The sequence below is a fragment of the Streptomyces sp. H39-C1 genome, from assembly GCF_027158125.1.
Classification (GTDB): Bacteria; Actinomycetota; Actinomycetes; order Streptomycetales; family Streptomycetaceae; genus Actinacidiphila; species Actinacidiphila fildesensis.
On sequence record NZ_JAPVLS010000037.1, the window covers coordinates 1 to 54,249 of the forward strand.

56 protein-coding genes, 3 pseudogenes and 1 riboswitch are annotated in these 54,249 nt (G+C 71.0%); of the genes and pseudogenes, 31 read left to right on the top strand and 28 right to left on the bottom strand.

The features are described from left to right. Positions 1 to 301: 301 nt before the first annotated feature. The gene (locus O3W51_RS23750; RefSeq protein WP_381587252.1) at positions 302 to 718 is read right to left on the bottom strand and encodes a PPOX class F420-dependent oxidoreductase; all 417 of its coding nucleotides are present in this window, start codon (positions 716 to 718) and stop codon (positions 302 to 304) included. Between the two features lie 139 nt (positions 719 to 857). Then, positions 858 to 1,913, bottom strand: coding sequence for a LacI family DNA-binding transcriptional regulator (locus O3W51_RS23755; protein WP_138354534.1), 1,056 nt, complete (start codon positions 1,911 to 1,913; stop codon positions 858 to 860). 203 nt (positions 1,914 to 2,116) lie between these two features. Between O3W51_RS23755 and O3W51_RS23760 the strand changes: the two genes are divergently transcribed. From O3W51_RS23760 to O3W51_RS23770, 3 genes are all read left to right on the top strand, one after another. Beyond that, entirely contained in the window at positions 2,117 to 2,584 is a 468-nt protein-coding gene (locus O3W51_RS23760; RefSeq protein ID WP_244808989.1) for an RICIN domain-containing protein, read from the top strand. Positions 2,585 to 2,749: 165 nt separating this feature from the next. Further along, positions 2,750 to 2,914, top strand: coding sequence for a 50S ribosomal protein L33 (rpmG, locus tag O3W51_RS23765; protein WP_138354532.1), 165 nt, complete (start codon positions 2,750 to 2,752; stop codon positions 2,912 to 2,914). Between the two features lie 109 nt (positions 2,915 to 3,023). Continuing rightward, on the top strand, positions 3,024 to 3,293 hold the full coding sequence (locus O3W51_RS23770; protein WP_138354531.1) for a type B 50S ribosomal protein L31: 270 nt from the start codon (positions 3,024 to 3,026) through the stop codon (positions 3,291 to 3,293). 98 nt (positions 3,294 to 3,391) lie between these two features. On the opposite strand, the gene O3W51_RS23775 is transcribed toward O3W51_RS23770, so the two are convergent. From O3W51_RS23775 to ku, 3 genes are read right to left on the bottom strand one after another with little or no spacing between them, the layout of a single operon-like run. After that, on the bottom strand, positions 3,392 to 3,856 hold the full coding sequence (locus O3W51_RS23775; RefSeq protein ID WP_138354530.1) for a VOC family protein: 465 nt from the start codon (positions 3,854 to 3,856) through the stop codon (positions 3,392 to 3,394). Positions 3,857 to 3,898: 42 nt separating this feature from the next. Then, entirely contained in the window at positions 3,899 to 4,870 is a 972-nt protein-coding gene (locus O3W51_RS23780; protein ID WP_244808990.1) for a helix-turn-helix domain-containing protein, read from the bottom strand. A 48-nt stretch (positions 4,871 to 4,918) separates the two neighbouring features. Continuing rightward, entirely contained in the window at positions 4,919 to 5,965 is a 1,047-nt protein-coding gene (gene ku, locus O3W51_RS23785) for a non-homologous end joining protein Ku (protein ID WP_138354529.1), read from the bottom strand. Positions 5,966 to 5,998: 33 nt separating this feature from the next. On the opposite strand from ku, the gene ligD reads away from it, so the two are divergent. From ligD to O3W51_RS23810, 5 genes and pseudogenes are all read left to right on the top strand, one after another. After that, entirely contained in the window at positions 5,999 to 6,886 is an 888-nt protein-coding gene (gene ligD / locus O3W51_RS23790) for a non-homologous end-joining DNA ligase (protein WP_138354528.1), read from the top strand. A gap of 24 nt (positions 6,887 to 6,910) precedes the next feature. Continuing rightward, a complete protein-coding gene (locus tag O3W51_RS23795) occupies positions 6,911 to 7,813 on the top strand; it encodes an ATP-dependent DNA ligase (RefSeq protein ID WP_269287316.1) in 903 nt (300 codons plus the stop codon). Between the two features lie 229 nt (positions 7,814 to 8,042). Continuing rightward, positions 8,043 to 8,336: pseudogene (locus tag O3W51_RS23800) on the top strand (ATP-binding protein DrrA1-3 family domain-containing protein); the annotation flags it as partial. Further along, positions 8,333 to 9,956: pseudogene (locus tag O3W51_RS48920) on the top strand (ABC transporter permease). The pseudogenes O3W51_RS23800 and O3W51_RS48920, both read left to right, overlap by 4 nt. A 72-nt stretch (positions 9,957 to 10,028) precedes the next feature. Then, positions 10,029 to 10,241: a hypothetical protein gene (locus O3W51_RS23810; RefSeq protein WP_138354526.1), complete on the top strand. Its 213-nt coding sequence runs from the start codon at positions 10,029 to 10,031 to the stop codon at positions 10,239 to 10,241. Positions 10,242 to 10,292: 51 nt separating this feature from the next. On the opposite strand, the gene O3W51_RS23815 is transcribed toward O3W51_RS23810, so the two are convergent. Beyond that, entirely contained in the window at positions 10,293 to 10,628 is a 336-nt protein-coding gene (locus O3W51_RS23815) for a DUF1330 domain-containing protein (protein ID WP_138354525.1), read from the bottom strand. Positions 10,629 to 10,918: 290 nt separating this feature from the next. On the opposite strand from O3W51_RS23815, the gene O3W51_RS23820 reads away from it, so the two are divergent. After that, complete coding sequence (locus O3W51_RS23820) at positions 10,919 to 11,485, top strand: hypothetical protein (protein WP_138354564.1); 567 nt, start codon at positions 10,919 to 10,921, stop codon at positions 11,483 to 11,485. A 39-nt stretch (positions 11,486 to 11,524) separates the two neighbouring features. Here O3W51_RS23820 and O3W51_RS23825 read toward each other — a convergent pair whose 3' ends face one another. Beyond that, positions 11,525 to 11,722 (bottom strand): cold-shock protein, encoded by a 198-nt coding sequence (locus O3W51_RS23825; protein WP_138354524.1) that lies wholly within the window; start codon positions 11,720 to 11,722, stop codon positions 11,525 to 11,527. A 169-nt stretch (positions 11,723 to 11,891) separates the two neighbouring features. On the opposite strand from O3W51_RS23825, the gene O3W51_RS23830 reads away from it, so the two are divergent. Next, the gene (locus tag O3W51_RS23830) at positions 11,892 to 12,332 is read left to right on the top strand and encodes a DUF4429 domain-containing protein (protein WP_138354523.1); all 441 of its coding nucleotides are present in this window, start codon (positions 11,892 to 11,894) and stop codon (positions 12,330 to 12,332) included. An 82-nt stretch (positions 12,333 to 12,414) separates the two neighbouring features. Here O3W51_RS23830 and O3W51_RS23835 read toward each other — a convergent pair whose 3' ends face one another. Then, positions 12,415 to 14,013 carry an alpha/beta hydrolase gene (locus O3W51_RS23835; RefSeq protein ID WP_138354522.1) on the bottom strand — a complete coding sequence of 533 codons (1,599 nt, stop codon included), beginning with the start codon at positions 14,011 to 14,013 and terminating at the stop codon, positions 12,415 to 12,417. 94 nt (positions 14,014 to 14,107) lie between these two features. Then, positions 14,108 to 14,902: a CTP synthase C-terminal region-related (seleno)protein gene (locus tag O3W51_RS23840; protein ID WP_198358554.1), complete on the bottom strand. Its 795-nt coding sequence runs from the start codon at positions 14,900 to 14,902 to the stop codon at positions 14,108 to 14,110. 76 nt (positions 14,903 to 14,978) lie between these two features. Between O3W51_RS23840 and O3W51_RS23845 the strand changes: the two genes are divergently transcribed. After that, the gene (locus tag O3W51_RS23845) at positions 14,979 to 15,851 is read left to right on the top strand and encodes a LysR family transcriptional regulator (RefSeq protein WP_198358555.1); all 873 of its coding nucleotides are present in this window, start codon (positions 14,979 to 14,981) and stop codon (positions 15,849 to 15,851) included. A gap of 50 nt (positions 15,852 to 15,901) precedes the next feature. Here O3W51_RS23845 and O3W51_RS23850 read toward each other — a convergent pair whose 3' ends face one another. The 7 genes from O3W51_RS23850 to O3W51_RS23880 all read right to left on the bottom strand — a co-directional run bounded on the left by O3W51_RS23850 (position 15,902) and on the right by O3W51_RS23880 (position 21,034). Beyond that, entirely contained in the window at positions 15,902 to 16,363 is a 462-nt protein-coding gene (locus O3W51_RS23850) for a type II toxin-antitoxin system PemK/MazF family toxin (protein ID WP_138354519.1), read from the bottom strand. Further along, complete coding sequence (locus O3W51_RS23855; protein ID WP_138354518.1) at positions 16,360 to 17,223, bottom strand: urease accessory protein UreD; 864 nt, start codon at positions 17,221 to 17,223, stop codon at positions 16,360 to 16,362. Before O3W51_RS23855 ends, O3W51_RS23850 begins: the two co-directional genes overlap by 4 nt. Further along, the gene (gene ureG, locus O3W51_RS23860; protein ID WP_138354517.1) at positions 17,220 to 17,912 is read right to left on the bottom strand and encodes an urease accessory protein UreG; all 693 of its coding nucleotides are present in this window, start codon (positions 17,910 to 17,912) and stop codon (positions 17,220 to 17,222) included. The genes O3W51_RS23855 and ureG overlap by 4 nt, the downstream gene beginning before the upstream one ends. A 62-nt stretch (positions 17,913 to 17,974) precedes the next feature. Beyond that, positions 17,975 to 18,691 (bottom strand): urease accessory protein UreF, encoded by a 717-nt coding sequence (locus tag O3W51_RS23865; protein WP_138354516.1) that lies wholly within the window; start codon positions 18,689 to 18,691, stop codon positions 17,975 to 17,977. Next, positions 18,691 to 20,412, bottom strand: a complete 1,722-nt coding sequence (locus O3W51_RS23870) for an urease subunit alpha (protein WP_138354515.1) — start codon at positions 20,410 to 20,412, stop codon at positions 18,691 to 18,693. The genes O3W51_RS23865 and O3W51_RS23870 overlap by 1 nt, the downstream gene beginning before the upstream one ends. Continuing rightward, a complete protein-coding gene (locus tag O3W51_RS23875; RefSeq protein WP_138354514.1) occupies positions 20,405 to 20,716 on the bottom strand; it encodes an urease subunit beta in 312 nt (103 codons plus the stop codon). Before O3W51_RS23875 ends, O3W51_RS23870 begins: the two co-directional genes overlap by 8 nt. A gap of 15 nt (positions 20,717 to 20,731) precedes the next feature. Continuing rightward, on the bottom strand, positions 20,732 to 21,034 hold the full coding sequence (locus tag O3W51_RS23880; RefSeq protein ID WP_138354513.1) for an urease subunit gamma: 303 nt from the start codon (positions 21,032 to 21,034) through the stop codon (positions 20,732 to 20,734). A gap of 354 nt (positions 21,035 to 21,388) precedes the next feature. Between O3W51_RS23880 and O3W51_RS23885 the strand changes: the two genes are divergently transcribed. Further along, positions 21,389 to 22,720, top strand: a complete 1,332-nt coding sequence (locus O3W51_RS23885; RefSeq protein WP_244808992.1) for a M28 family metallopeptidase — start codon at positions 21,389 to 21,391, stop codon at positions 22,718 to 22,720. A gap of 115 nt (positions 22,721 to 22,835) precedes the next feature. Here the strand turns inward: O3W51_RS23885 and O3W51_RS23890 are convergent. Then, positions 22,836 to 23,090, bottom strand: a pseudogene (locus tag O3W51_RS23890) (type II toxin-antitoxin system Phd/YefM family antitoxin); the annotation flags it as partial. Between the two features lie 56 nt (positions 23,091 to 23,146). On the opposite strand from O3W51_RS23890, the gene O3W51_RS23895 reads away from it, so the two are divergent. The 5 genes from O3W51_RS23895 (at position 23,147) to O3W51_RS23915 (ending at position 26,259) form a co-directional block, all read left to right on the top strand. Beyond that, complete coding sequence (locus O3W51_RS23895; RefSeq protein WP_138354511.1) at positions 23,147 to 23,782, top strand: ATP-dependent Clp protease proteolytic subunit; 636 nt, start codon at positions 23,147 to 23,149, stop codon at positions 23,780 to 23,782. 5 nt (positions 23,783 to 23,787) lie between these two features. After that, positions 23,788 to 24,093, top strand: coding sequence for a hypothetical protein (locus O3W51_RS23900; protein ID WP_138354562.1), 306 nt, complete (start codon positions 23,788 to 23,790; stop codon positions 24,091 to 24,093). Between the two features lie 321 nt (positions 24,094 to 24,414). Further along, positions 24,415 to 24,578: riboswitch (cyclic di-AMP (ydaO/yuaA leader) on the top strand. A gap of 18 nt (positions 24,579 to 24,596) precedes the next feature. Next, positions 24,597 to 25,052: a C40 family peptidase gene (locus O3W51_RS23905; protein WP_138354510.1), complete on the top strand. Its 456-nt coding sequence runs from the start codon at positions 24,597 to 24,599 to the stop codon at positions 25,050 to 25,052. A 149-nt stretch (positions 25,053 to 25,201) separates the two neighbouring features. Further along, positions 25,202 to 25,630 carry a VOC family protein gene (locus tag O3W51_RS23910; protein ID WP_138354509.1) on the top strand — a complete coding sequence of 143 codons (429 nt, stop codon included), beginning with the start codon at positions 25,202 to 25,204 and terminating at the stop codon, positions 25,628 to 25,630. Next, positions 25,627 to 26,259: a GNAT family N-acetyltransferase gene (locus O3W51_RS23915; RefSeq protein WP_138354508.1), complete on the top strand. Its 633-nt coding sequence runs from the start codon at positions 25,627 to 25,629 to the stop codon at positions 26,257 to 26,259. The genes O3W51_RS23910 and O3W51_RS23915 overlap by 4 nt, the downstream gene beginning before the upstream one ends. Before the next feature lie 86 nt (positions 26,260 to 26,345). Here O3W51_RS23915 and O3W51_RS23920 read toward each other — a convergent pair whose 3' ends face one another. Next, complete coding sequence (locus tag O3W51_RS23920) at positions 26,346 to 26,774, bottom strand: ATP-binding protein (RefSeq protein ID WP_138354507.1); 429 nt, start codon at positions 26,772 to 26,774, stop codon at positions 26,346 to 26,348. A 242-nt stretch (positions 26,775 to 27,016) separates the two neighbouring features. Between O3W51_RS23920 and O3W51_RS23925 the strand changes: the two genes are divergently transcribed. Next, a complete protein-coding gene (locus O3W51_RS23925) occupies positions 27,017 to 27,904 on the top strand; it encodes a helix-turn-helix domain-containing protein (RefSeq protein ID WP_138354506.1) in 888 nt (295 codons plus the stop codon). Between the two features lie 11 nt (positions 27,905 to 27,915). After that, positions 27,916 to 28,152 (top strand): DUF397 domain-containing protein, encoded by a 237-nt coding sequence (locus O3W51_RS23930; protein ID WP_138354505.1) that lies wholly within the window; start codon positions 27,916 to 27,918, stop codon positions 28,150 to 28,152. Here the strand turns inward: O3W51_RS23930 and O3W51_RS23935 are convergent. Then, positions 28,120 to 29,292 carry an 8-amino-7-oxononanoate synthase gene (locus tag O3W51_RS23935; RefSeq protein WP_138354504.1) on the bottom strand — a complete coding sequence of 391 codons (1,173 nt, stop codon included), beginning with the start codon at positions 29,290 to 29,292 and terminating at the stop codon, positions 28,120 to 28,122. The two genes, O3W51_RS23930 and O3W51_RS23935, sit on opposite strands and share 33 nt — an antisense overlap. A 202-nt stretch (positions 29,293 to 29,494) precedes the next feature. On the opposite strand from O3W51_RS23935, the gene bioB reads away from it, so the two are divergent. The 3 genes from bioB (at position 29,495) to bioD (ending at position 32,876) form a co-directional block, all read left to right on the top strand. Continuing rightward, the gene (gene bioB / locus O3W51_RS23940) at positions 29,495 to 30,763 is read left to right on the top strand and encodes a biotin synthase BioB (protein ID WP_138354503.1); all 1,269 of its coding nucleotides are present in this window, start codon (positions 29,495 to 29,497) and stop codon (positions 30,761 to 30,763) included. Beyond that, complete coding sequence (locus O3W51_RS23945) at positions 30,756 to 32,087, top strand: adenosylmethionine--8-amino-7-oxononanoate transaminase (RefSeq protein ID WP_138354502.1); 1,332 nt, start codon at positions 30,756 to 30,758, stop codon at positions 32,085 to 32,087. The genes bioB and O3W51_RS23945 overlap by 8 nt, the downstream gene beginning before the upstream one ends. A gap of 69 nt (positions 32,088 to 32,156) precedes the next feature. Then, complete coding sequence (gene bioD / locus O3W51_RS23950) at positions 32,157 to 32,876, top strand: dethiobiotin synthase (protein ID WP_138354501.1); 720 nt, start codon at positions 32,157 to 32,159, stop codon at positions 32,874 to 32,876. 32 nt (positions 32,877 to 32,908) lie between these two features. Here bioD and O3W51_RS23955 read toward each other — a convergent pair whose 3' ends face one another. The 4 genes from O3W51_RS23955 to dnaE all read right to left on the bottom strand — a co-directional run bounded on the left by O3W51_RS23955 (position 32,909) and on the right by dnaE (position 37,642). After that, entirely contained in the window at positions 32,909 to 33,280 is a 372-nt protein-coding gene (locus tag O3W51_RS23955; RefSeq protein WP_138354500.1) for a fic family toxin-antitoxin system, toxin component, read from the bottom strand. Continuing rightward, positions 33,277 to 33,504, bottom strand: a complete 228-nt coding sequence (locus O3W51_RS23960; protein WP_138354499.1) for an antitoxin — start codon at positions 33,502 to 33,504, stop codon at positions 33,277 to 33,279. Before O3W51_RS23960 ends, O3W51_RS23955 begins: the two co-directional genes overlap by 4 nt. A gap of 67 nt (positions 33,505 to 33,571) precedes the next feature. After that, the gene (locus tag O3W51_RS23965) at positions 33,572 to 33,994 is read right to left on the bottom strand and encodes a GNAT family N-acetyltransferase (RefSeq protein WP_138354498.1); all 423 of its coding nucleotides are present in this window, start codon (positions 33,992 to 33,994) and stop codon (positions 33,572 to 33,574) included. 90 nt (positions 33,995 to 34,084) lie between these two features. Further along, entirely contained in the window at positions 34,085 to 37,642 is a 3,558-nt protein-coding gene (gene dnaE / locus O3W51_RS23970) for a DNA polymerase III subunit alpha (protein ID WP_138354497.1), read from the bottom strand. 371 nt (positions 37,643 to 38,013) lie between these two features. Here dnaE and O3W51_RS23975 point away from each other — a divergent pair, with 371 nt between their 5' ends. The 3 genes from O3W51_RS23975 to O3W51_RS23985 all read left to right on the top strand — a co-directional run bounded on the left by O3W51_RS23975 (position 38,014) and on the right by O3W51_RS23985 (position 42,827). Then, on the top strand, positions 38,014 to 39,363 hold the full coding sequence (locus tag O3W51_RS23975; RefSeq protein ID WP_138354496.1) for a hemolysin family protein: 1,350 nt from the start codon (positions 38,014 to 38,016) through the stop codon (positions 39,361 to 39,363). Beyond that, the gene (locus O3W51_RS23980; protein WP_138354495.1) at positions 39,360 to 40,436 is read left to right on the top strand and encodes a hemolysin family protein; all 1,077 of its coding nucleotides are present in this window, start codon (positions 39,360 to 39,362) and stop codon (positions 40,434 to 40,436) included. The genes O3W51_RS23975 and O3W51_RS23980 overlap by 4 nt, the downstream gene beginning before the upstream one ends. 159 nt (positions 40,437 to 40,595) lie before the next feature. Continuing rightward, positions 40,596 to 42,827, top strand: coding sequence for a HelD family protein (locus tag O3W51_RS23985; protein ID WP_232485791.1), 2,232 nt, complete (start codon positions 40,596 to 40,598; stop codon positions 42,825 to 42,827). 28 nt (positions 42,828 to 42,855) lie between these two features. Here O3W51_RS23985 and O3W51_RS23990 read toward each other — a convergent pair whose 3' ends face one another. Together O3W51_RS23990 and O3W51_RS23995 are read right to left on the bottom strand one after the other, a co-directional pair. Next, positions 42,856 to 43,395, bottom strand: coding sequence for a TetR/AcrR family transcriptional regulator (locus tag O3W51_RS23990; protein WP_138354494.1), 540 nt, complete (start codon positions 43,393 to 43,395; stop codon positions 42,856 to 42,858). A gap of 7 nt (positions 43,396 to 43,402) precedes the next feature. Further along, complete coding sequence (locus O3W51_RS23995; protein WP_269287320.1) at positions 43,403 to 44,098, bottom strand: type 1 glutamine amidotransferase domain-containing protein; 696 nt, start codon at positions 44,096 to 44,098, stop codon at positions 43,403 to 43,405. Between the two features lie 112 nt (positions 44,099 to 44,210). On the opposite strand from O3W51_RS23995, the gene O3W51_RS24000 reads away from it, so the two are divergent. Then, on the top strand, positions 44,211 to 45,167 hold the full coding sequence (locus tag O3W51_RS24000) for a LysR family transcriptional regulator (protein WP_138354492.1): 957 nt from the start codon (positions 44,211 to 44,213) through the stop codon (positions 45,165 to 45,167). 206 nt (positions 45,168 to 45,373) lie between these two features. Next, entirely contained in the window at positions 45,374 to 47,206 is a 1,833-nt protein-coding gene (locus O3W51_RS24005) for an alpha-L-fucosidase (protein ID WP_269287321.1), read from the top strand. A 54-nt stretch (positions 47,207 to 47,260) separates the two neighbouring features. Here O3W51_RS24005 and O3W51_RS24010 read toward each other — a convergent pair whose 3' ends face one another. The 3 genes from O3W51_RS24010 to O3W51_RS24020 all read right to left on the bottom strand — a co-directional run bounded on the left by O3W51_RS24010 (position 47,261) and on the right by O3W51_RS24020 (position 51,258). Next, complete coding sequence (locus tag O3W51_RS24010) at positions 47,261 to 48,796, bottom strand: ABC transporter substrate-binding protein (protein WP_138354490.1); 1,536 nt, start codon at positions 48,794 to 48,796, stop codon at positions 47,261 to 47,263. Positions 48,797 to 48,845: 49 nt separating this feature from the next. Then, entirely contained in the window at positions 48,846 to 50,879 is a 2,034-nt protein-coding gene (locus O3W51_RS24015) for a hypothetical protein (RefSeq protein ID WP_269287322.1), read from the bottom strand. 208 nt (positions 50,880 to 51,087) lie between these two features. Continuing rightward, positions 51,088 to 51,258 carry a hydrophobic protein gene (locus O3W51_RS24020; protein ID WP_138354488.1) on the bottom strand — a complete coding sequence of 57 codons (171 nt, stop codon included), beginning with the start codon at positions 51,256 to 51,258 and terminating at the stop codon, positions 51,088 to 51,090. A gap of 171 nt (positions 51,259 to 51,429) precedes the next feature. On the opposite strand from O3W51_RS24020, the gene O3W51_RS24025 reads away from it, so the two are divergent. From O3W51_RS24025 to O3W51_RS24040, 4 genes are all read left to right on the top strand, one after another. Continuing rightward, positions 51,430 to 52,308 carry an RNA polymerase sigma factor SigF gene (locus O3W51_RS24025; RefSeq protein ID WP_138354487.1) on the top strand — a complete coding sequence of 293 codons (879 nt, stop codon included), beginning with the start codon at positions 51,430 to 51,432 and terminating at the stop codon, positions 52,306 to 52,308. Positions 52,309 to 52,410: 102 nt separating this feature from the next. Next, the gene (locus O3W51_RS24030; protein WP_138354486.1) at positions 52,411 to 53,172 is read left to right on the top strand and encodes a L,D-transpeptidase family protein; all 762 of its coding nucleotides are present in this window, start codon (positions 52,411 to 52,413) and stop codon (positions 53,170 to 53,172) included. A gap of 116 nt (positions 53,173 to 53,288) precedes the next feature. Further along, positions 53,289 to 53,735 (top strand): ATP-binding protein, encoded by a 447-nt coding sequence (locus O3W51_RS24035; RefSeq protein WP_138354485.1) that lies wholly within the window; start codon positions 53,289 to 53,291, stop codon positions 53,733 to 53,735. A 168-nt stretch (positions 53,736 to 53,903) separates the two neighbouring features. Then, on the top strand, positions 53,904 to 54,200 hold the full coding sequence (locus O3W51_RS24040; RefSeq protein ID WP_187144750.1) for a DUF3303 family protein: 297 nt from the start codon (positions 53,904 to 53,906) through the stop codon (positions 54,198 to 54,200). Positions 54,201 to 54,249 lie beyond the last annotated feature (49 nt).

Here is a 54,249-nt window from a genome sequence, read left to right on the forward strand (position 1 = left end):
ACGTCCTGCACTGGTCACACTGGCGCCGCCGCCGACAATTCCAAGCCCGCATCAGCCACTACAAACGACGCGGCCACACACCACCAGAAACTGCCCACACATCAGAACAAAGACCGTTGCAGTACTAGGGCGTGTTGCGAAAGTCCCGCCTGGCCCACGACGCCTGGCACGCGCACTCGCCGCGTTGTCGGGCTCGTCCACCTACGTCCAGTACGAGGACGACCCTCCGCCATGCGAGCGCACCCACCAGACGCCGTGGGCCACGCCCTCCGGGCGAACGCCGCTCCTTCCGAAACACGCCCTAGTCGGCCACGCCCCTGACCGCGATGACCTTGTCGATGTGCACGCGTACGAGGAGTTCACCCGGGACGCCGTTGCGGGCGCCGTACACCTCGGCCTGCTCGGGGCCCATGTAGCGATGGGCGATACGGGTCGCCCAGTCGCGGACCTCCGGCAGCTCCTCGCTGATCCGGGCCTTGCCCTCGATGACCACGAACGAGAACGGCGGACGGTCGTCGTCGACGCAGATGCTCACCCGGCCGTCACGGGCGAGGTTGCGGCCCTTGACGGTCGCCTTGCCGGTGTTGAGGACCAGGTCGTCCCCATCGAGGAGGAACCAGACCGGCGCGAGGTGCGGGCGCCCGTCGGCGCGGACGGTGGCGAGCTTGCCGGTACGGGTTCCCTCGCTGATGAATGCGCGCCATTCGGCGTCGATCATGGTGGCCATGCCACCCATGGTGCCCGAAGGGGGCCGGCTCCCGGCACAGGACGCCCCGGCGTCGGGTTCCCGGCAGATCCTGCCCGATGGATTGGAGAGCGCTCTCCAGCGCACTGAGTCGGGACGTGGGCCCGAGATCTCAGGCGGACTGCCGGATGACGAGGGTCGGTTCGAAGATGACGGAGGTGATGCGCTGCTGTGGTGTGGTGATGCGGTCCAGGAGGAGACGGGCCATTTCACCTGCCATGTCTTCCACGGGCTGGCGAATGGTGGTGAGTGCGGGGCGTGACGCGGTGGCGGCGCTGCTGTCGTCGAAGCCGATGACCTTGACGTCGTCGGGAACGTGGCGGCCGTGGTCGCGCAGAACGAGCAGGGCGCCCTGGGCCATCAGGTCGTTGGCGGCGAAGACCCCGTCGAGGCGGGGATGTTCGGCCAGCAGGCGTTCCATCGCGGCCTCGCCGCTGCCCTGGGTGAAGTTGCCCTCCGCGCACGGCACATAGGGGAAGCCGTGGCGGGCCATCGCCTCGCGGAAGCCGGTCAGCCGGTCCTGACTGGCCGGGACGTCCAGCGGACCGGAGATCGTCACCACCTCCCGGCAGCCGCGCTCCACCAGCCGGTCGGCCGCCAGCCGGGCCCCGTCCTGATGCGCGACATCGACATAGCTGATCGGGATCGGCCGGGCCGGCCGGGCGAACAGCACCGCGGGCACCCCCGCCTCGGTGATCTGCTCCGGCAGCGGGTCGCCCGCATGCGTGGACACCACCATCGCCCCGTCGGCGTTGCCCTGCCGCAGATACGCCACCACCTGGTCGCGCGCCGTGCCGGTCTCGGCCAGCATCAGCACCGGATGCATTCCCAACGGCCGCAAGAACCCCACCACACCACTGACCACCCGGCCGAAGAAGGGGTCGACGAACACCTCGCTCCGCACCGCGTCGTCCGGCCCGGGACCGCCCGCACCGGACACCACCAGCGCGATGGCCCCGGTACGCCGGGTCACGAGCGACCGGGCCGCGGTGTTGGGCACGTAGCCGGTCGCGGCGATGGCCTGGCGGACCGTCTCCTGGATGGCCGGGTCGACATTGCGGGTCCCGTTGATGACCCGGGAGACCGTCGCACGCGAGACACCCGCCACGCGGGCCACATCCTCCAGCGTGGGAGGTCCCGAAAGTGCCGGTCGGAGGACTTCGCTCATGTCGGTCTTTATAGCACGCCCGGGAGAGCGCTCTCCAGGAGTCACCACCCGGGAGCCGTCAGCGTATCGAACACCGCACCCCACCGCCCCCGCCTCGGCGCATTGGGACCTCCTCGCGCCGCATGCCGCGTCGATCTTGCACCGCCGCCGCACGGCTGGCAGGGTCGGCAGTCGGTGAACCATGGACACGGGGGCTGGAAACGGTGAGCGGTTCGCAGTGGCCGGCAGCGGTCGAAGAGGGCCTGTACCGCGTGCGCAACGTGGGCAGCGGCCTGTTGCTGGAGGTCGCCGACGGCCGCAGGAACAGCGGCGCCAACGTCCAGCAGGGCGTGGAGAACGGAACCGACGCGCAGCTCTGGCGGGTGCTCCCGATCCACGAAGGCAGCGCGCTCTACCACCTCGAGAACGTCCGGAGCGGCAAACGGCTCGACGTGGCGGGCGCCGCCACCGAGAACGGGGTGAACGTCCAGCAGTGGCGGCCCAACAACTTCGGCGCCCAGGAATGGCTGATCGAGCAGCACCTCGACGCACCCGGCACCGTCACCCTCGTGAGCGGCATCAGCGGCAAGACGCTGGAGGTCGCCGACGGCAGCAAGGAGGACGGCGCGAACGTTCAGCAGTGGGAGGACCAGGACGTCGCCTCCCAGTGGTGGACGCTGGAGCCGCAGTAACCTCCGGGATCTTCGATCACACAAAGTGAACGATCGTCGCTTTGAGCGAGTTCCCGGATCGGGAATGTGCGGGCGGTGGGTCGCGTTGAGACGAGCAGATACCGAATGACAATGACAATCATTACGTTCGGTGTCCTGGAGACCACCGCATTGGAAGGGAATTCCATGGCACGCAATGACGCCCGTCCGGTCATCACTCTGCGTTCGACGGCCGGCACCGGTCAGAGCTACGTCACGCGCAAGAACCGTCGCAACAACCCCGACCGTCTGGTGCTGCGCAAGTACGACCCGGCCGCCGGACAGCACGTCCTCTTCCGCGAGGAGCGCTGACCGCACGGATCAGCCGGATCACGCGAACACCGCGGATCAGGCCGCGCGCATCCCGCCGGCAACGAGGACCGGCCGCCCCACCCGTTCCGCACAACGGAAGGTATCTCCCATGAAGTTCGGCATCCACCCCGTCTCCCGCCCGGTCGTCTTCCGCGACCGTTCAGCGGACTTCGCATTCCTGACGCGTTCGACCGCGGGCAGTGACAAGACCGTGGAGTGGGAGGACGGCAGCACCTACCCCGTCGTCGACGTGGAGACGTCCTCGGCGAGCCACCCGTTCTACACGGGCACGTCCCGCGTGCTGGACACCGCGGGCCGCGTCGAGCGCTTCGAGCGCCGGTACGGTTCGCCCTCGTCCGGCGCGGGCTCCGCGAAGTAAGCACCACGCACCCACGAGGGGGCGGTACCGCCGGTATTCCTGGCGGTACCGCCCCCTCCCCCGTTCGCGGTTCCCTCCGCGGGTCCCTTGCGCGGTCCCTACTTCCGCGGCGCACCGCGGTACGTGCCGAAGAACCACCGGTTTCCCTCGGGGTCACGCGCGGCGAAGTCACGTGAGCCGTAGTCGGTATCGGTCAGTTCCATGATGATCTCGGCTCCGGCCGCTCGGGCGCGGTCGTACAGCGCGTCGGGCTCATCGGTGACGACGTAGGCGCCGAAGGTGCCCGGCACCAGGGCGACATGGTCCGCCGCGCCGTCCTCGGGGACGCTGCCGAGCATGATGCCGCCGCCCGGCGGCCAGTCGAGCTGGGCATGGTCGACGCGGTCGCCCTCGCCATACACGACGGTCTCCTCGAAGCCGAACGCCTCGACCAGGAACCGGATCAGCGCGCGCGCATCACGGGCGCGCAGACTGGGCCACACCTGGGGCGCGGGCTCCTTGCCGTCCGTGGCGGCGGTGGTGTCGGTCGTCTCGGTGGCATCGGTGCTCTCGGTGGCGTCCATGCGGGCCGGACCTCCTCGGGTCGGTGCTGCGGCGGAGCGGCTTCAGTGCTGGACGGCCCCGCTGTCCTCGTCCGATGTCCACTCTGCCGCCGAGGGGGCGGCGAAGGCTTGGACGTTTCGGAACTCCTCGGCCAGCCAGCGGCTCGGCGCGCAGCCGGCCAGGGAGCGGAACTCGCGCGCGAGGTGCGCCTGGTCGAAGTAGCCGCAGTCGGCCGCGAGATCCGCCAGACCGTTCGGAGTGCCGGGAGCGTACGTATCCGGCAGGCCGTCGCGACCGTCCAGGACGTCGCGTCCCCGGCCGCAGGCCCGGACGACCAGCAGCCGCCGCGCCCGGTCGAAACGGATGACCCGGGCCGCGGCCTTGGGGCTCAGTCCGATCTCGGTGTGGAACCGGCCGGCCAGATGCCTGCCGCTCCAGCCCACGTCCTTCGCGAGCGCCGACGCGGACAGCGCGCCCCCGGAGCGCAGCAACAGGTCCCAGGCGCGGACCACTTGTGGCGGGACAGCGGATTCCGGGCGCGCGTACCGCCACAGGATCCGGTCGAGGACGGCGAATCGCTGCCGCCAGTCGGGGGCGTCGCGCAGCCGGGCCCGTACCTCGTCGGCGAGCCGTCCCAGGACGGCGTCGGCCGGGATGTCGGCATTGGCGAGTTCACCCGCGGGGAGATGCAGCAGGGCGCGCGCGCCGAGCGGGCTGAGCGCCACCTGGATACCGGACTGCCGTCCGCCGTGGGTGATCAGCGCCGACGTGGTGTGCAGGCCGCCGAGCAGTGCGTCGTAGCGGCCGGGCGGCTGCCGTGGGTCGGGGTGCACTTCCACGGTCAGCGGGTCGTCGAGGGTGAAGATCAACGTCAGGAAGGGCGAGGGCATGCCGCGGTGCCGCGTGGGCGGGACACCGTCCTGCCGGTAACCGCAGTACCCCGCGATGTAGGGCCGCAGGGCGGGCGCGGGCAGGCACTGGACCGCCTCGTCGATCACGCCGGAGGGCGCGGTTGCCGTACGACCACTGTCCACCTGACCAGTATCGGCCGGACGGGACACGGATGCGCGATGGACGGCGGTTCAGGCGCTGCGGGTGTTCTTGCCGGCTGCGGTCTTCGCGGCGGTCTTCTTCGCCGGCTTCGCCGCGGTCTTCTTGGCGGTCGCCTTCGTGGCCGTCCCGCCCGCCGATTTCGTCGCCGTGGTCTTCTTCGCCGTGGTCTTCTTCGCGGTGGACTTCTTGGTGTCGCTGCTCTTGGGTGGCGATTTCTGCGCCGGGGCCGCGCGCTTGGCGGCGGTCTTCTTCGCCGGCTTCTTGATGGGCGTGACGGTCGCGTCGGTGGCGTTGTCGGGGCGGGTGCTCCTGGCCTGGGCGACGCTGGCCTCCAGGGCGGCCATCAGGTCGACGACCTTGCCGCCGCCTCCGGTTCCGTCGGCCGCGGACGGTGCTTCGCCGCCCTCGACCTTCGCACTGACGAGGGCCTGTACGGCTTCGGCGTAGTTGTCCGTGTACTCCTCCAGGTCGGCTTGGCCAAGGGCGTTGATGAGGGTGTCCGCGAGGTCGAGTTCGGCGTCGGTGATGTTCACCTTGCCGGTCGGGGCGGCCTCGGACGTCGACTTGACCTCGTCGGGCCAGCGCAGGGTCTGCAGGATCAGCACGTCGTCGTGGGCGCGCACCAGTGCGAGGTGCTCGCTGTTGTGCATCGCGAGCTTGCCGACGGCCGCCTTGCCGGACCGCTGGAGCGCTTCGCGCATCAGGACGTAGGCCTTGTTGGCGGTGGCATCGGCCGGGGCGAGGAAGTAGGGCGTGTCCAGCTTCAGGAAGTCGACGCTGTCGGCATCGAGGAACCCGCTCACCTCGATGGTCTTGGCCGTGGGGAGCGGCAGGGCCTTCAACTCGTCGTCGGAGATCTCGATCAGCTGATCGTCGGCCGTCTCGTACGCCCTGCCGATCTCGGCCTGGGTGAGGACCTGCTCGTCGAGTGCACAGACCTTCTGGAGACGCACCCGCCCGTGGTCGGCTGTATGGATCTGCCGGAAGCCGAGCTTGTGACTGCTGACGGCCGAGCCGAGCTTGACGGGTACGGCGACCAGGCCGAATGACAGAGTGCCGCTCCAGAGCGATCTCATCGTTTTATCCCTAAATGTGAGAGATTTCATACTATGCCGATCACGGAGATCGAGGGTCGCGAGCTGTCCCTCACCCACTTGGAGCGGATCCTGTATCCGCGGACCGGCACGACCAAGGGCGAACTGGTGCACTACTACGCCACCGTCGCCCCCGTCCTGCTGCCTCACCTGCGCGGCCGGCCCCTGTCGCTCCTGCGCGCCCCCAGCGGGGTGGACGCCACGTCGTTCTTCGCCAAGAGACCGCCGTCAGGTACCCCCAGCTGGGTGACGACGTCGGTCACCGAGCGCAGCGGCGGCGAGGAGATGGAGCAGGTGCAGATCAACGACCTCGCCACCCTCGTGTGGGCGGCGAACCTGGCGTGCATCGAGCTGCACGTCCCGCAGTGGAGGGCCGCCGCGCCCGGAACGGCGGACCGGCTCGTGTTCGACCTGGACCCCGGCGAGGACCGCACCGTGGTCGACTGCTGCGCCGTCGCCCTCCTGCTGCGTGAGCGGATGCGCGCCGACGGCATCGAGTCCTGGGCGAAGACGTCGGGCTCCAAGGGCCTGCATCTGTACGCGCCGCTGACCGGTGCCTCGCCCGAGCAGGCCGCGGCCTACGCCAAGGCGCTCGCGAAGGAGCTGGAGGCGGACCATCCCGACCAGGTGGTGTCGAGGATGACCAAGAATCTGCGCACCGAGAAGATCTTCATCGACTGGTCGCAGAACTCGGCGAAGAAGACCACCGCCGCCCCGTACACCGTCCGCGCCCGCGCCACGCCCACCGTGTCCACGCCCGTGTCGTGGGACGAGATCGAGGAGTGCGACGATCCGGAGCAGCTCACGTTCACCATCGCCGACGTCCCCGACCGGGTGGCCGAACACGGAGACCTGTTCGCTCCGCTCCTGGAGCGCAAGCGGGCCGGGAAGCTGCCGTCATGACGCGGCCCTCATGAGGCGGCCCTTGTGAACCGTCCGGATCCGGTCGTCGTGCGTCCGCAGGTCGACGTGATGCGCCCCCGCACGGAAGCCGGCATCCCGGCCGAGGACGCGCTGCCCGGCGGAGTGCAGTACAGCGTCAAGCTGGACGGATTCCGCACCGTCGCGTTCGCCCTCGGTGGCCGCACGGTCCTGCAGACCCGCTCCGGGCGCGACATCGCCGCCGAGTTCCCCGGCCTCGCCACCACCCTCACCCAGGCGTTGCCCGCCGGGCTCGTGCTCGACGGTGAGATCTGCGCCTGGGCCGACGGGAAGTTCGCCTTCACCGAGTTGCTGCGCCCCGACGCGCAGCGCCGTGCGGCGGGCATCGTCGTGGCGTACGTCGCTTTCGACTGCCTCGCCGTTCCCGGCAGCGACATCCGGGACCTGCCGCTCGCCGACCGCTGGAAGCTGCTGCGCACGGCGTTGCGCGACCTGGCACCGCAGGTGCAGACCGTGCTGGCGACTACGGACCGCGCCGTGGCGCTGGACTGGTACGAGACCCTGGTGCCGCACGGCGTGGAGGGCCTGGTCTGCAAGGGGCTCGGCTCCGCCTACCGGCCCGGCGCCAGGCCGGGGTGGATCAAGGTGCGGCACGCCGAGACCGTCGACGCCCGGCTGGTCGGCGTCATCGGCTCGGAACGGCGCCCCGACTCGGTGCTGGTCGAGTTCGACGACGCGACCCGCGCGCAGACCTCACCCCGTCTCGACCCGGTCACCGCAGGGCGGATCGCGGCGGCGGTCGCCGGCCTGCTCGGTCCGGAGGTCCGGGACGAGGACGGATCGCCCCTGCGACCGGTGCGCGAGGGCCCGTTGGTCGAGGTCCGTGTGCGCACGGGACGGCAGGCGACCGTACGGTTCGTCCGGATCCGGGGCGACGACGCCGTCTGACGGGTGCCCGTCCTCGGTGACGCACACCCGCAGAGCTATGCCTTGTGCTCGCGGAGCTGTTCCTTGTGGTCGCGCCAGCGGTCCATCATCGAATGCAGTTCCTTCTGCAGGAAGGCGAAGAACTCCGCGGTCTCCTCGAGGCGGGAGCCGGCCTGGGTGCCGGAGCCGAGCGCCTCGACACCGGCGCGCAGGGTGTGCTCCCACCGGCCGATGATCGCGTCCCGGCGGCCGCCAGGGCCGCACCGTCGAAACCGGCACCCTCGGTGAACTGCGCCATCTCACCCGCACCGCGATCTCCGCCGAACTCGACGGCTCCCCGCACGGGTTGGCGGACCTGCCCGGAGTGCACGGCCTGGACATCCGGGGCCACCGGGTCAGCCTGCAGGTCGACACCGATCAACTCGACGCCGTTCTGCGGCAGCTCGGCGAGTCCGGGGTACGCGGTCTGACCAGTCGGCCGCCGACCCTCGAAGAGCTCTTCCTGCGCCACTACCAGGCCGTGCCGGACGCGGTGTCCCGATGAGCGCCACCGACGTCGGTGTCCGGGTGGGCAGCGGGGGCAGCGTCACCGGCACCGGTGTGCTGACCCGGCTGGCGCTGCGCCGGGACCGGATCATGATCCCGGTCTGGGTCTACGCCCTGACCGCCGCGGTGCTCAGCACCTGCCTCTCCCTGGGCACGTTGTACGGCACGCTCAAGGAGCGGACGGACTTCGCCCGCAGCATGAACGTCAACAGTTCCCTGCGGGCGCTGTACGGACCGGCGTTCAGCGGGGAGAGCATCGGTGCGCTCACCGCTTGGCGGATGGGGTGTATCGGTGCCGCGCTCACCGGTCTGATGAGCATCCTCGTCGTGGTCCGGCACACCCGCGAGGAGGAGGAGAGCGGCCGCCAGGAACTGCTCAGCTCCGGCGTGGTGGGACGGCGTGCCCCGCTCACCGCGGGACTGCTGACCGCTCTGACGGCAAGTGCCGCCCTCGCGCTGATCGTCGCCACCGCACTGTCGGTGCTCGGCCAGTCGGTCGCCGGATCGGCCGCCCTGGGCCTCGCCCTCGCGGGCAGCGGGCTGATGTTCGCGGGCGTCGCGGCGGTCACCGCCCAGCTCACCGCGAGCGCTCGGGTCGCCAAGGGGCTTGCCGGGGCTCGCGTTCCTGCTCCGCGCCGCCGGCGACGCGGCGGCGGACGCCGCGTCACCCCTCGTGTGGGCCTCGCCGCTCGGCTGGACCGAGAACCTCCGGCCGTTCGCCGGGGACCGGTGGTGGGTGCTCGGGCTCGTCGCCGCCTTCACCGCGGTGATGACCGGGGCCGCCTACGTCCTGGTGGCGAGACGTGACCTGGGCGCAGGGCTGCTCCCGGCCCGCCCCGGGCCGGCCGAGGGCGCGGCGGCACTGAACGGCCCGTTCGCCCTCGCCTGGCGGCTGCAGCGCGGCGCCCTGTACAGCTGGGCCGCCGGATTCGCCGTCGCGGGAGCGCTCTACGGCTCGGTGGGCAACTCGATCTCCGGCATCGTCGAGGACAACGCGCAGCTGGGGGACATGGTCCGCCGGATGGGAGGACCCGGAGCCCTGACCGACTCCTTCTTCGCCACCGCCATGGGACTGCTCGGGATGCTCGCCGCGGCCTACGCCGTGCAGAGCACACTGCGGCTGCGCTCGGAGGAGACCGGCCGACTGGCGGAACCCCTGCTGGCCAACGCCGTCGGCCGCGTGCGCTGGGCCTGCAGCCACCTGGTGTTCCCCGCCCTCGGCACGCTCGTGCTGCTCGCGGTCGGCGGACTGTCCGCGGGGCTGGCCTACGGCGCCACCATCGGCGACATCAGCGGGCAGCTGCCCACGCTGACCGGAGCGGCGCTTGCCCAGGCTCCGGCGGTGTGGGTCACCGCGGCACTGACCCTGGTGCTCTTCGGCTGGCTGCCGGAGGCCTCCGCGGCGGCTTGGGGAGTCTTCGCCGCCCTTCTCCTGTGCGGGCAGCTCGGTCCCGTGCTGCCCCAGCTGATGCTGGATCTCTCACCGTTCACCCACCTGCCCAAGGCGCCGGGCGGACCGCAGACGGCGGCGCCTTACGTATGGCTCGTCCTCGCCGCTGCCGTGGCGGCGGCCGTGGGTCTGACCGGTTTCCGCCGCCGTGACCTCGCCGGCGATTGAGAGGAGTGAAGGGAGTGAACGCAATACGCCACAAGAGATGCGCCGGGCCGCTCGAACGCGCAGCCTAGGGATATGGATCCAGAAGCGCAGCAGGTCGTCGTCTACCCGCTGGAGAACGGCACACGGCGGGTGACGATCGGCGGGACGCCGGTCGGCCGCGCGTACTCGCTCCCGGACATCGTGGAGTTCCTGCGCCGGGCCGGTCTGGACGACGTGGAGGTCGAGGACCATCCGCTCATCGACTGGCGTGGTGGCGGGCCCGAGGTGCAGGCCCGGCCCGAGTGACCGCTGGGGCGCTCTGCCCGGTTTCCGTCCCCGGCCCGGTGAAGACCGCTGCTAGAAGGGCAGTTTGGCCAGCGCCTCGGATCCCCGGTAGCCCTCGGGCACGCCCTCGGCGAAGATGACGTCCATCTCGATGTTGTCGGTCCTGAACGGGAGGATCGCCTGATAGGCCTCCGAGTCGTACCAGGCGCGGGCCTTGGCCCGGTCGGGGAACTCGATGATGATCAGGCCGCCGGTCCAGCTGCCCTCCAGGACCTCCCGCTCGCCGTCGTGCACGAGGAACCGGCCGCCGAAGGGGTCCATGGTGTCGGAGACGTGGCGCAGGTACTCCGCGATCTCCGGACTCGGGTTGACGATCTTGCGGACATAGGCGACGGCGTAGGTGGACATCGATCCTCCAGGGATGCGGTTGCTCCGGCTGTCACAGGTGCCGCTTCCGGCCCCTGCTGCTGAGCCCGACACTACGATCGGCCGCGCCCTGCGGAATCCGTCATCCTTAGGTACTTCCCGACACCCGTCGGCCCGCGCGTCCCCGCCGCGGGGCGTGGCTCTACCCTGAGCTGGTGCGCCACTTGATCAAATCCCCCGCCGCCGAAACCCCTGCCGCCGAGACCTGCGCGGTGCCCCCGCAGCGGTCCGTCACAGCAGCCGGTCCTGTCCGTGGAGCGGCCCGTACGAGGCTGGAGGCCACGGCGCGCATCGTCACCGATGTCCTGCAGCCCCGCAACGTCCTGCTCGCCGGTCTGGTCGGCGTCGGGACGGCCGCGGGGGGCAACGTGAGCGGTGCGGCGTGGGGGCTGTTCGCGGCACTGTGCGCCGGGGTCATTCCGGCCGCTTACATCGAGTGGGAGCGCAAGCGCGGCACCTGGGGCGACCGGCATGTCGTGGACCGTACGCAGCGGGCACCGATCTTCGCCGTCATCCTCGGCTCCATCGGGGTCGGTTCCGCGGTGATGCTGCTGGCCCACGCGCCGGCCGACATCCTCATCGCGATGGTCTCGCTGTGGGCGGTGACCGTCGTCCTGCTGGCCGTGAACACGTTCTGGAAGATCAGCGTGGACTCGGCGGTGGCCTCCGGCGTCGTCGCGCTGCTGGCCGCCGTCGCCTCGCCCTGGTGGCTCCTCGGCTACGTCCTGGTCGCCGCCGTGTGCTGGTCGCGCGTCGCGCTGACCTACCATTCCGTCGCCCAGACCGTGGCCGGCGCGTCGGTCGGCGCGGCGAGCGCCGCGATGTTCGTACTGCTGTAGACGCAGCCGATCCGCCGGGCGCACCGACCGCCGCGGTGGCTAGACGACCTTCACATTCAGCGCGTGCGGGCCCTTGGGGCCGTCGCCGAGCTCGTACTCCACCGCTTTGTCGTCGGCGACGTTGCCCTCGATGTTCTTGCCGTGGACGAAGACGTCAGGGCCGCCGTCGGCCGGGGTGATGAAACCGAAGCCCTTCCCCGGGTTGAACCACTTGATCTTGCCGTTGAGCTTCGCCATCGATGTGCCTTCGCCTCGCCTGGATGATCCAGCCAAGTTACCCGCTCCGCCGGGGTCCCCCGCGACACGCGGGCGTCCGCCCGCCCGCCGGCCTGCCCGATTCGTCGTATCGCCCCACGCGGACCTGCGCCGTGGAAGGATTCCGGTCCATCGGCGCTCAGGGGGCGACATGGATGCCAGCAGCAGGAATGTGCACGTCGATTTCGACGGTGAGCAGGTGACGATCCAGCGGCCCGGCCTGCTCAGCAAGCGGGTGGAGCGGCTTCCGGTCGCCCGGATCGGAGCCGTCCGCTGGAAGGCCGCCGGCTGGACCGGCTACGGGAGCATCCGCTTCATCCTGCTGGGCGGAAACACGGGAGGCACCGGCAGCGGCCCTGCTCCGAGAACCGACTCTTCGGTGTCCTTCGGCAAGGAGCAGCAGGCGGACTTCGAGGTGCTGTGCAGGGCCGTCGAGGCCGCGATCGGCAAGCAGTCCCGGGCCCCCAGAACGCCCGCCGCGCCGCCGCCCGTCTCACTGGCGGACGAGTTGGAGCGGCTCGCGGGTCTGATGAAGCGCGGCCTGCTGACCCGGCCGGAGTTCGAGCGGGCGAAACGCAAACTGCTCCGCTGACCTGGCCCGTCACGGCTCCCGGAAACGCCTCGCCCCGGTCCACGAGGACCGGCGCGAGGCGTTTCCGACCGAGCCGGGAGACCTAGGAAGCAGCGGGCACGGGAACGGCGTGCGGAGTGCACACGACGTCGTGACCGTCGAGCTTGCCCTTGATCAGGTAGTCGTCCACCCGGCTGTTGATGCACGGGTTGACCAGACCGGTGACGCCGTGCGAGCCGGCGCCGTTCTCCGTGATGAGCTCCGAGCCCTGCAGACGCCGGTGCATCTCGAGCGCCCCGGTGTACGGCGTGGCCGCGTCACGGGTGCTCTGCACGATGAGGACACCGGGCAGCCCGCGGTGCGACCGCACGTCGACCGGGGTCTGCTGCTTGACGCCCCAGGTGGCGCACGGCAGGTTCATCCAGGCGTTGGACCAGGTCAGGAAGGGGTAGTTCTTGTGGAGCTCCGTGTTGTCACGGTCCCACTTCTTCCAGCTGGTCGGCCACTTGGTGTCGGTGCACTCCACCGCGGTGTACACCGCGGTGCCGTTCTCCGACGAGATGTTGCCCGCGGTGTCGGACATGTCCGGTCCCGCGGCACCGACGAGCGCCTGGGTGTCACCCGCGCGGTACTTGCTCCACACGCCCGCGACACTGGCCCACGACGAGTCGTAGTACGCAGCGCCCTGGAAGAAGCCGAGCAGCTCGGCCGGGCCGACGACCCCGCCGATCGGGTTCGCCTTGGCGGCGGCGCGCAGGGCTTCCCATTGCGTCTGCACCTTCGCCGGGGTGTCACCGATGTGGTAGACGGAGTCGTACTTGGCGACCCACGCCTTCCAGTCGTCCCAGCGACCCTGGAAGGCCACGTCCTGGTCCAGGTTGTTCTGGTACCAGACCTGGTCGTCGTCCGGGTTGACCACACTGTCGATGATCATGCGGCGCACGTGGGTCGGGAAGAGCGTGGCGTACACACCACCGAGGTAGGTGCCGTAGGAGACGCCGATGTAGTTCAGCTTCTTCTCGTGCAGGGCGGCGCGCACCACGTCGATGTCGCGGGCCGTGTTGGCCGTCGTCATCTGCGAGAGCATCTGCGCGCCGGTGCGCTCCAGGCAGCCCTTGGCGTACGCGGCGGCGAGCTTGCGCTGCGCGAGCTTGTCCGCCTCACCGCTGGGCACCGGGTCGGCCTTGGGGGCCTTCACGTACTCCTGCGGGTCCTGGCAGGAGATCGGCGCCGAGTGGCCGACGCCGCGCGGGTCGAAGCCCACGAAGTCGTACGCCTTGGCGGTGTTCACCCACAGCGCCGACTTGTTGGTGATCCGGAGCGGGAACCGCATACCCGAACCGCCGGGGCCGCCGGGGTTGTAGAGCAGTGCGCCCTGGCGCTCGGCCGGGGTGCCGGTGCTGCCGGCCCGGTCGACCGCGATCTTGATGGTCTTGCCGAACGGCTTGGCGTAGTCCACCGGAACGGTGACGTAGCCGCATTGGACAGGGGCCGGGAAGCCCCAGTCGGCCGGACACGTGGCCCAGTCGATGCCCTTCTCGGCCGCACGGGCGGCCGCGATCTGCACGCCGATGGACTCGGCGAGTCCGCTCGGCCGGTGCTGGCCGGTGGGCCGCTTGTCTCCGGCGGTGGCCGCCGGAGCGGCGGCTATGGCGCCCGCTATGAGGGCGCCGGTGGAGACGAGCACAACAGTGCGTCTCAAGGAAATTCCTCCCCCTACTGACCCGCGACTTGTGGCCACGGTGATCACAGAGATTCGAAAGGATCCTTTCGGCTGTGAGGTGGCTGTGAACAGGTCACACCGGCGATTCTTTACCAACCCGTGACATGGTGTGCGACCTGGCGGCCTCGGCGAGCCCGCGGATGTAGGGATGCGGCACCGAGCCGTCCCCCGCGAGTTCCGGCTGGAAGAGCGTGGCCAGGAAGAAGGGGTGCCCCGGCAGTTCGGCGATCCTCGGCTGCCCGTCGGTGTCATGTCCGGTGAACCGCAGCCCGTGCTCCCGCAGTCGCGGCAGCAGGTCGGTCACCGGCCCGTAGTCGCAGTGGAAGCGCTCCTGCGTCCCGCGGCTGCCGAGCAGCCGTTCGGCGAGCGAGCCGGGCGTGGTGTGCACCGCTCCCTCATGGCCCACGAGGGAGCAGGCGAGCGGCGCGATGAGCAGATCACCGTCCCCGTCGGGGTTGTTCTCCGCGTGCCGGGCGTCGCCGAGGCCGCAGACGGTGCGGGCGAACTCCAGCAGCGCGTGCTGGAAGCCACCGCAGGTCCCGAGGAACGGGATGCCGTTCTCCCTGGCCGTGCGGACGGCCGCCAGCGCGCCCGCCTCACTGCGGTACGGGCTGCCGGGCAGCAGCCAGACGGCGTCGAAGCCGGCCACGGCGCCAGGCCGGGCGGCCTCCTCCGTCGGGATCCAGTACGCGTCGGCCGGCAGCCCATGACGCTCGCGCAGCGCGTCCAGCAGGACAGGGACCCGTTGGTGGGAGCGGACGGACGGAGAGCGGTCGCCGACCAGGGCGATCCGCGGGGCGGGGTACGGGGCGGGGTGCGCGGCAGGAACGGCGGCAGTGGCGGCGATATCCGCAGGTTCGGTGGTCATGGAGTTCATCCTGCGACCGGCCGGGCATCACGTCCAACGATGATGAGTGGTCCCCCCATCAGTGATACTGATGCTCATGGATCCGCATCTGCTGCGCACCTTCACGACCGTCGTCCGGCTCGCGTCGTTCTCCGCCGCCGCACGGGAACTGGGCTACACCCAGTCCGCCGTCTCGCAGCACATCGCCGCCCTGGAGTCCGATCTCGGGGTGGAACTGCTGGGCCGCCGGCCGGTGGCGCCCACCGAGGCGGGCACCCGGCTGCTGGAGCACGCGGGTCCGCTGCTGCTGCGGATGGCGGCGGCCCGCGCCGAGGTGGTGCGGGCGGCGCACTTCCCCGCGGCGCGGCTGGTGCTCGGCGCGTCCCCGCTGGCGTTCGGCGACCGTACGGCACTCGCTCTCGCCCGGCTCCGGGCCGCGGCGCCGCGCACCGACGTGACCGTACGGCTGCTGGAGCGGGCCGGAGTCGTCGCCGGGGTGGCCTGCGGTGACATCGATCTCGGCCTGGTGGACGGCGCGGCGGCGCCCAGCGATCCGCTGCGGCTGCCCGACGCCGGTCCGCTGCACACGGCCGGCGTCGGCGAGGAGCCGCTGGCCGTCCTTCTGCCGGACGGTCATCCGCTGGCCGCACGGGACGGCCTGCGGCTGACCGACCTGATCGACGCGCTGTGGCTGGACGCCCCGGACGCCGCGATCCCGCTGGGTGAACTGCGCGCGGCGTGCGGCAACGGCTTCCGCCCCGGGCCGCGTTACAACGGCGCGGACGTGCGGGCCGTGCTCGCCCTGGTGCGGGCCGGGCACGGACTGGCGCTGCTGCCGGCGTCGGTCGCCGGGGCCGGCGGCGTGCCGTTGTCCGCTCCGCGGCTGGTGCACCGCACGGAGTCGCTGCACCGGGGTGACCCGGGCCCGGCGGCGCTGCACCTGACGGAACTGCTCAGCGCGTCGGAGTGAGTGCGACCTGGCAGGGGCGCCCATGCGGGAGGGTCAACTCGCGGGCGCGGTCAGCTCCACCCGTAGCGCTCCGTCAGCCGTCCCACCACGCGGTCGAAGCGCGGACGGTCCAGCGCGCAGGCCTCCCGGCGCATCCCGTCGGGGTGCACGCGCAGCACGCGGTCGAGGTCGACCCAGGACTCGCGGCCGGCCGCGTCCCAGGAACCGGTGCCGATCGGCACCCATTCGCGGTCCTCGTCATGGCGCTTGCTGGACAGCTGGACCGCCAGCAGCGTGCCGGCCGACTCGCGGGCCACCACCAGCACCGGCCGGTCCTTGCCGCGGCCGTCGTTCTCCTCGAACGGCACCCATGTCCAGACGATTTCGCCGGGATCCGGGTCGCCGTCGCGGTCGGGCGCGTACGTCGTGCGTACCGGTCCGACCTCGTGGGGCTGTGCCTCGCGCGTCGCGGTCGGGCCTTCGCGGCCGGGGGACGGGGCCGGTACCGCTGCGTCGTTGATCGAAGTGCTCATCCGGCCACGCTAACGCGTCCTGCCGCGGCCGTCTTCGGGTGATGGGCACCGGAACCGTCACCGTTCGGCATCACCGTGCGTATCGCCGTGTCGAGCAGCCGGCGCAGGCACAACGCGTCGGGTGCCACGGCCGTGACCAGGACGGCGGGGCCGGCGAGCGGGGTGCTGACGGCCTGGCCGCTGTCCGGGTCCGCCGCGAGGATTGCGGCTGTCGGCGGCTCATCGCCGAAGTCGGGTGACACGACGAGCAGTTGGCCGACGGCACGGTACCGGTACAGGACCGCAGGACCGTCCCAGCCCGGGATGCCGGGACCGAACGACAGCTCCTGGTCCAGCAGGGGCTCCCCGGCGCGGTGGACGGTCAGCCGGGTGGTGAGCCGCCCCGGCCGCTCCCCCGCGCGGCCGAGGACCTGCTCGTCGCGGTAGACGAGCCGGGCGTCCGCCGCGAGCTCGACACGAGTGGTCATCCGCAGGTCGCTGCCCGCGGCCGCGATGACCTGCTCGGGCAACCAGCGCAGGACCGCGTCCTCGCCGACGTCCAACCGCACGTCGTACGTGGCGGGTTCACCGGACGTGCCCGGCAGCGAGATGGTCGCGGCCGCGCTGGTCACCGTCAGCTCGGCGCCCGCGCCCACCTCGGCGGACAGCTCCAGCCGGTCGCCACCCAGCGGGGCGCTCATCGCGCCGATGACCGTGACCTGGGCGCCGCGGCCGGTGGCCCGGGTGCGGCGCAGCGCGAACGGACCGTCGCCGGCGAGCACCGGCAGGGCGGTTCCGCCGCGCCCGTCGGCCACGGCGGTGATGCGGGCGGCGGCGCGGACTCCACCGGCGCGCAACCCGCCCGCGACAGCGGCGGTCATGCCCGGTCCGCGGTCCAGGCGGCGAGCCGCTCGCGGATCCAGTCGGCGACCGGGGCGATACCGCCCTCGGCGGTCAGCGCGGTGAAGACGACCGGGAGGTCGCCGCGCTGGGCCGCGGCGTCGCGCGCCATGACGCCGAGGTCGGCGCCCACCAGCGGGGCGAGGTCGGTCTTGTTGATGACCAGCAGGTCCGAGGTGGTCACGCCGGGCCCGCCCTTGCGCGGGATCTTGTCGCCGCCCGCGACGTCGATGACGAAGATCTGCGCGTCCACCAGTCCCTTGGAGAACGTGGCCGTGAGGTTGTCGCCGCCCGACTCGACCAGGACGAGGTCCAGCGGCCCGACCGCGTCCTCCAGGTCCTCGACGGCTTCGAGGTTGGCGGAGATGTCGTCACGGATCGCGGTGTGCGGGCAGGCGCCGGTCTCCACGGCGCTGATGCGCTCGGGGGGCAGGACCGCGTTGCGCAGCAGGAACTCCGCGTCCTCGCGGGTGTAGATGTCGTTGGTGACGACCGCGATGGACAGCTCGTCGCGCAACCGGCGGCAGAGCGCGGCGACGGTGGCGGTCTTGCCGGAGCCGACCGGTCCGCCGAGGCCGACCCGCAGGGCCCGGCGGGTGCCGTCGGGGCGCCGGGCGGGGGTGCCGTAGGTGTAGCGCTCGGGATAGGTGTCCGGGTGGTCGAGGTGCATGGTCGGCTCCGGGGTCGGTCGGACGGCGGTGGACGGTCGGGAGGTTCGCGGTCGTCCCGGGGTCAGGAGGCGAAGAGGCGGACGGGCCAGGCGGCGTGCTGCTCGGCGTGGATGTCGAGCAGCGGGGCGGACGCGGCGGGCAGCGCTTGGAGACCCTCCGTCGCGGCGCGGACGGCGGCCAGGGCGGCACGTTCGGCCACGGCGTCGAGTTCGGGAGCGAGGCGGGCCAGGACGGCGCCGACGGAGAAGGGGTCGAGACCGAGCAGCCGGACGGCGGCGGTGGTCGGGCCGGTGACGGATTCGTAGGCCGCCACGTGCGCCGCGTCCAGTGGGGTCAGGCCCGCGGCGCGGGCGGTGACGCCGAGCACGATCGGCTGATGGGCGCCGCGCGGCCGGGCGGCGGCGAGCCGGTCGAGTTCCGCGGCGGGCCAGGCGGCCCGCGCGGCGCGCATCAGTTGCCGGCCGAGTTTGCGGGCGGTGGCGCGCAGTACGGGTGACGGGGTGCGGGCGTCGGCCGCGGCGTCGAGCAGCAGCGGATCGAGGCCGGTGGTGGCCGCCGCGGCGAGCGCGGCGGCCACCAGCCCCGAGGTGTGCAGCCGGCCCCGGCAGAAGGCGGCGAGACTGGCCGGGTCATGGATGAGACCCGCCGTGACGGCTGCCTCGCCGCCTCCGGAGTGGGCGTGGCCGCCGGCCGGGAACCGTCCGTCGGCCAGCATCAGCAGCGCGGCCCTGGCGGCGGGGGCCGGTGCCGTCGCGGTCACCGTGGCACTCGGCGTCATCAGAAGAGGAAGTAACGCTGGGCCATGGGCAGTTCGGCAGCGGGTGCCGGTTCGACGACCTCGCCGTCGATGCGCACGGTGAAGGTGTCGGGGTCGACCTCGACCCGCGGCAGGGCGTCGTTCTCCCGCATGTCGGCCTTGGTCAGCGCCCGGGTGCTGCGGATCGGCAGGAACCGCTTGCCCAGGCCGAGCCGGTCCGGGAGGCCGTCGTCGAGCGCGGTCTGCGTGGTGAAGTTGAAGGAGTTGGCGGCCGGTGCCCGTCCGACGGCGCCGAACATCGGCCGCGGCAGCACTGGTTGGGGGGTGGGAATGGAGGCGTTGGCGTCGCCCATCTGCGCGTAGGCGATCTGGCCGCCCTTGATGACGAGCAGCGGCTTGACGCCGAAGAACGCCGGTTCCCACAGGACGAGGTCGGCGAGCTTCCCGGTCTCGACGGAGCCGATCTCCTGGTCCAGGCCCTGCGCCACCGCCGGGTTGATGGTGTATTTGGCGACATAGCGACGAGCCCGGTGGTTGTCGGCGCGCCCGTCCCCGGGCAGTGATCCGCGGCGCTTCTTCATCACGTGCGCGGTCTGCCAGGTCCGCAGCACGACCTCGCCGACCCGTCCCATGGCCTGGGAGTCGGAGCTGATGATGCTGATCGCGCCGAGGTCGTGCAGGAAGTCCTCGGCGGCGATGGTCGAGGGCCGGATGCGCGATTCGGCGAAGGCGAGGTCCTCGGGGACGGCCGGGTTGAGGTGATGGCAGACCATCAGCATGTCGAGGTGCTCCTCGACGGTGTTGACGGTGTGCGGCCGGGTGGGATTGGTCGAGGACGGCAGGACGTTGGGCCGGGAGACGACGGTGATGATGTCGGGTGCGTGCCCGCCGCCCGCGCCTTCCGTGTGGTAAGCGTGGATGCCGCGGCCCGCGATGGCGGCGAGGGTGTCCTCGACGAAGCCGGCCTCGTTCAGGGTGTCGGTGTGGATGGCGAGCTGGGCTCCGGTGGCGTCGCACACCGTCAGACAGGCGTCGATCGCGGCCGGGGTCGCCCCCCAGTCCTCATGGATCTTGAATCCCACCGCTCCGCCGCGCAGTTGGCTGTACATCGCCTCGGACGACACGGTGTTGCCCTTGCCGAGCAGTCCGATGTTGACCGGATACGCCTCCAGCGCCGCGAACATCCGGGCCAGGTGCCAGGGTCCGGGGGTGATGGTGGTCGCCCTGGTGCCCTCGGCGGGGCCGGTGCCGCCGCCGACGATGGTCGTCACCCCGGCGGACAACGCCTGGTCGACGACGGTCGGCGAGATGAAGTGGACATGCGCGTCGACCGCTCCGGCGGTGAGGATCCTGCCGTTGCCCGCGATGATCTCGGTCTCGGGTCCGATGACCAGGTCCGGATGCACACCGTCCATCGTCTCGGGGTTCCCGGCCTTGCCGATCGCGGCGATACGGCCGTCCCGGATCCCGATGTCCGCCTTGACGACGCCCCAGTGGTCCAGGACGACCGCGCCGGTGATGACGGTGTCGGGGGTGCCTTCCGCGCGGGTCGCCCGGGACTGGCCCATGGACTCGCGGATCACCTTCCCGCCGCCGAAGACCGCCTCGTCGCCGGAGCCGGCCGGGCCGCCGGACAGATCGCGTTCGACCTCGATCAGCAGGTCGGTGTCGGCGAGCCGGATCCGGTCGCCCGCCGTCGGGCCGAACAGGTCGGCGTATACGGCTCGGGTGAGTTCAGCCATCGAGGGCTCCCGCGGTCTCGCCGCGCAGCCCGGCGACGATGCGCGCACCGCCGATGGGCACCAGCTCCACCGCGACCGGGATACCGGGCTCGAAGCGCACGGCGGTGCCGGCGGCGATGGACAGCCGCAGGCCGTGCGCGGCCGCGCGGTCGAAGTCCAGACCGGGGTTGGTCTCGGCGAAGTGGTAGTGGGAGCCGACCTGGACCGGACGGTCGGCGGTGTTGAGCACCGTCAGCCGGGTGACGGGCTTTCCCTCGTTGAGCGGTACGGGCTCGTCGGCGTGGAGGATCTCTCCGGGAATCATCGGTGGGCCTCCTCGTCAGACGATCGGGTCGTGCACGGTGACCAGCTTGGTCCCGTCGGGGAAGGTGGCCTCGACCTGCACGTCCGGGATCATCTCGGGGATGCCGTCCATGACGTCGGTCCGGCTCAGCACCGTGCGGCCCGAGGCCATCAACTCGGCGACGCTGCGGCCGTCGCGGGCACCTTCGAGGATGTGCGCGGTGATCAGCGCGATGGACTCGGGGTGGTTGAGCCGCAGACCGCGCGCGCGGCGCCGGTCCGCCACATCGGCGGCGACGTGAATGAGCAGGCGCTCCTGCTCATGGGGGGTCAGTTGCACGGCCACACCTCACAGTCGATCGGGTGCGGAACGGTAGTTCGGCGGCGTTTCACCCGCGTTAACTCACGTTACGCGCAGTGCCCAGGTCGGAGCCGGCACCATGGTTCGGGCGGCCTGCCGTGTCGTGGGTCCTTGGAGCGTCTTAGCGGTTCCTTTGCAACGCCTTTGCCTGACTTCGTCCGTTCACCGGAACTTCCTGTCCGGTTATCGCCCTTGACGCCTCATCCGGGACCGCCGGATCATCATGTCCGCATCAAAGAGACTTCTGGCCAGAAGACGCTCCTGCGCGCCGTGGTCGACGCCGCGGCGTGCCTCGTTCGTTCCGCGCCCCCACCACGGAAAACGGAGCACCACGTGTCCACAAGACTGACGCTGCGCCATGCCCTGACCGCCATCGGCGCGGTCACCGCGCTCTCGGCGGCCCTCATCGGCGCATCGCCCGCGGCCACTGCCGCGGCCCCGGCCTCCCCCGCGCCGACCGTCGCCGCACCGGACATCCCGGTCGCGAACGTCAAGGCGCACCTGACCCAACTGCAGTCCATCGCCACCGCGAACAGCGGCAACCGCGCCCACGGACGGCCCGGCTACAAGGCCTCACTCGACTACGTCAAGGGCAAGCTGGACGCGGCCGGCTACACCACGACGATCCAGCAGTTCACCAGCAGCGGCGCCACCGGCTGGAACCTCATAGCCGACTGGCCGGGCGGCGACGCCAACCATGTGGTGATGAGCGGTGCGCACCTGGACTCCGTCACCGCGGGACCCGGTATCAACGACGACGGGTCGGGCACCGCGGGCACCCTGGAGGTCGCCCTCGCCGTCTCGCGCGCCGGCCTGCAGCCCACCAAGCACCTGCGGTTCGGCTGGTTCGGCGCCGAGGAGCTGGGGATGATCGGCTCCAAGTACTACGTCAACAACCTGCCGGCCGCCGAGCGGTCGAAGATCGACGCCTATCTCAACTTCGACATGATCGGCTCGCCCAACCCCGGGTACTTCGTCTACGACGACAACGGGCCGCTCGAGACGGTCTTCAAGGACTTCTTCGCCACCAGGGGCATCCCGACCGAGATCGAGACCGAGGGTGACGGCCGTTCCGACCACGCCCCGTTCAAGAGCGCGGGTGTGCCGGTCGGCGGGCTGTTCAGCGGCGCGGACTACACCAAGACCGCGGCACAGGCACAGAAGTGGGGCGGCACCTCGGGCCAGGCGTTCGACGCCTGCTACCACCGCTCGTGCGACACCTCCGCCAACCTCAACGACAGCGCGCTGGACAACAACAGCGACGCCATCGCCTACGCGGTCTGGAACCTGAGCACCGGGACCACGACACCGCCGACCGGCACGGTCTTCGAAAACACCACGGACGTCGCCATCCCGGACGCGGGCGCGGCCGTCACCTCGTCGGTCACCGTCAGCGGTATCGCGGGCAACGCGCCCAGTGCCCTGCAGGTAGGCGTCGACATCGTCCACACCTACCGCGGCGACCTCGTCATCGACCTGGTCGCCCCCGACGGCAGCACCTACCGCCTGAAGAACTCCAGCGGCTCGGACTCCGCCGACAACGTCGTGACCACGTACACCGCCAACGCCTCCAGCGAGGTCGCCAACGGCGTCTGGAAGCTCAAGGTCCAGGACGTCGCCCGCGTCGACACCGGCTACATCAACAGCTGGAAGCTGACCTTCTGACGCACTGAGCGCGCGCTGCACGGGCGCGCGAGCGCACACCGCACCACCTGTACGACGACCGCTCCGACCGTCTCATTCGCGCCCGGACGCCGATCTCCGGCGTCCGGGCCGCGGTGTCCGCGGCGATGCCGAAGCGGCGGCGTTCGCCCGTGGCGGACGCCCGGGAGCCGAACGAGGAGACCGTGCTGATCACCGGCTCCTCGGTCGCCGCATCAAGATCGCGCAGTCGCTGCAGGTCAGCGGCGGAGACCAGAGCAACGAGCGGCTTGCCGTGGCGCGTCAGCACCACCTGCTCACCGCCGTAGACAACGCGGTTGATCAGTTCCGCGAGCTCCGCACGCGCTTGTGTCACCGGTACTTCATGGGCCATGCTCCCCATCATATCGAGATGTACGTCCTGTACATTTTTTACATGGAGGTGCCGCCATGATCCGACCCACCGCCCGCTACGTCCTGCCCGAGTTCACCGAACGCACCAGCTCCGGGACCCGCACCATGGACCCGTACTCCAAGCTGCTGCAGGAACGCGTCGTCATCCTCGGGACCCAGATCGACGACACCTCCGCCAACGACGTCATGGCGCAGTTCATCCATCTGGAGAGCTCGGCACCCGGGCAGGACATCTCGCTGTACATCAACTCCCCCGGCGGCTCGTTCACCGCCATGACCGCGATCTACGACACGATGCAGTTCGTCACCTGCGACGTGTCCACGGTCTGCATCGGCCAGGCGGCCTCGGCCGCCGCCGTGCTGCTCGCCGCCGGCGCCCCCGGCAAGCGCATGATCACTCCGGGCGCACGGGTCCTCATCCACCAGCCGTCGTTCGGGCAGGCAGTGCAGGGCACCATCGCGGACCTGGAGATCCAGGCCCGGGAACTGCTGCGCACCCGGGAGAAGTTGGAGGAGCTGCTGGTGCGCCACACCGGACAGGAGCCCGAGCGGGTCAGCGCCGACATCGAGCGCGACATGATCCTCGACGCCACGCAGGCGCTGGCCTACGGCATCGTCGACCGCGTCACCCTCAGCCGGAAGACCAACGGCACCGCACACGGCATCCGGTGACACCGGTGGTGCCGGAACTGCCGCCGCTGCCGGCCCTGACGCGCTCCGAGGGCGAACTCGTCGACCGCTATCTGGAGATCGTGGACCTGCTGGGACGGATCAACCCGTCCCGCTCCCGCGACACCTACGGCGCGCTGCGCGCCGCCCAGGCCTTGGTCGGCAGGGCGACGGCGCTGCGCGAGGCGCTGGCGGTGATGCACGACCGCGGCGAGACCGAGGTGCACACCGGCACGCTGGGCAGGGCGCTGCGCGTCCTGGACGGTGAGCGGCGGACGTCCCTGGTGGTCGTCCCGCCTCCGCCGGGCCACTGAACGGCCCATCGGGGGCGACATCCGGCCGCACGTTCGGAGTAGTCACCCTTGCGCGTGACGGGTGGATGTTGCAGCACCGACTTGCGACGTCCGCCCGTCACGGTCGGTGCTTCCGCCCCAGGTCAACCGGCGTGCGCCAGGGCGGAAACGGCAGCGGTCGGCGTTCCGTCCACCCAAATAGGTGATTGGTGACGAGAATCACATAAAGCCGTTTGTGTACCGATCCGAGCGCATTCGTGAGTCATGCTCCCTTCGACGACAAGACCCCGCCGCCGTGGTGGGGCGGTCCGAGCGGACGCCCAATCCTGCCGCCGCCCGGATGCCCGGTCGACACTGCAACGGCAGGAACGGAGGACCCAGGCACGACGGGGCCGGCCCAGCGGTATCCAGGCCGTCCCCTTGGGGTGAAGCCGCGTCAGCGGCCGGGATTCTTCGCCTGCCCGAACCCGACAGGTCATCCTTCGCAAGCGGACGACGAAGGGTTTCGCATGGCCACGTTCGGCATGTCCACACGTCTGTCCCGTTTGGGGGCCGCCTCGGTCCTCACCGCCGCCGCTGTCGCGGTCCCCGCCCTGTTGCCGGCCACCGCCACCCACGCCGACGCGGCCACCGCCTCCGCCAAGGCCCTGAGCGTCGCGGCGTCGAAGAAGGGCTCTCCGTACCAGTACGGCGCCGCGGGGCCGAACCGTTTCGACTGCTCCGGACTCACTCTGTACTCGTTCAACAAAGCCGGCAAGAAGCTGCCCCGCACCACCGGCGCCCAGTACAACAGCACCAAGCACATCGCGGCTTCAAGCCGCCAGGCCGGCGACCTGGTGTTCTTCCACACCGGCAGCAGCGTCTACCACGTGGGCATCTACGCCGGCAGCGGCAAGATCTGGCACGCCCCCAAGACGGGCACCCGGGTCCGGCTGGAGAAGATCTGGACCGGCAGTGTCTGGTACGGGCGGGTCCGCTGACGCACCGCGGGGCCCGGCCGTCCGGGCCCCGCTCGGCCGTTGGGCGACGCGGGCGGAGCGGCGGAGCGGGCGGATAATCCCGGCAAGGACGCCTGCCGGACGGATATGTTGACCCCGCTCGGGACCAACCCTCCGGCCGGGAGCCGTATATGACCTATCTCAACCCCGTCCACCACATCACCTTCGACGCCGCCGATCCGTACCGTCTCGCCGTGTTCTGGTCCGAGTTGACCGGCTACGTACTGGAGGACTCCGACCCGGGTGACTCCGAGGTGCTCATCGATCCGGGCCAACCGGGTGTCCCCGGAATGCTGTTCATCCGGGTGCCCGAAGGCAAGTCGGCCAAGAACCGGGTGCACCTGGACATCCAGCCGCCCACCGGTACCCGCGACGAGACGGTCGCGCGGCTGACCGGGCTGGGCGCGACAGTGGTCAGTGACCAGCGGAGGCCGGACGGAACGGGATGGGTGTACATGGCCGACCCGGAGGGCAACGAGTTCTGCGTCGAGCGCAGCGCCCCCGAACGCGCCCGGGCGGCGGCCGGGACGACCCAGGCGGCTGAAGCACCTCAGGCATGAGCCTGCCGCGGATCCTGGCCGATGTGGAGAAGGGCGTCCTGCCCGCCCCGGACGGCGGGGTGACCCTCGTGCCGCAGCCCTCGGAGCGCGACGCCGGAGTCTTCTCCTTCGCCGCGCACGCCGTCGTGTTCACCGATACCGACCACGACTGGATGCGCGGTCTGCTGACCCCCGGCGATCTCGCCGCGCCGCTCAGCCCGGCGTTCCTGGACGCCCTGGGCCGGCGCGTCGGCCGGCGGGTGGAGAACATCGACATGATGGTGCTCGCCCAGCCGCTGCCGGGGCCGCCGGATCTGCGACTGGAGCCGGCGACCGACCGCGCCCATCCGCGGATCGTCCGGGCGCTGCAGCGCCGTGACGACGTACGGGCCTGGACGACACCTGGCGGCACCGTGCTGATCGGCCGCGGCGTCGGCGGCCGCTGGGAAGCGGCCCTGGAGGTCGACCCCGGCGCGCGCGGAACGGGCCTGGGCCGCCGCCTCGCCCGCGCCGCCCGCCACCTGGTGCCCGGCGGCCGTCCGCTGTGGGCCCAGATCGCCCCGGGAAACGCCTCCAGCGTGCGCGCCTTCCTGGCCGCCGGATACGTCCCGGTGGGTGCGGAGGCGCTACTGGTCGCGGACCACGGCTGACGTTCCCGGGCCGGGCTCCCACACCTCGATCACGGCACACCGGTCGCGGCGCCCCGATCACGGCACACCGCTCGCGGCCACACCGGTCACTGCACCGGGACCGCCCAGGGGAGCATGATCCAGACGGTCTTGCCGCCGTCCGGCGTGGGGGTCACCGAGAGCCGGCCGCCGGACTCCGCGGTGAGATGGCGGATGATGACCATGCCGCGCCCGTTGTCCTGCTGGACGGCGGCCGGCAGCCGCTGCGGCCAGCGCGGATGGCTGTCGGTGACCCCGATCCGCAGGTGTTCGGACCGCTCCAGCTGGACGTCCACGGTGAAGGTGGGTGACTGGCCGAGGGTGTGCAGCACGGCGTTGGTGGCGAGTTCGGAGACGATCAGCCGGACAGCGTCGACTGCGGGCGCGTTCTCGGGCATCCCCCAGTCCGCCAGCAGCCCGCAGACGTACCGGCGGGCCGTGGTGACCGAGGCGGGGTCGCTCGGCAGGGTGACGGATGCTTCCTGGAGGTCTGCCATGGCGACGCTGTCCCTTTCCCGCCGTGCCCCGAGACTCCGTCGTGCGGTCTGCCCGCAGGGAGCCGCGGACGGCTACTTCGCGCCAGAGTGCCACCTATGGTGCCGCTATTGCGGCCGATCCACAGCGATATGCATATATCTGTCGCTCAAAGCGGTGAACCCTGCTACGCGAGAACGTATTCAGGCGCAGACTGTCGCACTGGTGACGGTCTGAAAAGTTCCTTCAGGAAGGGCGGCGCGCGATGCAACGGATCCCCGCGGTACGACGCCGAAAGCTCGGAGCGGAACTCCGGCGGCAACGCGATCTGGCCGGGATGACGAGCGGCGAGGCCGCCCGCAGGGCCGGCTGGCACCAGCCGAAGGTGAGCCGTATCGAGACCGGCCGCAGCAGCGCGCGGCCGGAGGACGTGGCCTGTCTGCTGGACATCTACGGGGTCCGCGACCGTGAACTGCGCGACCTGTTGGCGACCTTGGCCGGGAAGGGTACCCAGCGCGGCTGGTGGCACGACTTCCGCGACGTACTGCCCCCGGAGTACCGCGACTTCATCAGTCTGGAAACCGGCGCCGGCCGGGCGCGCACCATGGAGAACAGCGTGGTGCCCGGCCTGCTGCAGACCCCGGCGTACGCCCGCGCGCTCACCCGCTCGGTCCTCCCGCAGCTCGGGGCACGGGAGGTCGACGCCCTGGTCGAGGTGCGGACGGCCCGGCAGGCCGTGCTGGAGCAGGATTCCCCGCTGGAGCTGCACGCTCTGCTCGACGAGGCGGTGCTGCGGCGCAATGTCGGCGGAGCACAGGTCATGGGGGCGCAGTTGCGACACCTCGCGGAAGCCGCCAGGATGCCGCGGATACGGCTGCAGGTTCTGCCCTTCGCCGCGGGCGGCCACATAGGTGTTACGGGATCTTTCGTAATCTTCTCCTTCCCGCTCATTGCCGATCTGGACGTTGTTGTTATCGACCATTTGACGAGTAGTCTCTATGTGGATCGACAAGAGGATCTCAGGGCCTACAGCGCCGCGTTCGACCGATTGCGCTCCCACGCCCTGTCGTACGACGACTCATTGGCGTTCATTTCCGGGATCGGCTCCGGGAACGACTCCTGGATCGGCTCCGGGAACAGCAAAGGCGCGTAAGGAGGCACCATATGCCGGTACTGCCTCGGTACGTTTCCTCCAGCACAACTCCTTGTGCGACGCGGTGGCAACGCAGCAGCTACAGCACCGCGGCCAACAATTGCGTCGAAACGGCCCGGTTGTCCGCAGGACAGCTGGCCGTGCGCGACTCCAAGAACCCCGAGGGACCGGTGCTGCTGTTCGCGCCGGCCGCCTGGGACGACTTCGTACGGGCGCTACGCGCCGGTGAGTTCGCCGGACCGGGCTGAGTCGCGAGGCGCGGTGCGCACGATCACCCCGACCGCCTCGGCGATCTGCTGATCCGTCAGATCGCCGCGGGCGGTCAGCCGCAGCCGCGAGATGCCGTCGGGCACCGACGGCGGGCGGAAGCACCCCACCGCCAGGCCTGCGTTCCTGCAGTCCGCCGCCCACTGGAGCGCCTCCCCGGCCGACGGGGCACGCACCGCGACCACACAGGCGTCCGGCCGGGCCGACCGCAGCCCCGCCGCGGTCAGCCGGTCGTACAGCTGCAGGGCCACCGCACGGGCCCGCTCCGCGCGCTCCGGCTCACCGCGCAGCAGGCGCAGCGCGCCGAGCGCCGCGCCCGCCGCGGCGGGCGCGAGCCCGGTGTCGAAGATGAAGGTGCGGGCGGCGTTCACCAGGTGCTCGATCACCCGGGCCGGGCCGAGCACCACTCCGCCCTGGCTGCCGAGCGATTTCGACAGCGTGGCGGTGACGACCACGTCCGGCGCGCCGGCCAGGCCCGCCGCCCAGGCCGCGCCCCGGCCGCCCTCGCCCAGGACGCCCAGTCCGTGGGCGTCGTCCACGAGCAGTGCCGCGCCGTGCTCGCGGCAGGCGGCGGCCAGTCCGGTGAGCGGGGCCGCGTCGCCGTCGACGGAGAAGACCGAGTCGGAGACGACGACGGCGGGCCCGTCGTGCGCGTCCAGCGCCTTGCGCACCGCTTCCGTGTCGCGGTGCGCGACGACCTCGGTGTCGGCGCGCGACAGCCGGCAGCCGTCGATCAGCGAGGCGTGGTTGGAGGTGTCGGAGACGATGAGCGTGCCGGGCCCGGTCAGCGCGGTGACAGCGGCCAGGTTCGCGGCGTAGCCGGAGGCGAAGACCAGGGCGGCCTCGAACCCGCAGAATTCGGCGAGCTCCGCCTCCAGTTCGGTGTGCAGCTCGGTGGTGCCGGTGACCAGCCGGGAACCGGTGGAGCCCGCGCCCCACTGCAGGCAGGCGTCGGCCCCGGCCCGGGTGACCTGGGGGTGCCGGGCCAGTCCGAGGTAGTCGTTGCCCGCCAGGTCCAGCAGTGTCGACTCCGCCTGCCGCGGTCGCAGGGTGCGGACGAGGCCGGCCTCGCGGCGCCGCTCGGCGTGGGCGTCGATCCAGTCGAACGGGTCGCGGCTCATCGGGGTCCCTGGGGTCGGCGGGGCGGGCTCTGGCGGGTCCGCCGGGGGGTCCGGCGGTGCGGTGCGGAGGTGCGGGTGGGCCTGGCAGCAACGTACTGGTCGGGCCGCCCGGACAGGGTGTGGCGATACACACACCTATAGCCACCCCTGTTGTGCGGTCCATCATTGGCTCTCGGCCCCTCGGTGGGCCAGGATCGCCCCTATGGATCTGCTGAACACGCTGGTGGACAAGGGGCTGCGCCGAGAGCTGCCCACCCGGGATGAGGCGCTTGCCGTACTGGCGACCTCCGACGATGACCTGCTCGATGTGGTGACCGCGGCCGGCAAGGTGCGGCGCCAGTGGTTCGGGCGCCGTGTGAAGCTCAACTACCTGGTCAACCTCAAGTCCGGGCTGTGCCCGGAGGACTGCTCGTACTGCTCGCAGCGGCTCGGCTCCACGGCCGGGATCCTGAAGTACACCTGGCTCAAGCCGCACGAGGCGGCGGCCGCCGCGACGGCCGGTGTCGCGGGCGGGGCCAAGCGGGTGTGCCTGGTGGCCAGCGGGCGCGGTCCCACGGACCGCGATGTGGACCGGGTCTCCCGGACCATCGAGGCGATCAAGGAGGAGAACGAGGGCATCGAGGTGTGTGCGTGCCTGGGCCTGCTCTCCGCCGGTCAGGCGGACCGGCTGCGCGAGGCCGGCGCGGACGCGTACAACCACAACCTGAACACCTCCGAGGCGACGTACGGGGGCATCACCACCACGCACACCTACGCCGACCGGGTGGACACCGTGCAGCAGGCACAGGCGGCCGGGCTGTCCGCGTGCTCCGGTCTGATCGCGGGCATGGGCGAGTCCGACGCCGACCTCGTGGACGTGGTGTTCGCGCTGCGTGAGCTGGACCCGGACTCGGTGCCGGTCAACTTCCTGATCCCGTTCGAGGGCACCCCGCTGGCCGAGGAGTGGAACCTCACCCCGCAGCGCGCCCTGCGGATCCTGGCGATGGTGCGGTTCGTCTGCCCCGACGTGGAGGTCCGGCTCGCCGGCGGCCGCGAGGTGCACCTGCGCTCCCTGCAGCCGCTCGCGCTGCACCTGGTGAACTCGATCTTCCTGGGCGACTATCTGACCAGCGAGGGCCAGGCCGGCCAGGCCGACCTCGACATGATCGCCGACGCCGGCTTCGAGGTGGAGGGCGCGGGTACGGTCACGCTCCCCCAGCACCGCGCGGACGTGGCGCACGCCGGCGGCGGCTGCGGCTCGCACGAAGCGGGCGGCGGCTGCGGCTCGCAGAACGAGGACGCGGGCTGCGGTTCGCACGCCGACGGCGGCGGCTGCGGTCCCTGTGGCGGCGCGGCGCAGGGCGCACCCGAGCCGGTGGCGGAGCCCGCGGGCGCACCGGACCAGGAGCCGGTCCCGGCGGGTGCCGCCCGCACCGGACTGGTCGCCGTCCGCCGGCGCGGAGCGGGAACGGACCTGCCGCCCAATGCCTGAGCCTCTCATCACGCCGCCGGCTCCGGTGGCGCTGACCCCCGATGCGCTGCTGGCGCTGGACCGGGAGCACGTCTGGCATCCCTACGGGCCGATGCCCGGCCGTCAGGAGCCGCTGATCGTCGCATCGGCGTCCGGGGTCCGGCTGCGGCTGGCCGCCCCGGCGGAGGGCAGGACCGAGCTGATCGACGGCATGGCGTCCTGGTGGTCGGCGATCCACGGCTACAACCACCCGGTCCTCAACGAGGCCGCGCGCGGCCAGCTCGACCGGTTCAGCCATGTGATGTTCGGCGGGCTCACCCACGAGCCCGCCGTCCGCCTCGCGGCGCGACTGGTGGAGATCACCCCGGAGCCGCTGCGCCATGTCTTCCTCACCGACTCCGGCTCGGTGTCGGTCGAGGTCGCGGTCAAGATGTGCCTGCAGTACTGGCGTTCGCTGGGCCGGCCGGCCAAGCAGCGGCTGCTGACCTGGCGCGGCGGCTACCACGGGGACACCTGGCAGCCGATGTCGGTGTGCGACCCCGACGGCGGGATGCACGAACTGTGGTCGGGGGCGCTCCCCCGGCAGGTCTTCGCCGACGCGCCGCCGTCCGGTTTCGTCGCCGAGCCCGACCCGCGTTACGTGGCCCATCTGCGGGAGCTGATCGGCCGTCACGCCGATGAGCTGGCGGCGGTGATCGTCGAGCCGGTGGTACAGGGCGCCGGCGGGATGAAGTTCCACTCCCCCGCCTATCTGCGGGTGCTGCGCGAGGCGTGCGACGAGCACGACGTGCTGCTGGTCTTCGACGAGATCGCCACCGGCTTCGGCCGCACCGGCGCTCTCTTCGCGGCGGAGCACGCCGGGATCTCGCCCGACGTGATGTGTCTGGGCAAGGCGCTGACCGGCGGTTATCTGACGATGGCGGCGACGCTGTGCACCACCCGGGTCGCCGACGGCATCTCGCGCGGTGAGGTCCCGGTTCTCGCGCACGGCCCGACGTTCATGGGCAACCCGCTCGCGGCGGCCGTCGCGTGTGCCTCGATCGACCTGCTGCTGTCGCAGGACTGGGCGGGCGAGGTCAAACGCATCGAGGCCGGACTGCTCGACGGACTGGCGCCCGCCGCCGCGCTGCCGGGCGTACGGGACGTCCGCGTGCTCGGGGCGATCGGGGTCGTCCAGCTCGACCATCAGATCGACATGGCCGCGGCCACCCGGGCCGCGGTGGGGGCGGGTGTGTGGCTGCGCCCGTTCCGTGATCTGGTGTACATCATGCCGCCCTACGTCACCGGGGACGAGGACGTGGCGCGGATCTGTGCGGCGGTCCTGGCGGCCGCGCGCGCGGGCTGACAACCGGGGGCGGACGGCGCGGAGCGGTCGGCGCGCCGTCCGGCATCGACACGAGGAGGAAGCGGTCACATGGCGGTACTGGCGGTCACGGGGACGGGCACGGAGATCGGGAAGACGGTGGTGACCGCGGCGGTCGCCGCGGCCGCACTGGCGCAGGGGCTGAGCGTCGCCGTGCTCAAACCCGCCCAGACGGGCCTGGCGGAGGGTGAGCCGGGTGACGCGGCCGAGGTGGCGCGGCTGGCCGGCGGGGTCACCGCGGTCGAACTCGCCCGCTACCCGGAACCGTTGGCGCCCGCGACCGCGGCCCGGCGGGCAGGACTGCACCCGGTGCGTCCGACCGAGATCGCCGAGGCGGCCGCGAAGCTGTCCGCCGTGCACGACGTGGTGCTGATCGAGGGCGCGGGCGGACTGCTGGTGCGCTTCGACGACGGCGGCTCGACCCTGGCCGATGTGGCGAAGCTGCTCGGCGCCGCCGTACTCGTGGTGGTGCCCGCCGGTCTCGGCACGCTCAACACGGCCGCGCTGACGACGGAGGCGCTGGCCGCGCGGGACCTGCGGTGCGCCGGACTCATCGTCGGCAGCTGGCCGGCCGAACCGGACCTGGCGGCCCGCTGCAATCTGACCGACCTCCCGGAGTCGGCGGGGGTGCCGCTGCTCGGGGCGGTCCCGGCCGGTGCGAGCACCCTCACCCCGGAGGAGTTCCGAGCCGCCGCGCCGGGCTGGCTGGCCCCGCAGCTCGGCGGTGTCTGGGACGCCGAGGAGTTCACCCGGACCGAGGGACGCGGCTAGGGCGTGTTGCGAAGTCCCGTCCGGCTATCCGGCTATCCGCCCCAGCCGCGCAGCTCGTCCGCGATCCGGCCGACGCCGGCGGAGCCGTCCTTGACCAGCCGGGCCAGATCGCGGACCTGCTCCGGTGAGGTGGTGACCTTGAGTCCGCTGGCGACGAGGTAGGCGTACGCGACCGCCGAGGCGAACATCGCGTTGGACCGCTCCAGGGCGGGGACGTGCACGAGTATCTGCAGCAGTGCGGCGGCGCGGTCGTGCGGGTCGGGGTAGACGGGGGTGCCGAAGATCTCCGCCTGGTGCCGGCTCACCGCCGCGAGCAGCGCGCCCCAGTCGGTGACCTGTGGGTCGCCCGGGGTGTTGTGCTCGGCGACCATGAGCAGCCAGGCCAGGTCGATACGCAGGCTCAACGGCTGCCTTCGCGCTCCGTGCCGAACTCCTCCGCGAACACCGACTCGTAGCTCTTCATGAAGTCGGCCGCGGCCTCGACGAAGGTGCGTCCGCGTTCACCCGCGTCCTGCTGGACGAGCTCTTCGATGTACCGGTTCACGCTGATGCCCCGGCGCGAAGCCCGGTCCCGGGCCGTTTCGGCGGTGGACTCTTCCACCCGCACGTTCAACTGGGTCTTGGCCATACCTACAAGCTAGCGCCGATCCGCTAGTAGCGGCAAGTGGGCCACGGCGGATCCCGCCGGCCGGCGGCTACCTCAGCGGCTTGGTCCAGCGCCGCCACGGCTCCTCGGGGCCATAGCCGGCCGCCTTCCAAGCGTGGTGCGCCAGCTCGTTGCGCTGCAGGACCATCGCGTCCGCCCGCCGCCCGCCCAGCGCGACGAAGCGTTCCTCCGTCGCCGCCAGCAGCGCCGCGGCGATCCCCTGGCGCCGGGCGCCGGGGTGCACGGCCAGCCGGTAGATATGGCACCGCCAGCCGTCGAATCCGGAGATCACCGACCCCAGGAGCACACCGTCGCGTTCGGCCAGGAGCAGCGCCTCCGGGTCCCGGGCGATCAGCCGGGCCACGCCCTGCTCGTCGTCACTGATGCTGGCGCCCTCGGCCGCCACCTGCCAGAAGCCGAGTACGGCCGCGATGTCCGAGGGGGCCGCCGCGCGGATGTGAAGGTCGTTCATGCGGCGCAGTCAAACAGCCGGCTCGCCCCCGCGGCCAGTGGTTTCCGTCCCGTCAGCCCGGAAGCGGACGGGACGGAAACCACTCGCGGGTCATGCCACGCCCAGCCAGCTCTCGGCGCCGAAGGAGCCCTTGATGTCGGAGGCGATGGTCTCGTGGTTCACCAGGAACCCCAGCTCGAAGACGGTGGTCTTCTCCGGCCCGCGGACCCGCATGCGCACCGGGCTGTCGCCCGGGTGGGCGCGCAGGATCCGCTTGAGCTCGTTGATCGTCGGCTGGTTGAGCTTGTGGGCCCGCATGAACAGCTGGACGGGAGGCTTGCCGCCGTACTCGGCCGACGAGATGTCCAGCTCCATCAGTTCCTGACCGGCGATGTTGATCGTTCCGTCGCGGTCGTTGATCCGTCCGGTCACCGCGACCACGGTGTCCGGGATCAGGGCGTGCTGCACGAGCTGGTAGGAGGCGGGGAAGAAGCAGATCTCCATGTTCGCGTCACGGTCGGCGAGGTGCACGATCGCCCACGCGTTGCCCTGCTTCGTCATCCGCCGCTCGACGGTGGTGATCAGCCCCGCGAGTTTCACCACGCCCTGGGTCTGCCCGGAGGCGACCAGATCGGCGATGGAGGTGTCGCGGTTGCGGGCGAGGATGTGCTCGGCCCCGTCCAGCGGGTGCGCCGAGACGTACAGGCCCAGCATCTCGCGCTCGGTCGACAGCAGCTGCTTGCGCGGCCACTCGTCCTCGCCGATCTTGAAGTCCAGACCGAAGCCGCTGCCGCCGCCGTCGTCCCCGCTGTCGAGCGCGCCGAACAGGTCGTCCTGCCCGTACGCCTCGGCCTTCTTGACCGGGATGATCGCGTCGATGGCGTCCTCGTGGACCGCGGACAGTCCCTTGCGGGTGTGTCCGAGCGAGTCGAAGGCGCCGGCCTTGATCAGGGATTCCACGGCGCGCTTGTTGAGCGTGGTGATCTCGGCCTTGTCGAGGAAGTCGCTGAACGCCGTGTACTTGCCCTTGGACTTGCGGGAGGCGACCAGCGACTCGATGACGTTGGTGCCCACATTGCGCACGGACTTCAGACCGAACCGGACGTCGTCGCCGACGGCGGTGAAGTCGGCGGTGGACTCGTTCACGTCCGGGGGCAGCACCCTGACGCCCATCTTGCGGGCGTCGGCCAGGTAGATGGCGGCCTTGTCCTTGTCGTCGTCCACCGAGGTGAGCAGCGCCGCCATGTACTCGGCGGGGTAGTTCGCCTTGAGGTAGGCGGTCCAGTACGAGACGAGTCCGTAGCCGGCGGTGTGCGACTTGTTGAAGGCGTAGCCGGAGAACGGGAGCATGACGTCCCACAGCGCCTTGATGGACTCCTCGCTGTAGCCGTTGGTCTGCATGCCGCCGTGGAACTTCTCCCACTCGGCCGCCAGCACCTCGGGCTTCTTCTTGCCCATCGCGCGGCGCAGCAGGTCGGCGCCGCCGAGGCTGTAGCCGGCCAGCTCCCGGGCGATGGCCATGATCTGCTCCTGGTACACGAGCAGATGGAACGTGGTGCCCAGGATCGGGTCGAGCGCTTCGCGCAGCTCGGGGTGGATCGGTTCGATCTCCTGGCGGCCGTTCTTGCGGTGCGCGTAGTTGGTGTGCGCGTTGGCGGCCATCGGGCCCGGCCGGTACAGGGCGAGGACGGCGGCGATGTCCTCGAACCGGGTGGGCTCCATCAGCTTCAGCAGGGCGCGCATGGCGCCGCCGTCGAGCTGGAAGACGCCCAGGGTGTCGCCGCGGGCCATCAGTTCGTAGGTGGTGGCGTCGTCCAGCGGGATGGTCTCGGTCTTGAGGTCCACCCCCCGGTTCTCCTTCACGATCTTCAGGGCGTGATGGATGATGCCCAGGTTCCGGAGACCCAGGAAGTCCATCTTGACCAGCCCCATGTTTTCGCAACTGGGGTAGTCGAAGCCCGTGATGATCACGCCGTCCTTGTCCCGGCGGTGCATCGGGATCAGGTCCAGCAGGGGTGTCTTCGAGAGGATCACCGCGGCCGCGTGCACACCGGTGCCGCGGACCAGGCCCTCGATGCCCTTCGCGGTGTCGATGACGCGCTTGACGTCCGGCTCGTTCTCGTACATCTGCCGGATCTCGCCCGCCTCGCCGTAGCGGGGGTGCGAGGGGTCGAACATGCCGGTGAGCGGGACGCCCTTGCCCATCACGTCGGCGGGCATCGCCTTGGTGATGCGGTCGCCCATCGCGAAGGGGTAGCCCAGGACCCGGGAGGAGTCCTTGACCGCGGCCTTGGCCTTGATGGTGCCGAACGTGTTGACCTGGGCGGTGTACTCCTCCCCGTACTTCTCGGTGACGTAGCGCACCATCCGGTCGCGCTGGCGGTCGTCGAAGTCGAGGTCGACGTCGGGCGGGTTGATGCGCTCGGGGTTCAGGAACCGCTCGAACAGCAGCCCGTGCTCCAGGGGGCACAGCTCGGTGATGCGGGTGGCGTACGCGACGATGGAACCGGTCGCGGAGCCACGGCCGGGGCCGACGGGCACGTCGTTGTCACGGGCGTACTTGCAGATGTCGGCGACGACGAGGAAGTAGCTGGAGAACCCCATCGGACCGATGATCTTCATCTCGGTCTCGAAGCGCTCCATGACGGCGTCCGGGATGGGGTCGCCGTACCGCATCGCCAGGCCGCGCATGCACTCCTTGCGCAGCCAGGACTCCTGGTCCTCGCCCTCGGGCACCACGAACTGCGGCATCTGGTTGACCTCGGCGAAGACCTCGTCGTAGTCCTGGATGCGCTCGGCGATCAGCAGCGTGTTGTCGCACGCCTCGGGCAGTTCGGAGAACAGCTCCCGCATCTCGGCCGCGGTCTTGATGTAGTAGCCGGTCCCGTTGAACCGGAAGCGGCCCGGGTCGTCCTTGTTCTTGCCGACGCCGACGCACAGCAGAGTGTCGTGCGAGTCGGCCTCGCTCTCGTGCACGTAGTGCGAGTCGTTGGTCGCCAGGAGCGGGATCTTCAGCTCCTTGGCGATCTTGAGGAGGTCCTCGCGGACGTTGCGCTCGAGGTCCAGGCCGTGGTCCATCAACTCCAGGAAGTAGTTCTCCCGCCCGAACATGTCCTGGAAGTCGGAGGCCGCCTGGAGGGCCGCGTCGAACTGGCCGAGCCGGATCCGGGTCTGGATCTCGCCCGACGGGCAGCCCGTGGTCGCGATGATCCCCGAGGCGTGCTGGGAGATCAGTTCGCGGTCCATACGGGGCTTGCCGTAGAAGCCCTCGAAGCTCGCGAGCGAGGAGAGCCGGAAGAGGTTCCGCAGCCCCTGCGCGTGCTCGGCCCACATCGTCATGTGGGTGAAGCGGCCGCCGCCGCTGACGTCCTTGCTGCCCTCGCCGTCGTCCGAGACGGCCCGCTGCCCGCCTGGGCCCCAGAACTCCGGCTTCCGGTTGCGCCGCGAGGACGGCGCCACATAGGCCTCGATGCCGATGATCGGCTTGACCGGGCCCTTCTTCGCCACCTGGAAGAACTCGTACGCGCCGAACATGTTGCCGTGGTCCGACATCGCCACGGCCGGCATCCCCTCCTCCTCGATCTTCTTGAAGAGGATGGGCAGCTTCTGCGCGCCGTCGAGAAGCGAGAACTGGGTGTGATTGTGCAGGTGGACAAAGCTGTCGGACACCGGGCAGGCACCTCCGGGGCGGGTCGCGGGAAGCCTCCACCCTATCCCTCGGCACCCTCACCGGAAGCCTCCTCGCGGCCCTTCCCACATGATCGAAAACGGCGTGAAACAGTGACCTGGGGCGATCACGGAACGAGTTCGCGCAACACCGTGGGGTAGCCCGCGCGTGGCGTCGGGAGCGACCCGCCGGGCGCTCCGGAGGCCCCGCGCCACGCCGCGCCTTTGCCTTTCCTTTACTATGAGCGTGATCGAGTCCTCCGACGGAACGACCTCCAGGAAAGGTGTGAGCGTCCCTCCATGGACGAACCTCCCAGTAGCCGGCGCCGTGCGGACCGACCACCTCTGCCCGATCATGGGACGGAGGTGACCCGATGACCGAAGTGCTCCTCCTGGTGGTCGCTCTGCTGCTCACCCTCGCCTGCGGTGTCTTCGTCGCGGCCGAGTTCTCGCTCACGACGATCGAACGCGGTGAGCTGGAACGTGCGGAGCAGGCCGGTGAGCGCGGCGCCTCCGCCGCACTGCAGGCCGTCCGCACCCTGACGCTCCAGCTGTCCGGCGCGCAGTTGGGGATCACGGTCACCGGCCTGGTGATCGGCATGCTCTCCAAGGGCTCGATCACCGAATTGCTCACCGGCCCGATGCGGGCCGCCGGGCTGCCGGACTCCGCGGCCTCCTCCGCCGCGCTGGTGCTGGGCACCGCGCTGTCGACCGTGATGCTGATGGTCGTCGGCGAACTCGTCCCGAAGAACTGGGCGATCTCCCGGCCGCTGCCGGTGGCCAAGGCCGTCGCCGCCCCGCAGCGCGCCTTCACCGCCGCGTTCGGCCCGCTGATCCGGCATCTGAACAACACCGCCAACCGGATGCTGCGCCGGATGGGGCTGGAGCCCGCGGAGGAGCTGGCCTCCGCGCGCGGTCCGCAGGAGCTGGTGGCGCTGGCCCGGCACTCCGCCAAGGCCGGCACGCTCGAGGCCGACACCGCCGAGCTGTTCGTCCGCACCCTGAACCTGTCGGAACTCACCGCGGAGAACGTGATGACCCCGCGCGTCCAGGTCACCGCGCTCGACTCGCGGGCCACCGCCGAGGACGTCGCCGACGCGACCCGCGCCACCGGCCTGTCCCGCTTCCCCGTCTACCGCGGCACCCTCGACTCCGTCATCGGCACCGCCCACATCAAGGACGTACTGGCCGTTCCCGCCGGGCGCCGCCCGCGCTTCCCGGTCACCTCGCTGCTGCGCGAACCGCTGCTGGTGCCCGAATCGCTGACCGTCGACCGGCTGCTGGACCGGCTCGGCGGCAAGCAGTCCATGGCGGTCGTCATCGACGAGTACGGCGGCACGGCCGGTGTGGTCACCCTGGAGGACATCGTCGAGGAGGTCGTCGGCGAGGTCCGCGACGAGCACGACCCGCACGAGCTGTCCGACCTCACCTTCACCGGCGAGGACGCCGACGGCCGGCGGACCTACGACGCGGACGGCGCGACCCGCACCGACGACCAGCTGGAGGAGATCGGCCTGCACGCGCCCGAAGGCCCGTACGAGACCCTCGCCGGACTCGTCGCCCAGCGCCTCGGCCGGATCCCGGCCACCGGCGACACCGTCGAACTCGACGGCTGGCGGCTGGAGGTCACCGAGGCGGCCGGCCGGCGCGCCTCGCGCGTCCGGATCGTCGCACCGCCCGCCTCCGACAGCCCGTCGGCACCGAACGGGGAGAGCACCCGATGACCGTCCTGCAACTCCTCATCGGCGCCCTGACCCTCGTCGTCAACGCCTTCTTCGTCGGCGCCGAGTTCGCGATGATCTCCGTACGCCGCAGCCAGATCGAATCGCGCGCAGACGAAGGGGACCGGCGCGCCCGCAGCGTCATCTGGGGCCTGGAGCATCTGTCCCCGCTGCTCGCCGCCGCCCAGCTCGGCATCACGGTCTGCACCCTGGTGCTCGGCATCGTCGCGGAACCGGCCATCGCGCATCTGCTGGAACCGGTCTTCCACGCCGTCAACGTGCCCGACGCGCTCATCCACCCGATCGCCTTCGTGATCGCCCTGGCCGTCGCCACCTATCTCCACATGCTCATCGGCGAGATGGTCCCCAAGAACATCGCCCTGGCCGCACCCGCGCGCAGCGCGCTCGCACTCGGCCCGCCGCTGGTCACCTTCACCCGGGCGCTGCGGCCGGTGATCTTCACCATCAACGCCTTCGCGAACACCCTGCTGAGGCTGTTGCGGGTGGAGACCAAGGACGAGGTCGCGGCGGTCTTCTCCGACGCCCAGCTGTCCCGCATGGTGACCGACGCCGGTCTGGCGGGACTGCTGGACTCGCGGGCCACCGAACGGCTGCAGGACGCCCTGGAGCTGGGCCGCCGGCCCGTCGGCGAGGTCGCGCTGCCGACCGACCGCGTCGTCCGGGCCCCGCTCGGCATCACTCCCGAGGATCTGGAGCAGCTGTCCGCCCGCTCCGGCTTCTCGCGCTTCCCGGTGGCGGAGGGCGACGGCCGGGTGCTGGGCTATCTGCACGTCAAGGACGCCCTGTTCACCGAGCCGCGGGACCGGCCCTTCCCCCGTACGGCGCTGCGCCCGATCACCACGGTCAGCGCGGCCAGCCCCCTCGACGACGTCCTCACCGCCATGCGCGCCGGCCGGGCCCACCTCGCCTCGGTCGTCGACGAGCAGAGCCGCAGCATCGGCTTCGTCACCATGGCCGACGTCCTCAAGGAACTGGTCGGCCCGGCCGCGACCGGCAGGGACGCGGACCAGCCCGGTTCACCGGGTCCGGCCGGGGCCGCCCCCGCTTCCCGCTGACGGATGCCGCGCCGCCCGAAATGATTCCGGGCAAAAAATTACCCCGGACGTATTGACGTCCGGGGTAATTCCTTGCGTATATTAGGTGTTTCATGTCTTCGCGCGTCAAAACAGCGCGGAGAACTCTTATGCGCACACCGTACCGCGTCAGGAGCTGAATTGTCAACCGAGGAATTGCAGAAAGAACAGCAATTCGTCTCACGGCTCTACGAGCGCCTCGACACGCTCCGGGAGCAGGCCGAGGCCGCACTCCAGGCATCCTTTACCCAGGTGGGCAAGGGTCTCCAGGCCCGCCTCGAACGCGATGTGATCGCCACCGAGCGGACCGACCGGCTCTCCGGGCTGAATTCCGTGGAGTCCGGGCTCTGCTTCGGGCGAATCGACTTCGCCGATGGCATACGCCATCACATCGGCCGTATCGGAATCCGGCAGGACGACGCCGACCGGACCCCGCTCGTCGTGGACTGGCGGGCCCCCGTCGCACGTCCTTTCTATCTCGCCACCGGGCATTCCCCGATGGGCCTGCGCCGTCGCCGGCACCTCACCACCGTCGGCCGCACCGTCACCGCACTGCACGACGAGGTCCTGGACCTCACCGACGCGGTGCGCACGGGACACGAGGACCCGCGCGGGGACGCCGTGCTCCTCGCCGCGCTCGGGGCCGCCCGCACGGGCCGGATGGCCGACATCGTGCAGACCATCCAGGCCGAGCAGGACGAGATCATCCGCGCCCCGCACCGGGGCGTGCTCGTCGTCGAGGGCGGGCCCGGCACCGGCAAGACCGCCGTCGCGCTGCACCGCGCGGCGTATCTGCTCTACGCGTACCGCGAGCAGCTGGCCCGCCGCGCGGTGCTGATCGTCGGGCCCAACCCGGCCTTCCTCGGCTATATCGGCGAGGTGCTGCCGTCACTCGGCGAGACCGGTGTGCTGCTGTCGACCGTGGGAGAGCTCTTCCCCGGCGTCGCCGCCACGGGGACGGACGGCCCCGGGGCCGCCGCCGTCAAAGGGCGGGCCGGCATGGCCGATGTCCTCGCGAAGGTGCTGCGCGACCGGCAGACCGTCCCCGACCCGGCCCTTCCCATCCAGCACGAGCGCGAGACGCTGCTGCTGGAGCGGGCCGTCGCCGAGGACGCCCGGCACTGCGCGCGCCAGACCCGGCTGCCGCACAACCTGGCCCGCGCCCACTTCGGCCGCTTCGTCCTCGACGCGCTCACCGCACAGCTCGCCGACCGGCTGGGCACGGACCCGTACGACGGGGAGAACTTCCTCGACCCGGCGGAGGTCGAGCAGCTGGGCCGCGAGCTCAACGACAACCCCGCGGTGCACGCCGCCATCGACGCGTACTGGCCCTACCTCACCCCGCAGCAGCTGGTCGGGGGCTTCCTCGCCGATCCGGTCCAGCTGCCGGACGCGGACGCCGAGTTGATCCGCCGCACCGGCGGCGGCTGGACCGTCGGCGACATCCCGCTGCTGGACGAGGCCGCCGAGCTGCTCGGCGAGGACGACCGGGCAGCACGGGCCGCGGCGGCGCGGGAGCGCGGCGAGCAGGTGGCCTACGCCCAGGGGGTACTGGAACTGTCCTACGGCTCGCGCTCCTTCGAGTTCGAGGACGGGGAGTCCGAGGTGCTGACCGCCCACGACCTCATCGACGCCGAGCGCTTCGCCGACCGGCACGAGGAGACCGACCGCCGCAGCGCCGCGGAACGCGCCGCCGCCGACCGTACCTGGGCCTTCGGCCACATCATCGTGGACGAGGCGCAGGAGCTGTCCGCCATGGCGTGGCGGCTGCTGATGCGCCGCTGCCCGACGCGTTCGCTGACCCTGGTCGGCGACCCCGCCCAGACCGGCGATCCGGCGGGCTGCGACTCCTGGCGGCAGATCCTGGACCCGTACGTCGGGGACCGCTGGAGCCATGTGCGGCTGGGCGTCAACTACCGCACGCCCGCCGAGATCATGGAGCTGGCGGCCGGGGTGGCGAGGGCCGCCGACCCGTCGTACGAGCCGCCGCGCTCGGTGCGTTCGACAGGAGTACGGCCCCGGGTGTGCGTCACGGACGACCTCGTCCGTACGGTCGCGGAGGCCGCCTCCCTGGAGACCCCGGACGACGGCCGGCTCGCGGTGATCGCGCCGCGGGCACTGCACGAGGCACTGGCCGGGAAGCTCCCGGGGGTGATGGCGGGCGAGGAGCCCGATCTGACGCAGTCGCTCGTGCTGCTCGAACCCCGGCAGGCCAAGGGGCTGGAGTTCGACTCGGTGATCGTCGTCGAGCCGGCGCTCATCGTCTCCGGTTCCGCGCGCGGAGCCAGCGATCTCTATGTCGCCCTGACCCGTGCCACCCGGTCACTGGCCGTGGTGCACACCGGCAGCCTTCCGGAGGGCCTGGAGGAGTGACCGCCCGGAAGCGGGGTCGGCCGGGACGTCAGGACGGCAGCCCGGCCAGCAGGGCGTCGGTGGCCGGGCGGAGCAGCCGCGCACCGTCCTCGGTGGCTTCCAGTCCGATGACCAGGGCGAGGCAGATGTCGGCGGCGTCGGCCGGGTCGGGCGGACCCGTGCCCGCTTCGGCGAACACCCCGATCAGCAGGGCGCGCAGGTCGGCGGTGAAGCCGTGGCAGATGTCGCCGAACAGCCGGGCTTTCTCGTCGAGCAGTTCGGCGGTGTGCGGGGAGTCCCCGGCGAGTTCCAGCACCAGGTCGAGTTTGGCCGCCAGGATGCCGCGGATCCGTTCCGGGGCCGGGGCGTCGGCGGCCGCCGCCCGCCGGGCCCGCTCGAGCGCCCGGATGTGCAGGCGCTCGGCGAGCCGGCGGAAGGCGTCGTCCTTGCCGCGGACGTACTGGTAGACCGCCGACCGGGACACCTCCATCGTGGAGGCGATGTCGTCCATGGTGGTGCGCCGTACGCCGTACCTGGTCAGGCAGGTGTAGGTGGCGTCGAGCACCTCGGTCAGCCGGTCGGTGGGCATCGTACGGTCAGCCCAGGGCCTTGAGGAGCTCGGCGGCGAGCGGCGCGGACGAGGCCGGGTTCTGACCGGTGATCAGGTTGCGGTCGACGACCACGTACGGCGCCCACGCGTCGCTCTCCTGGAAGTCCGCGCCGATCTCGACGAGCCGGTCCTGGAGCAGCCACTTCGCCTTGTCGGCGAAGCCCGCCTGGGTCTCCTCGACGTTGGTGAAGCCGGTCAGCCGGTAGCCGGCGAACGGCGAGGTGCCGTCGGGGCGGGTGGCGGCGAGCAGCGCGGCAGGGGCGTGGCAGACCACACCGAGCGGCTTGCCGGAGTCCAGGGCGGCGGTCAGCAGCCGGCCCGAGTCGGCGTTGACGGCCAGGTCCTCCATCGGGCCGTGGCCGCCCGGGTAGAAGACCGCGTCGTAGTCGGCCAGTTCGACCTCCTCGAGCTTGACGGGCTTCTTCAGGGCGGTCATCGCGGCGAGCTCGGCGACGATCGCGTCGGCCGCCTCCTGGCCGCCGTTCACCTCCGGCGCGAGGCTTCCCCGGTCGACCGTGGGGACGACTCCGCCGGGGGTGGCGATCACGATCTCGTGGCCGGCACCGGTGAAGGCACGGTAGGGAGCCACGGCCTCCTCGGCCCAGAATCCGGTGGGGTGCTTGGTGCCGTCGGCCAGCGTCCAGTGGTCGGCGCCGGTCATCACGAACAGGATCTTTGCCATGTCACATCTCTCGGTGGGGGCGACGGTCCGACATTCCGTACGTGGAGTGTCAGATCGCTGTCGATCTCGAACGTAGGCCGCCGATCCATCGAAATCCAATAGAATCACCACCATGAGCCATAGGAATCCCGATGGATCGGAGCTACCAGGACCGGGGCCCGTACCCCCTCCCCTGGACCTCACCCTGCTGCGGACCTTCCTGGCCGTGCACCGTGCCGGCTCCTTCACCGCGGGAGCGAGGCTGCTCGGCCTGTCGCAGCCGACGGTGACCGCCCAGGTGCGGGCCCTGGAGGAGCGCCTGGGGCGCCAGCTCTTCGACCGGCTGCCGCGCGGCGTCGCGTCCACAGCGGTCGCCGACCAGCTGGCGGCGGATGTCTCGGCACCGCTGGACGCCCTCGCGGGGATCACCGGCCGGGACCACTCGGACCGGCGGATACCCGCAGAGCCGGTGCATCTGGCCGGGCCCGCCGAGCTGCTCTGCCTCCGGGCGCTCCCGGCGCTGGCTCCGCTGACCGGCGAGGGAGTGCGGCTGCGGATCACCACCGGCCTCACCGACGACCTGCTGGAAGGGCTCCGCGCCGGCCGCTACGACCTCGTCATCTCGACGGTCCGGCCGCGCGGCCGCAGCGTCACCGCCGTCCCGCTCATGGACGAGGAGTTCGTCCTCGTCGCGGCACCCTCCTGGGCGGAGCGGATCGGCTCCGGCGCCGTCGCGGCCGAGGGACCGGCCGCGCTGCGCGCCGCTCCGCTGATCACCTACGCGGAGGACCTGCCGATCGCCCGCCGCTACTGGCGCCATGTGTTCGGCACCCGGCTGTCCGCCCAGGCCGCCATCACCGTCCCGGATCTTCGCGGCGTTCTCGCCGCGGTCGTCGCGGGAGCCGGTGTCACCGTCCTGCCGCGCTACCTCTGCGCCGCCGAACTCGCCTCCGGTGCCCTCGTCGCACTCCTCGAACCCGAGGACCCGCCCATCAACACCGCCTACCTCGCCCAGCGCCCCGGGGCCGGCGAACTCCCGCATGTCGCGCTGGTCCGCGACCAGCTGCTGCGGGCGGGGCGTACCTGGTAGTCACCCAGCAAAGATTGGATGACTTCGCACGTCATGTGCGGGCGAACAGTGGGGAATTGCCGTGGAGCGGCGTGTATCCGGCAACTTCTCTTGACGGTTGTCGTCAACCACCACTAGACATCGGATGAAAGCTTCGCGTTCTGTCATAGCCCTGCCATCGTTCTGTCCTGCGAATGAGCCCTGTCCCCGCATCAACGGAGATGCCCATGAGCCGCTCAGCACGCACCCTCCACCTGGCACTCGCCTTCGTGGTCGCCCTGGTCACAGCCATCGGCCTGACCGGCGGCCCGGCCACCGCCGCCGCGACCCCCACCGCCGCGCCGGCCACCGCCGGCCCCGGCACCAACTACGCCTACGACGACCCCTTCACCAGCGCCCGCACCCAGTGGTGGCGCGACGACCACTTCGGCATGTTCATCCACTACGGCGCCTACTCCCAGCTCCAGGGGACGTACACCCGCCCGGACGGCTCGGTCTGCCGGGACGCCGAGTGGATCGAGCGCGACTGCGCCATACCCAAGGCGCAGTACGAGGACATCGCCGCACAGTTCAACCCGGCGTCCTTCGACGCGAACGCGATCGTGAAACTGGCCAAGGACGCGGGCCAGCGCTACATCGTGCAGACCGCCAAGCACCACGAGGGCTACGCGATGTGGCCGACAAAGGTCAACACCTGGAATCTGCGCGACCACTCGTCGTTCAGCAAGAGCCGCGACATCCTGGCCGAGATGAAGGCCGCCGCCGACTCCCAGGGCATCAAGTTCGGTCTGTACTACTCGATCTGGGACTGGCACAACCCGAACTTCACGGCCGACTTCCCGCAGTACAAGAAGGACATGTACGCCCAGCTCAAGGAGCTCGTCGACAACTACCACCCGGCGGTGCTGTGGTTCGACGGCGAGTGGGCGACCGACAACCCGACGAACCCGTGGTCGACCGCCGACGGCGAGGCGCTGCAGACCTATCTGCACGGCCTGGACCCCAACCTGGTGATCAACAACCGGGTCGACAAGCGCCGGGTCGTGGACGGCGACTACGGCACTCCGGAGCAGGAGATCCCCCCGGCCCCGGTCGGCGGGCAGCTCTGGGAGTCCTGCATGACCCTCAATGACCACTGGGGGTACGCCGGTTACGACACCAACTGGAAGTCCGCGACCACACTGACCCGTAACGTCGTCGACATCGCCTCGCGCGGCGGCAACTACCTCCTCAACATCGGCCCGGACAAGACCGGCGCGGTGCCCTCGGGCGCGGTCGACCGGCTGCGCTCGATGGGCTCCTGGCTCTCCGCCAACGGGCAGGGCGCCGCGGTGTACGGCGCGGGCGCGGCCAGGAACGTGGCCACTCCCGCCTGGGGAGCCGTGGCCTCGGCACCGGGCAACAAGCTGGAGGCGTCGGTCTACACCTGGCCGGGCGCCGGCAAGCCGCTGCATCTGAAGGCCACCGCGCCGCTGACCATCACCGGGGCGCGGGTGCTGGGCAGCAGCCAGCAGGTCACCGTGAAGGCCGCGGGTGACGGCTACGACATCACACCGTCGGGAGCGGCGGCCAACGCGACCGCCACCGTCATCGAGCTGACCTACGCCCCGCCGCAGCCGGCGAACGGTACCGGCACCGGGCTGACCGCACAGTACTGGGACAACACCTCGTTCAGCGGGGCGCCGAAGGTGACGCGGACCGACCGGACGATCAACTTCGCCTGGCGCTACCTCGGTTCACCGGACCCGGCCGTCCCGACCGACAACTTCGCGGCACGGTGGACCGGCTCCGTCCAGCCCCGCTACAGCGAGACGTACACCTTCCTGACCGTCTCCGACGACACGGTGCAGGTCTGGGTCGACGGCAAGCAGATCATCAGCAACACGACACCGCACGATGCCGCCGTCAACACCGGCACCGTGACCCTGCAGGCCGGAAAGAAGCACTCGATCCGTATCGACTTCACCGAGCGCACCGGCGAGGCGGCCATGAAGCTGCTCTGGTACGCGCCCGACGAGGCACAGCGCATCGTGCCGGCAGGTCAGCTCTACCCGTCCTGACCGCACGACCGGGTGCGGCGGGCACCATACCGGTGGCCGCCGCACCCGTCCCGCTCAGTCCTTCGGCGGAATGAACGGGGTACCGGTGCGCGAGGAGACGGCGAGGGTGTGGACCTTGCCGTCGGCACCGATCTCGATGACGGGTACGGCCTTGTCCGTCGGAGAGCCGTCGTTGGCGAAGGAGATGTACCCGCTCGCCCCCATCACCGCGTCGACCCCGTGCAGCGACTGCCAGATCTGGATCATCTGCGAGCCGGTCACCCGGCCATTGGCTCCCGGGGAGCGCCCCACCGTACGGGCACCCTTGACCGCCGCACTGACCGCGTCGTAGCCCATCATCGCCTGGCCGTCGTCGAGCCCCTCCAGCGGGAACGTCGCATGGTAGTAGCCGTGCTTGCCGAGAACGGCGACGTCGTCCCGCACCGCGGCCGAGTACGCGTCGGGGCGCCTCTCCCAGGCCTCGGGGTGGGCGAGACCGGTGTACAGCAGCCGGACGGTGCCACTGCGCAGGGTTTCCTTGATCTCGTCGAAACCGGCGGCCTGGGCGGCCTGCGAGGCATCGTCGCCGGAGAGCACGATGAGCTTGCGGGCGGAGCACGGCCGGTTCTTGAGCGGCGCGAGGAAGCTCGGCAGGTTCACCCCGCGCCCGGCGAAGTAGATGACATCGGGCTTGACCGCGCACAGGTTCGCCATCCGGGTCGCGAACGCGGTGGCGACACCTTCCTGCGAGGAGTCGTACTGCTCGACCTGGCCGACCAGCCGCTCCTCCGGGAAGGCCGCCAGGAACGCCTTGCCGAGGGTGCGGCTGTACTGGTCGTCCGGCCGGGCGTCCTGTATCACCATCACCTTCAGCGCGGAGTACGGCGGCTGCTTCAGGAACGAGGCGGCGGCCGCCGCCTCGTCGGTGTTGGTCGGGGCGGCGCGCACCAGTCCCGGAATCCCGGCGAGCGTGTCGGCGGAGAGGACGGAGCCGACCGCGCCGAGCTGCAGCCCGCCGGAGTCCGTGTTGCCCGTCACCTTCCCTATCATCCGCGCGGTCGCGTCCGTGCTGGTGCCGAGCCCCGCGACGGCCACGATGTGCTGCGGGCCCACCCGGCTGCGGATCTCCTCCAGCGTGGCGTCCCGCTGCTCGTCGGTACTGCCGCAGTTGGCCAGCAGCAGCCGGATACGGGGGACGTCGCCTCCGCCGAGCGTGTTGTTCTTCTCGTACAGGGCCGCGTACGCGCCCTGGATCTCGTGCCGTACGGAGTCCGGGGTGTTGGTGTCCTTGGGGCCGGGGACCAGGGACATGAGGTAGACGATGCTGACGAAGGAACGGTTGTCCTGGTCGACCGCGGCGTTCTGCGTGTGGATCAGGTCGGAGACCGCCGCCAGGTTGTCGGAGAAGTGGAACGAGCCGTCCGTCACCCCGACGCAGCTGCGGTCGGCCCCGACGTGTCTGACCCCGTCGGCGCACGAGGTGTCCTCCGGCCACAGCGTCCAGGTGAGCGTGCCACCGACGAGTGCGAGCACCAGCACGGCCAGCACCACGTTCCACGGCCACCGCATCCACAGATGACGGCCGGTCACCCAATGGCCCCGGGTCGACATCACGCGCTCCTCCTCAGCAGGGATCGATCGGACGGACCGGCTTCGGTCCTCAGTCGGTGAACCGGGCGGCCTCGTCCAACAGCGTGTCGGTGTCGGCGTCCGCCGCCAGCGCCAGCTGCCGGAACATGGCGCTGATCTTGTAGTTGAGTTCGGGGCGGCCCGGTGGCAGCCGGTTGCGGGGATCGCCCGCGAGCCACAGCGCGGCCGCCAGCTCGGCCAGCGGACGGCCGGTGACCGGATCGGCGTACGCGGCCGGCGCGTGCTCACGGGACAGCTGGCCCGCGTTGTGCGACGGCTGATCGTCCGTGAGCTGCGCGCGGTGCATCGGCGCCGCGGTGACGTGATAGAGCTCGCGCAGCCAGGGCACCGCGTCGGCGGCACCGAAGCCACGCGCGAAATGCATGACCACCGTGTCGAGTTCGTTGAGTGCGAGCCGGTGGTAGAGGGCGTCCAGCGGACGGCTGAGCCGCTCGTGCCACGCACACAGCGCCTGGTGCGCGTGCTGCCAGGCGGCCGGTCCGCCTACCGGAGCCGGCCGCCCGGCGAGTTCCTCCAGCAGCAGCAGTCGCAGCCACGGGTGCAGGACCGGGCGCTCCTCGGGGGCACCGGGCGCCACCAGATAGCCGGACGGGCCGCGTCCACCGCGGGTGTTGGCGTCCTCGGGGATGGGCGCGAACAGCCACAGCTGGTTGCGCAGTTCCAGCATCACGGTGTCCCGGGCGTGCTCGGACAGCTCGTTGAGCAGCCCGGAGTTGACGGCCGCCGCCGGGGTCCTGGCGGCGGCGACCGGTACGGCGGCGGCCCGCTGGTCGGTGGTCAGCCCGTCGAGCAGGTAGTCGCGGACGACGGCGCCGAGCGGCGGCCTGCGCACCGGATCGCCGCCGTCCCCGGGCACCGGGGTGTCCAGCAGGCCGTACAGATCTCGGTCGGAGACGCCCGCCGCGAGCAGCCCGCCGATGGCGGTGTGCACCTGCTGGACGCTCCAGGGGTGGCCGTAGGTGAGCCGGTGCACCAGCGGGGTGGCACGGGCCAGCCGGGTGGCGTGCACGGGATGGCGTCCCGCCTCGAGCGACACCTCGACCTCGTACAGGTCGCGCAGTCGCACCGGATACCACCAGTCGGCGGGCGGGGCGTCGGTGCGCGGCCGCCAGTCGGCGTACGAGGCGCGGTCGGCGACCTGGATGTACGGGTCGCCGGGCCGTCCGTCGGCGGGGCCGGGCACCGCGCGGGTGGTGGCACTCGTCGCCACGATCAGCAGCGGGTCGTACCTGCCCGGCTGCGACACCGCGTGCTCGGCGCGCAGCCGTACCAGCAGGTCCAGGAAGCGGGTGCCGTGGCTGTGGTCGATGTTGTCGAGCAACACCAGGCAGTTGTGGTCCCGGCGCGCGTGCCCGTACGCGGCGCGCAGATCGGCGAGGAACGCCTCGCACAGCCGCCGGTCCACCGCCTCCCGGTGTTCCTCCGCCGTGCTGCGGCTGCGCAGGTTCAGCTCGACCAGTTCGTCCATCGCGGTGGGCGGCCCGAGCGAGCCGTACCAGTGGTACGTCTGGTTGAGGAAGGTGCGGGTCGGCATGTACTCGAACCCGCGCAGCAGCACACCGATGATCAGGTCGGTGCCGGGGATCGGCGACAGGCCGAGCGAGTCGACGATCGAGCTGATCCCCTCGCCGGCGTCGACCGCGGCGCCGCGGCTGCGGGCCTGGCGTAACGCCTTGCGCAGTTCACGGGTGGCCTGTTCCCGGTCGGTCAGCGACAGTTCGGGCTGCACGGCGAGCAGCCCGAGCAGCAGCCGCGGGAAACGCAGCGGCTTGATACCGGTGTGCTTGCGCGCCAGCAGGAACGCCAGATGCACGGCCACCTCGTACGGCCGCTGTTCGTCCGCCGCCGCGAAGTCGACCCGGGCGGCGGGGGCCCCGCGCGTCACCGCCTCGAAGTGGTCGAGCGCGAACGTCTTGCCACTGCCGGGCCGTCCCAGCAGGGCGATCAGCGGCAGTGCGCGGTCCTGTGCCCGGGGCGGCCGTGACCAGCATTCATGCACCAATGCGTCGATCTCGCCCAGCCCAGGGGGCGGCGCCTGCACCATGCCCGTCCCCCTCGCGGTGCGCGTGATCGCGGAGACAGCATCGTGCCATGAAGAGCCTTGCGGGGCATGGGCTTTGACCGTTCCCGGACACACCCAGTGTCCATCCGGGCACGGCGAGTACGGCAGGGGGCCCGGCAGTCGTCACTGCCGGGCCCCCTGCCGTACGTCTACCTGTGCGGGTACTCGTTGGCCACCTCGTGCGTCACGGCTACCAGCGGTACCAGCGGCCACGGCTGCCGGATGCCCCGGTACCGCGCATCACGAAGCCGAGCAGCCAGACCACCAGGACGATCACCGCGACCCACCAGAGGATCTTCAGGGCGAATCCGGCGCCGAAAAGAATCAGCGCGAGCAGTAGGACCAGAAGCAGTGGACCCATGGTTATCAACCTCCTGACCAGCGCATGCCCCCAGGTGAACCGCTCATGCTTCCGGATTTCCGACCCCTCTCGGAGAAGCCGTGGGCCCTTGGCAGGCATGGGATGCGGGATCCCGGGCAGACGGAGTGTCGTCGGGACCGGCGAACGCGAATCACAGGGAGATACGACCTCATGGGCGCAGCAGCCAGGGCACAAGGCATATCGCGCACCGCCGTCGCGCCGGGTACGGCGCCGGAAACGGTGCCGGAGCTGCCCTGGGTGGAGGACGCCGGCAAGGTCGCCCCGACCGACGCACGGGCGCTCTCGAAGATCTTCTTCGATCAGCTGCAGGTGCTCGAAGAGGGCACACACGAGTACCAGTACGCGCGGAACACCCTGATCGAGCTGAACATGGCCCTGGTGAAGTTCGCCGCCCGGCGCTTCCGCAACCGGTCCGAGCCCTTCGAGGACATCGTCCAGGTCGGGACCATCGGGCTGATCAAGGCCATCGACCGCTTCGACCTGTCACGCGAGGTGGAGTTCCCCACCTTCGCGGTGCCGTACATCATCGGTGAGATCAAGCGGTTCTTCCGCGACACCAGTTGGGCCGTGCACGTTCCGCGCCGGCTGCAGGAACTGCGGCTGTCGCTGGCGAAGGCCATCGACGAGCTGTCCGCCGGGCTGGACCGCTCCCCCACCACCGCCGAGCTGGCCGCCCATCTGGACCTGACGACCGACGAGGTCGTCGACGGCCTGATGGCCAGCAACGGCTACACCGCCGGATCGCTGGACATGCCCGCCTCCGAGGACGATGAGCGGGGCGGCGGCCTCGCCGACCTGATCGGCGATCTCGACCCCGCCATGGCGGGCGTCGAGAACCTGCAGACGCTCAAGCCGCTGGTGGCGCAGCTCAACGAGCGCGACCGCCGCATCCTGCAGATGCGCTTCGGCGACGAGTTGACGCAGGCCCAGATCGGCGCGGAGCTCGGTGTCTCGCAGATGCACGTCTCCCGGCTGCTCAGCTCGGTGCTGGCCAGGCTGCGCGAGGGCATGCTCGCCGGCACCTGCTGAGCCGGGTGCCGCCGGAACATGTCCTTCCGGGCCGCGTCCGTCGCCGACCCGGCCGGCCGAACTCGTGACGCCGGCGCCCCGATGTCGCTCTAGAGTGATCCGATGGGACTCACACACCTCGGCGGGACCGCTGTCGGACGACGCGTCATATCGCTCAGGTCCCGCTCGCGGCGGGCCGCCGCGGTGGCCGCGATCACCGTATGGGCCGTCACCGGCACCCTGCTCGGGTCGGTACCGGCCCACGGTGCGGCCACTCCCCCGCCCCGCTTCCCGGTGCCGGTGACGGTCGGTTCCGCCCACCAGGTGATCAGCGTGCAGGCCCACGGTTCGTACGCGACCGTCATCGCCTGGCAGCAGACCGGCGCCATCTGGATCAAGAAGTACGTGACCACCGCGGCGCGGGTCGGCTCGCACGGCATCACCGACGGCGCCACGCGCAAGCAGGGTACGTACACGACACCCACCGGCACCTACACCCTCACCCAGGGCTTCGGCGTCGACGCCAACCCCGGCACCCGGATGCCGTACCACCGGGTCACCGCGGCGGACTGGTGGGTGGAGGACCCGGACTCCCGCTACTACAACCGGATGCGCCAGGCCGCGCAGGGCGGCTTCCCGCTGACGGAGGCCGGCGACCACGGCAGCGAGCACCTCGTCAACTACCCCGTGCAGTACCGGAATGCGCTGGTGATCAACTTCAACACCAACCCCGCGGTTCCGGGCCGCGGCGCCGGGATCTTCCTGCACGCGCTCGGTCCGAAGGCCGGGCCCACCGCGGGCTGTGTCGCGATTCCGCAGAGCGTCCTCACCAATGTGCTGCGCTGGGCCGACCCGGCGCAGCACCCGGTGATCGCGATCGGGTGACCGGCGGCCTGCTCTGCCGACCGGCGGTTTGCTACTGGCAGGTATAGGTCGGTGTCCCCAGGGTAGGAGAGGCCTCAGTGTTCGGGCCCGCGGGCCATCACGGCGGCAGGAGCGACATGATCGGGATCAAACGGCGTACGCCGGCCATGCCGCCGCCGGTGCAGGCCGCCACCCACCACCGGGCCGCGCACTACGACGGCTCGGTCGGCAGCATCGGCGCCGCCCGCCGGCTGACGGCCGACTTCCTGCACCAGCTCGCCGCCGAGTGGTACGCCCCGGTCGGCGCGGAACAGATGCAGGACATCCTGCTGGTGGTCAGCGAGCTGGCCACCAACGCGGAGCGGCATTCCGGCGGCCCCTACCTGGTGGAGCTGGCCGGCGACGCCGAGTCCGTCCACGTCACCGTGTGGGACAGCGGCAGCACCCTGCCGCGGGTCTTCGCCCCCGATCCGCTGCGGATCGGCGGGCACGGCATGGAGATCGTGCTGCGGCTCTGCGACGGTCTGACGATGGAACTCGTACCGGTGGGCAAGCGCGTCAGCGCCCGGTTCGACCTCACGTAGGCCTGCGTCCCCTCGCCCTGGCACCGCCGGGCCTTCCGGGTCGGCACGGACGGGCGATGAGATGTTGCCGCCCCGATCACCCGAGGAGAGGCTGAGCTCGACGTCACCAGGTCTCCGTGAGCGCGGGCGTGACCGCGCCGGGCGTGGTGGACGGAAGGAGCGAGTCCTATGAGGGTCATGCTGAGGGCGCATCTGGACACCCAGGCCGGGAACGCGGCGTTCAAGAGCGGCAGGCTGGGACAGGTCATGGAGCAGCTGTCGGAACTCCTCAAGCCCGAGGCGGCCTATTTCGGCCCCAGCGAGGGCGACCGGTCGTGCACCTTCGTCTTCGACATGACGGACAGTTCGCTGCTGCCCTCCATCGCGGAACCGCTCTTCGAGGAACTCGGCGCGAGGATCGAGATCCAGCCGGTGATGAACAGCGAGGACCTGCAGAAGGGGCTTGCCGCGGTACGGAAGGGCTGAGCACCCGGGCGGCCGCCCGGACCGGTCCGGGCGGCTCGGGGGCGATGCT

Bases quoted from the DNA above. Each gene is read 5' to 3' on its own strand.
- O3W51_RS24010 (WP_138354490.1), bottom strand. From the start codon at position 48,796: ATGTCGACCCGGGGCCATTGGGTGACCGGCCGTCATCTGTGGATGCGG.
- O3W51_RS23850 (WP_138354519.1), bottom strand. From the start codon at position 16,363: ATGAGCACTTCGATCAACGACGCAGCGGTACCGGCCCCGTCCCCCGGC.
- O3W51_RS23910 (WP_138354509.1), top strand. From the start codon at position 25,202: ATGACCTATCTCAACCCCGTCCACCACATCACCTTCGACGCCGCCGAT.
- O3W51_RS23930 (WP_138354505.1), top strand. From the start codon at position 27,916: ATGCCGGTACTGCCTCGGTACGTTTCCTCCAGCACAACTCCTTGTGCG.
- O3W51_RS24025 (WP_138354487.1), top strand. From the start codon at position 51,430: ATGGGCGCAGCAGCCAGGGCACAAGGCATATCGCGCACCGCCGTCGCG.
- O3W51_RS23845 (WP_198358555.1), top strand. From the start codon at position 14,979: ATGGATCCGCATCTGCTGCGCACCTTCACGACCGTCGTCCGGCTCGCG.
- O3W51_RS23870 (WP_138354515.1), bottom strand. From the start codon at position 20,412: ATGGCTGAACTCACCCGAGCCGTATACGCCGACCTGTTCGGCCCGACG.
- O3W51_RS24040 (WP_187144750.1), top strand. From the start codon at position 53,904: ATGAGGGTCATGCTGAGGGCGCATCTGGACACCCAGGCCGGGAACGCG.
- O3W51_RS23990 (WP_138354494.1), bottom strand. From the start codon at position 43,395: ATGCCCACCGACCGGCTGACCGAGGTGCTCGACGCCACCTACACCTGC.
- O3W51_RS23905 (WP_138354510.1), top strand. From the start codon at position 24,597: ATGTCCACACGTCTGTCCCGTTTGGGGGCCGCCTCGGTCCTCACCGCC.
- ureG (WP_138354517.1), bottom strand. From the start codon at position 17,912: ATGCACCTCGACCACCCGGACACCTATCCCGAGCGCTACACCTACGGC.
- O3W51_RS23875 (WP_138354514.1), bottom strand. From the start codon at position 20,716: ATGATTCCCGGAGAGATCCTCCACGCCGACGAGCCCGTACCGCTCAAC.
- O3W51_RS23945 (WP_138354502.1), top strand. From the start codon at position 30,756: ATGCCTGAGCCTCTCATCACGCCGCCGGCTCCGGTGGCGCTGACCCCC.
- rpmG (WP_138354532.1), top strand. From the start codon at position 2,750: ATGGCACGCAATGACGCCCGTCCGGTCATCACTCTGCGTTCGACGGCC.
- O3W51_RS24020 (WP_138354488.1), bottom strand. From the start codon at position 51,258: ATGGGTCCACTGCTTCTGGTCCTACTGCTCGCGCTGATTCTTTTCGGC.
- O3W51_RS23855 (WP_138354518.1), bottom strand. From the start codon at position 17,223: ATGACCGCCGCTGTCGCGGGCGGGTTGCGCGCCGGTGGAGTCCGCGCC.
- ligD (WP_138354528.1), top strand. From the start codon at position 5,999: ATGCCGATCACGGAGATCGAGGGTCGCGAGCTGTCCCTCACCCACTTG.
- O3W51_RS23935 (WP_138354504.1), bottom strand. From the start codon at position 29,292: ATGAGCCGCGACCCGTTCGACTGGATCGACGCCCACGCCGAGCGGCGC.
- bioB (WP_138354503.1), top strand. From the start codon at position 29,495: ATGGATCTGCTGAACACGCTGGTGGACAAGGGGCTGCGCCGAGAGCTG.
- ku (WP_138354529.1), bottom strand. From the start codon at position 5,965: ATGAGATCGCTCTGGAGCGGCACTCTGTCATTCGGCCTGGTCGCCGTA.
- O3W51_RS23750 (WP_381587252.1), bottom strand. From the start codon at position 718: ATGATCGACGCCGAATGGCGCGCATTCATCAGCGAGGGAACCCGTACC.
- O3W51_RS23815 (WP_138354525.1), bottom strand. From the start codon at position 10,628: ATGTCCACCTACGCCGTCGCCTATGTCCGCAAGATCGTCAACCCGAGT.
- O3W51_RS24035 (WP_138354485.1), top strand. From the start codon at position 53,289: ATGATCGGGATCAAACGGCGTACGCCGGCCATGCCGCCGCCGGTGCAG.
- O3W51_RS23975 (WP_138354496.1), top strand. From the start codon at position 38,014: ATGACCGAAGTGCTCCTCCTGGTGGTCGCTCTGCTGCTCACCCTCGCC.
- O3W51_RS23920 (WP_138354507.1), bottom strand. From the start codon at position 26,774: ATGGCAGACCTCCAGGAAGCATCCGTCACCCTGCCGAGCGACCCCGCC.
- O3W51_RS23810 (WP_138354526.1), top strand. From the start codon at position 10,029: ATGGATCCAGAAGCGCAGCAGGTCGTCGTCTACCCGCTGGAGAACGGC.
- O3W51_RS23770 (WP_138354531.1), top strand. From the start codon at position 3,024: ATGAAGTTCGGCATCCACCCCGTCTCCCGCCCGGTCGTCTTCCGCGAC.
- bioD (WP_138354501.1), top strand. From the start codon at position 32,157: ATGGCGGTACTGGCGGTCACGGGGACGGGCACGGAGATCGGGAAGACG.
- O3W51_RS23830 (WP_138354523.1), top strand. From the start codon at position 11,892: ATGGATGCCAGCAGCAGGAATGTGCACGTCGATTTCGACGGTGAGCAG.
- O3W51_RS23775 (WP_138354530.1), bottom strand. From the start codon at position 3,856: ATGGACGCCACCGAGAGCACCGATGCCACCGAGACGACCGACACCACC.
- O3W51_RS23915 (WP_138354508.1), top strand. From the start codon at position 25,627: ATGAGCCTGCCGCGGATCCTGGCCGATGTGGAGAAGGGCGTCCTGCCC.
- O3W51_RS23980 (WP_138354495.1), top strand. From the start codon at position 39,360: ATGACCGTCCTGCAACTCCTCATCGGCGCCCTGACCCTCGTCGTCAAC.
- O3W51_RS24000 (WP_138354492.1), top strand. From the start codon at position 44,211: ATGAGCCATAGGAATCCCGATGGATCGGAGCTACCAGGACCGGGGCCC.
- O3W51_RS23825 (WP_138354524.1), bottom strand. From the start codon at position 11,722: ATGGCGAAGCTCAACGGCAAGATCAAGTGGTTCAACCCGGGGAAGGGC.
- O3W51_RS23925 (WP_138354506.1), top strand. From the start codon at position 27,017: ATGCAACGGATCCCCGCGGTACGACGCCGAAAGCTCGGAGCGGAACTC.
- O3W51_RS24030 (WP_138354486.1), top strand. From the start codon at position 52,411: ATGGGACTCACACACCTCGGCGGGACCGCTGTCGGACGACGCGTCATA.
- O3W51_RS23755 (WP_138354534.1), bottom strand. From the start codon at position 1,913: ATGAGCGAAGTCCTCCGACCGGCACTTTCGGGACCTCCCACGCTGGAG.
- O3W51_RS23995 (WP_269287320.1), bottom strand. From the start codon at position 44,098: ATGGCAAAGATCCTGTTCGTGATGACCGGCGCCGACCACTGGACGCTG.
- O3W51_RS23895 (WP_138354511.1), top strand. From the start codon at position 23,147: ATGATCCGACCCACCGCCCGCTACGTCCTGCCCGAGTTCACCGAACGC.
- O3W51_RS23965 (WP_138354498.1), bottom strand. From the start codon at position 33,994: ATGAACGACCTTCACATCCGCGCGGCGGCCCCCTCGGACATCGCGGCC.
- O3W51_RS23865 (WP_138354516.1), bottom strand. From the start codon at position 18,691: ATGACGCCGAGTGCCACGGTGACCGCGACGGCACCGGCCCCCGCCGCC.
- O3W51_RS23960 (WP_138354499.1), bottom strand. From the start codon at position 33,504: ATGGCCAAGACCCAGTTGAACGTGCGGGTGGAAGAGTCCACCGCCGAA.
- O3W51_RS23840 (WP_198358554.1), bottom strand. From the start codon at position 14,902: ATGACCACCGAACCTGCGGATATCGCCGCCACTGCCGCCGTTCCTGCC.
- O3W51_RS24005 (WP_269287321.1), top strand. From the start codon at position 45,374: ATGAGCCGCTCAGCACGCACCCTCCACCTGGCACTCGCCTTCGTGGTC.
- O3W51_RS24015 (WP_269287322.1), bottom strand. From the start codon at position 50,879: ATGGTGCAGGCGCCGCCCCCTGGGCTGGGCGAGATCGACGCATTGGTG.